The sequence below is a fragment of the Vibrio sp. Vb0304 genome (genome assembly GCF_033338995.1).
In the GTDB taxonomy this organism is placed as follows: domain Bacteria; phylum Pseudomonadota; class Gammaproteobacteria; order Enterobacterales; family Vibrionaceae; genus Vibrio; species Vibrio alginolyticus.
This window is the reverse complement of sequence record NZ_JAWOTT010000015.1, coordinates 1-57,146: the sequence shown is the minus strand read 5'-3', so window position 1 is coordinate 57,146 and position 57,146 is coordinate 1. Positions and strand designations below refer to the sequence as shown.

The 57,146-nt window shown below is 46.0% G+C and carries 60 protein-coding genes (1 of these 60 running past the window's edge); 34 read left to right on the top strand and 26 right to left on the bottom strand.

Annotated features, from left to right (window positions below):
- A protein-coding gene (locus R7P35_RS17075; RefSeq protein WP_203346791.1) for a DUF262 domain-containing protein crosses the window boundary here: on the bottom strand, positions 1-1,297 show its 5' portion. It extends 914 nt beyond the left edge of the window; 1,297 of the gene's 2,211 nt are visible here — the first part of the coding sequence; its start codon is at positions 1,295-1,297; its stop codon lies beyond the left edge, outside the window.
- A gap of 774 nt (positions 1,298-2,071) precedes the next feature.
- Between R7P35_RS17075 and mobI the strand changes: the two genes are divergently transcribed.
- Positions 2,072-2,644 (top strand): conjugative transfer protein MobI(A/C), encoded by a 573-nt coding sequence (mobI, locus tag R7P35_RS17070; RefSeq protein ID WP_225497079.1) that lies wholly within the window; start codon positions 2,072-2,074, stop codon positions 2,642-2,644.
- Positions 2,637-3,140, top strand: a complete 504-nt coding sequence (locus R7P35_RS17065) for a hypothetical protein (protein WP_203346790.1) — start codon at positions 2,637-2,639, stop codon at positions 3,138-3,140. The genes mobI and R7P35_RS17065 overlap by 8 nt, the downstream gene beginning before the upstream one ends.
- A 259-nt stretch (positions 3,141-3,399) precedes the next feature.
- Here the strand turns inward: R7P35_RS17065 and R7P35_RS17060 are convergent, their stop codons facing one another.
- Entirely contained in the window at positions 3,400-3,618 is a 219-nt protein-coding gene (locus R7P35_RS17060; protein WP_203346789.1) for a hypothetical protein, read from the bottom strand.
- 346 nt (positions 3,619-3,964) lie between these two features.
- Here R7P35_RS17060 and R7P35_RS17055 point away from each other — a divergent pair, with 346 nt between their 5' ends.
- On the top strand, positions 3,965-4,402 hold the full coding sequence (locus tag R7P35_RS17055) for a hypothetical protein (protein WP_203346788.1): 438 nt from the start codon (positions 3,965-3,967) through the stop codon (positions 4,400-4,402).
- Between the two features lie 190 nt (positions 4,403-4,592).
- Here the strand turns inward: R7P35_RS17055 and R7P35_RS17050 are convergent, their stop codons facing one another.
- Positions 4,593-4,808: a hypothetical protein gene (locus R7P35_RS17050; protein WP_225497081.1), complete on the bottom strand. Its 216-nt coding sequence runs from the start codon at positions 4,806-4,808 to the stop codon at positions 4,593-4,595.
- A gap of 395 nt (positions 4,809-5,203) precedes the next feature.
- Positions 5,204-5,530 carry a helix-turn-helix domain-containing protein gene (locus R7P35_RS17045; protein WP_000047752.1) on the bottom strand — a complete coding sequence of 109 codons (327 nt, stop codon included), beginning with the start codon at positions 5,528-5,530 and terminating at the stop codon, positions 5,204-5,206.
- Positions 5,531-5,623: 93 nt separating this feature from the next.
- On the opposite strand from R7P35_RS17045, the gene R7P35_RS17040 reads away from it, so the two are divergent.
- From R7P35_RS17040 to glmU, 17 genes are all read left to right on the top strand, one after another.
- Positions 5,624-6,007: a hypothetical protein gene (locus tag R7P35_RS17040; protein WP_203346787.1), complete on the top strand. Its 384-nt coding sequence runs from the start codon at positions 5,624-5,626 to the stop codon at positions 6,005-6,007.
- Between the two features lie 379 nt (positions 6,008-6,386).
- On the top strand, positions 6,387-7,235 hold the full coding sequence (locus tag R7P35_RS17035; protein ID WP_318092386.1) for a hypothetical protein: 849 nt from the start codon (positions 6,387-6,389) through the stop codon (positions 7,233-7,235).
- Positions 7,236-7,528: 293 nt separating this feature from the next.
- Complete coding sequence (gene mioC / locus R7P35_RS17030) at positions 7,529-7,963, top strand: FMN-binding protein MioC (protein WP_005378900.1); 435 nt, start codon at positions 7,529-7,531, stop codon at positions 7,961-7,963.
- Positions 7,964-8,440: 477 nt separating this feature from the next.
- Positions 8,441-10,336, top strand: coding sequence for a tRNA uridine-5-carboxymethylaminomethyl(34) synthesis enzyme MnmG (gene mnmG / locus R7P35_RS17025; RefSeq protein WP_005378901.1), 1,896 nt, complete (start codon positions 8,441-8,443; stop codon positions 10,334-10,336).
- Entirely contained in the window at positions 10,336-10,971 is a 636-nt protein-coding gene (gene rsmG, locus R7P35_RS17020; RefSeq protein ID WP_005378902.1) for a 16S rRNA (guanine(527)-N(7))-methyltransferase RsmG, read from the top strand. Before mnmG ends, rsmG begins: the two co-directional genes overlap by 1 nt.
- A 10-nt stretch (positions 10,972-10,981) precedes the next feature.
- On the top strand, positions 10,982-11,755 hold the full coding sequence (locus R7P35_RS17015; protein ID WP_005383838.1) for a ParA family protein: 774 nt from the start codon (positions 10,982-10,984) through the stop codon (positions 11,753-11,755).
- Between the two features lie 24 nt (positions 11,756-11,779).
- On the top strand, positions 11,780-12,661 hold the full coding sequence (locus R7P35_RS17010) for a ParB/RepB/Spo0J family partition protein (RefSeq protein ID WP_005383840.1): 882 nt from the start codon (positions 11,780-11,782) through the stop codon (positions 12,659-12,661).
- A 189-nt stretch (positions 12,662-12,850) separates the two neighbouring features.
- Positions 12,851-13,240 (top strand): F0F1 ATP synthase subunit I, encoded by a 390-nt coding sequence (locus R7P35_RS17005; RefSeq protein ID WP_005378921.1) that lies wholly within the window; start codon positions 12,851-12,853, stop codon positions 13,238-13,240.
- Positions 13,241-13,248: 8 nt separating this feature from the next.
- Positions 13,249-14,061, top strand: coding sequence for a F0F1 ATP synthase subunit A (gene atpB / locus R7P35_RS17000; protein ID WP_005378922.1), 813 nt, complete (start codon positions 13,249-13,251; stop codon positions 14,059-14,061).
- A 57-nt stretch (positions 14,062-14,118) separates the two neighbouring features.
- Complete coding sequence (gene atpE, locus R7P35_RS16995) at positions 14,119-14,373, top strand: F0F1 ATP synthase subunit C (protein WP_002540812.1); 255 nt, start codon at positions 14,119-14,121, stop codon at positions 14,371-14,373.
- Positions 14,374-14,447: 74 nt separating this feature from the next.
- Positions 14,448-14,918, top strand: a complete 471-nt coding sequence (gene atpF, locus R7P35_RS16990; RefSeq protein ID WP_005378929.1) for a F0F1 ATP synthase subunit B — start codon at positions 14,448-14,450, stop codon at positions 14,916-14,918.
- A gap of 14 nt (positions 14,919-14,932) precedes the next feature.
- The gene (gene atpH / locus R7P35_RS16985) at positions 14,933-15,466 is read left to right on the top strand and encodes a F0F1 ATP synthase subunit delta (protein WP_017635596.1); all 534 of its coding nucleotides are present in this window, start codon (positions 14,933-14,935) and stop codon (positions 15,464-15,466) included.
- A gap of 13 nt (positions 15,467-15,479) precedes the next feature.
- Positions 15,480-17,021, top strand: a complete 1,542-nt coding sequence (gene atpA, locus R7P35_RS16980) for a F0F1 ATP synthase subunit alpha (RefSeq protein WP_005378931.1) — start codon at positions 15,480-15,482, stop codon at positions 17,019-17,021.
- A gap of 44 nt (positions 17,022-17,065) precedes the next feature.
- Positions 17,066-17,932, top strand: coding sequence for a F0F1 ATP synthase subunit gamma (gene atpG, locus R7P35_RS16975; protein WP_005378932.1), 867 nt, complete (start codon positions 17,066-17,068; stop codon positions 17,930-17,932).
- A 35-nt stretch (positions 17,933-17,967) separates the two neighbouring features.
- Positions 17,968-19,371: a F0F1 ATP synthase subunit beta gene (gene atpD, locus R7P35_RS16970; protein ID WP_005383849.1), complete on the top strand. Its 1,404-nt coding sequence runs from the start codon at positions 17,968-17,970 to the stop codon at positions 19,369-19,371.
- 18 nt (positions 19,372-19,389) lie between these two features.
- The gene (locus R7P35_RS16965; protein ID WP_005378937.1) at positions 19,390-19,812 is read left to right on the top strand and encodes a F0F1 ATP synthase subunit epsilon; all 423 of its coding nucleotides are present in this window, start codon (positions 19,390-19,392) and stop codon (positions 19,810-19,812) included.
- A 149-nt stretch (positions 19,813-19,961) separates the two neighbouring features.
- Entirely contained in the window at positions 19,962-21,323 is a 1,362-nt protein-coding gene (gene glmU, locus R7P35_RS16960; RefSeq protein WP_005378938.1) for a bifunctional UDP-N-acetylglucosamine diphosphorylase/glucosamine-1-phosphate N-acetyltransferase GlmU, read from the top strand.
- 80 nt (positions 21,324-21,403) lie between these two features.
- Here the strand turns inward: glmU and R7P35_RS16955 are convergent, their stop codons facing one another.
- A complete protein-coding gene (locus R7P35_RS16955) occupies positions 21,404-22,144 on the bottom strand; it encodes an amino acid ABC transporter permease (protein WP_005383852.1) in 741 nt (246 codons plus the stop codon).
- 115 nt (positions 22,145-22,259) lie between these two features.
- Between R7P35_RS16955 and R7P35_RS16950 the strand changes: the two genes are divergently transcribed.
- A complete protein-coding gene (locus R7P35_RS16950) occupies positions 22,260-23,036 on the top strand; it encodes a transporter substrate-binding domain-containing protein (protein ID WP_005378944.1) in 777 nt (258 codons plus the stop codon).
- Between the two features lie 44 nt (positions 23,037-23,080).
- Here the strand turns inward: R7P35_RS16950 and punC are convergent, their stop codons facing one another.
- Entirely contained in the window at positions 23,081-24,286 is a 1,206-nt protein-coding gene (punC, locus tag R7P35_RS16945; RefSeq protein WP_136976932.1) for a purine nucleoside transporter PunC, read from the bottom strand.
- A gap of 152 nt (positions 24,287-24,438) precedes the next feature.
- On the opposite strand from punC, the gene punR reads away from it, so the two are divergent.
- Positions 24,439-25,341, top strand: a complete 903-nt coding sequence (gene punR / locus R7P35_RS16940) for a DNA-binding transcriptional activator PunR (RefSeq protein WP_005378948.1) — start codon at positions 24,439-24,441, stop codon at positions 25,339-25,341.
- Positions 25,342-25,396: 55 nt separating this feature from the next.
- On the opposite strand, the gene ilvA is transcribed toward punR, so the two are convergent.
- Genes ilvA through ilvG form a run of 5 tightly spaced genes read right to left on the bottom strand, consistent with a single transcriptional unit; the run spans position 25,397 to position 31,695 of the window.
- Positions 25,397-26,944 (bottom strand): threonine ammonia-lyase, biosynthetic, encoded by a 1,548-nt coding sequence (ilvA, locus tag R7P35_RS16935; protein ID WP_017635600.1) that lies wholly within the window; start codon positions 26,942-26,944, stop codon positions 25,397-25,399.
- Positions 26,945-26,946: 2 nt separating this feature from the next.
- On the bottom strand, positions 26,947-28,788 hold the full coding sequence (ilvD, locus tag R7P35_RS16930; protein ID WP_005383859.1) for a dihydroxy-acid dehydratase: 1,842 nt from the start codon (positions 28,786-28,788) through the stop codon (positions 26,947-26,949).
- A gap of 13 nt (positions 28,789-28,801) precedes the next feature.
- Complete coding sequence (gene ilvE, locus R7P35_RS16925; protein WP_005378953.1) at positions 28,802-29,740, bottom strand: branched-chain-amino-acid transaminase; 939 nt, start codon at positions 29,738-29,740, stop codon at positions 28,802-28,804.
- 12 nt (positions 29,741-29,752) lie between these two features.
- Positions 29,753-30,037: an acetolactate synthase 2 small subunit gene (gene ilvM, locus R7P35_RS16920; RefSeq protein ID WP_005378958.1), complete on the bottom strand. Its 285-nt coding sequence runs from the start codon at positions 30,035-30,037 to the stop codon at positions 29,753-29,755.
- A gap of 11 nt (positions 30,038-30,048) precedes the next feature.
- Positions 30,049-31,695, bottom strand: a complete 1,647-nt coding sequence (gene ilvG, locus R7P35_RS16915; RefSeq protein ID WP_213905060.1) for an acetolactate synthase 2 catalytic subunit — start codon at positions 31,693-31,695, stop codon at positions 30,049-30,051.
- A gap of 465 nt (positions 31,696-32,160) precedes the next feature.
- On the opposite strand from ilvG, the gene R7P35_RS16910 reads away from it, so the two are divergent.
- Positions 32,161-33,684, top strand: coding sequence for a YifB family Mg chelatase-like AAA ATPase (locus tag R7P35_RS16910; protein ID WP_005383862.1), 1,524 nt, complete (start codon positions 32,161-32,163; stop codon positions 33,682-33,684).
- Positions 33,685-33,739: 55 nt separating this feature from the next.
- On the opposite strand, the gene R7P35_RS16905 is transcribed toward R7P35_RS16910, so the two are convergent.
- Complete coding sequence (locus tag R7P35_RS16905; protein ID WP_104975718.1) at positions 33,740-34,696, bottom strand: DUF2860 domain-containing protein; 957 nt, start codon at positions 34,694-34,696, stop codon at positions 33,740-33,742.
- Positions 34,697-34,845: 149 nt separating this feature from the next.
- Between R7P35_RS16905 and R7P35_RS16900 the strand changes: the two genes are divergently transcribed.
- Positions 34,846-35,724, top strand: a complete 879-nt coding sequence (locus tag R7P35_RS16900) for an acyltransferase (protein WP_017821568.1) — start codon at positions 34,846-34,848, stop codon at positions 35,722-35,724.
- Between the two features lie 46 nt (positions 35,725-35,770).
- On the opposite strand, the gene R7P35_RS16895 is transcribed toward R7P35_RS16900, so the two are convergent.
- The 5 genes from R7P35_RS16895 to R7P35_RS16875 form a co-directional block, all read right to left on the bottom strand.
- Positions 35,771-36,373 carry a thiol:disulfide interchange protein DsbA/DsbL gene (locus R7P35_RS16895; protein WP_005379036.1) on the bottom strand — a complete coding sequence of 201 codons (603 nt, stop codon included), beginning with the start codon at positions 36,371-36,373 and terminating at the stop codon, positions 35,771-35,773.
- A 34-nt stretch (positions 36,374-36,407) separates the two neighbouring features.
- Positions 36,408-37,394, bottom strand: a complete 987-nt coding sequence (locus R7P35_RS16890; protein ID WP_005379037.1) for a serine/threonine protein kinase — start codon at positions 37,392-37,394, stop codon at positions 36,408-36,410.
- Between the two features lie 53 nt (positions 37,395-37,447).
- The gene (ccoG, locus tag R7P35_RS16885) at positions 37,448-38,869 is read right to left on the bottom strand and encodes a cytochrome c oxidase accessory protein CcoG (RefSeq protein WP_017821570.1); all 1,422 of its coding nucleotides are present in this window, start codon (positions 38,867-38,869) and stop codon (positions 37,448-37,450) included.
- A 308-nt stretch (positions 38,870-39,177) separates the two neighbouring features.
- Entirely contained in the window at positions 39,178-39,444 is a 267-nt protein-coding gene (locus tag R7P35_RS16880) for a YihD family protein (protein WP_017821571.1), read from the bottom strand.
- A gap of 166 nt (positions 39,445-39,610) precedes the next feature.
- A complete protein-coding gene (locus tag R7P35_RS16875) occupies positions 39,611-39,778 on the bottom strand; it encodes a hypothetical protein (protein ID WP_005379043.1) in 168 nt (55 codons plus the stop codon).
- 296 nt (positions 39,779-40,074) lie between these two features.
- On the opposite strand from R7P35_RS16875, the gene R7P35_RS16870 reads away from it, so the two are divergent.
- Positions 40,075-40,881, top strand: coding sequence for a sporulation protein (locus R7P35_RS16870; RefSeq protein ID WP_025768919.1), 807 nt, complete (start codon positions 40,075-40,077; stop codon positions 40,879-40,881).
- Between the two features lie 70 nt (positions 40,882-40,951).
- Positions 40,952-41,605: a PAQR family membrane homeostasis protein TrhA gene (gene trhA, locus R7P35_RS16865; RefSeq protein ID WP_025768918.1), complete on the top strand. Its 654-nt coding sequence runs from the start codon at positions 40,952-40,954 to the stop codon at positions 41,603-41,605.
- Positions 41,606-41,638: 33 nt separating this feature from the next.
- On the opposite strand, the gene R7P35_RS16860 is transcribed toward trhA, so the two are convergent.
- The 6 genes from R7P35_RS16860 to def form a co-directional block, all read right to left on the bottom strand.
- Positions 41,639-42,223, bottom strand: a complete 585-nt coding sequence (locus R7P35_RS16860) for a DUF3157 family protein (RefSeq protein ID WP_025768917.1) — start codon at positions 42,221-42,223, stop codon at positions 41,639-41,641.
- A 26-nt stretch (positions 42,224-42,249) separates the two neighbouring features.
- Positions 42,250-43,695 (bottom strand): TrkH family potassium uptake protein, encoded by a 1,446-nt coding sequence (locus R7P35_RS16855; protein WP_318092382.1) that lies wholly within the window; start codon positions 43,693-43,695, stop codon positions 42,250-42,252.
- Positions 43,696-43,704: 9 nt separating this feature from the next.
- Positions 43,705-45,081 (bottom strand): Trk system potassium transporter TrkA, encoded by a 1,377-nt coding sequence (gene trkA, locus R7P35_RS16850; protein ID WP_005379062.1) that lies wholly within the window; start codon positions 45,079-45,081, stop codon positions 43,705-43,707.
- A gap of 63 nt (positions 45,082-45,144) precedes the next feature.
- On the bottom strand, positions 45,145-46,428 hold the full coding sequence (gene rsmB / locus R7P35_RS16845; protein ID WP_017821576.1) for a 16S rRNA (cytosine(967)-C(5))-methyltransferase RsmB: 1,284 nt from the start codon (positions 46,426-46,428) through the stop codon (positions 45,145-45,147).
- Between the two features lie 80 nt (positions 46,429-46,508).
- Positions 46,509-47,456, bottom strand: a complete 948-nt coding sequence (fmt, locus tag R7P35_RS16840; protein WP_318092380.1) for a methionyl-tRNA formyltransferase — start codon at positions 47,454-47,456, stop codon at positions 46,509-46,511.
- A gap of 33 nt (positions 47,457-47,489) precedes the next feature.
- Positions 47,490-48,008: a peptide deformylase gene (gene def, locus R7P35_RS16835; protein ID WP_005379068.1), complete on the bottom strand. Its 519-nt coding sequence runs from the start codon at positions 48,006-48,008 to the stop codon at positions 47,490-47,492.
- 138 nt (positions 48,009-48,146) lie between these two features.
- Here def and R7P35_RS16830 point away from each other — a divergent pair, with 138 nt between their 5' ends.
- The 4 genes from R7P35_RS16830 (at position 48,147) to R7P35_RS16815 (ending at position 51,462) form a co-directional block, all read left to right on the top strand.
- Positions 48,147-49,241 (top strand): LysM peptidoglycan-binding domain-containing protein, encoded by a 1,095-nt coding sequence (locus R7P35_RS16830; protein ID WP_042523883.1) that lies wholly within the window; start codon positions 48,147-48,149, stop codon positions 49,239-49,241.
- On the top strand, positions 49,225-50,334 hold the full coding sequence (gene dprA, locus R7P35_RS16825) for a DNA-processing protein DprA (RefSeq protein ID WP_042523881.1): 1,110 nt from the start codon (positions 49,225-49,227) through the stop codon (positions 50,332-50,334). Before R7P35_RS16830 ends, dprA begins: the two co-directional genes overlap by 17 nt.
- A gap of 2 nt (positions 50,335-50,336) precedes the next feature.
- Complete coding sequence (locus tag R7P35_RS16820) at positions 50,337-50,816, top strand: DUF494 family protein (protein ID WP_005379074.1); 480 nt, start codon at positions 50,337-50,339, stop codon at positions 50,814-50,816.
- Positions 50,817-50,892: 76 nt separating this feature from the next.
- On the top strand, positions 50,893-51,462 hold the full coding sequence (locus tag R7P35_RS16815; protein ID WP_017821580.1) for a type I DNA topoisomerase: 570 nt from the start codon (positions 50,893-50,895) through the stop codon (positions 51,460-51,462).
- Positions 51,463-51,527: 65 nt separating this feature from the next.
- Here R7P35_RS16815 and R7P35_RS16810 read toward each other — a convergent pair whose 3' ends face one another.
- Together R7P35_RS16810 and purE are read right to left on the bottom strand one after the other, a co-directional pair.
- Entirely contained in the window at positions 51,528-52,661 is a 1,134-nt protein-coding gene (locus tag R7P35_RS16810) for a 5-(carboxyamino)imidazole ribonucleotide synthase (protein WP_213877845.1), read from the bottom strand.
- 4 nt (positions 52,662-52,665) lie between these two features.
- The gene (gene purE / locus R7P35_RS16805; RefSeq protein WP_005379082.1) at positions 52,666-53,151 is read right to left on the bottom strand and encodes a 5-(carboxyamino)imidazole ribonucleotide mutase; all 486 of its coding nucleotides are present in this window, start codon (positions 53,149-53,151) and stop codon (positions 52,666-52,668) included.
- 199 nt (positions 53,152-53,350) lie between these two features.
- Between purE and R7P35_RS16800 the strand changes: the two genes are divergently transcribed.
- The 4 genes from R7P35_RS16800 (at position 53,351) to R7P35_RS16785 (ending at position 56,075) form a co-directional block, all read left to right on the top strand.
- Positions 53,351-53,908, top strand: coding sequence for an L-threonylcarbamoyladenylate synthase (locus R7P35_RS16800; RefSeq protein WP_005379084.1), 558 nt, complete (start codon positions 53,351-53,353; stop codon positions 53,906-53,908).
- 47 nt (positions 53,909-53,955) lie between these two features.
- Positions 53,956-54,873: an oxygen-dependent coproporphyrinogen oxidase gene (gene hemF, locus R7P35_RS16795; protein ID WP_065274969.1), complete on the top strand. Its 918-nt coding sequence runs from the start codon at positions 53,956-53,958 to the stop codon at positions 54,871-54,873.
- Positions 54,874-54,974: 101 nt separating this feature from the next.
- Positions 54,975-55,808, top strand: coding sequence for a shikimate dehydrogenase (gene aroE, locus R7P35_RS16790; RefSeq protein WP_213877846.1), 834 nt, complete (start codon positions 54,975-54,977; stop codon positions 55,806-55,808).
- Between the two features lie 3 nt (positions 55,809-55,811).
- A complete protein-coding gene (locus R7P35_RS16785) occupies positions 55,812-56,075 on the top strand; it encodes a DUF1488 domain-containing protein (protein WP_005379090.1) in 264 nt (87 codons plus the stop codon).
- A gap of 7 nt (positions 56,076-56,082) precedes the next feature.
- Here the strand turns inward: R7P35_RS16785 and R7P35_RS16780 are convergent, their stop codons facing one another.
- Positions 56,083-56,631, bottom strand: coding sequence for a gamma carbonic anhydrase family protein (locus R7P35_RS16780; protein ID WP_033906568.1), 549 nt, complete (start codon positions 56,629-56,631; stop codon positions 56,083-56,085).
- Positions 56,632-57,146 lie beyond the last annotated feature (515 nt).

Genomic DNA, 57,146 nt, shown 5'->3' with positions numbered 1-57,146 from the left:
TCACTTCAAAATCGTTGCCCGCTTCAAGCTCAATTTCACGACGAGCTAATGCCGTGCAGATAGCGAGAATCGCCTTAGAAAGGTAACCAGAAGGTAAGCCATCAGACAAACTTTCGAGCTCATTGAGATACAGACCACCTGATGCACCACTCGCGTGCTGGAGCGAAGAGCAAAGCGTAACCGGCTCAATAAACATCGAGCGAATGATCGAACTGAGTGAGTATGTCGACGTATCCCCAGCAACGCGCTTTGCAACTTTAGCTGCTACCAAATCAAAGTCATCAAGCTTCATACCACCATCGTTCAAATGACAGAAAATAGGAATAGCTCGGCGAATATCGTTGGTCACCAGACTATTGAGTTTATAGTCATCAAAAATGTCACGAATTAAGTAGTTAGAAACGTTATTCTTCCACTCACTTTTGCAAGTGATGAAGATTTTTTCGATTTCTTCTGAGTAGACAATGCCATTTTCTTCACACTCTTCAATGGAATCAATACCATCAAAAAGCTGTGCCGTATCGTAATTCTCTTTAATGAATGCAAAATCGTCTTCGTACTTGTCACGGATTGCCTGCATGTTGATTTCAGCAATCCCTTCTAAAATTCGATTAACAACGATCGACTTGGTACCAATCATAAACAGAGGGATCATGCCATATTCGACACAATCGTTGACAAACTGAGTGATGACTTGCGGTTTGGTCTTACCCGATTCGATGGCTTTCACTTGGTTATAAGGAGAAAACCATTTAGAGACCCCTTTACTGTTGCGTTCGTTGAACGTTTCACAGTTAAAGATATCGACGATATCATTGGGCTCAAAGTGATCAAGGCCGTCCTTGTCAAATATGACTTTGGTGGCATTGAACACATCTGTAACGCTTTCATTCGCTTTACCTACAACCGGAACACGGATAAACCAGCGTACTTTCATTGGGTTGGCTTTTTTAGAAATGAATTCAGACAATTCGGCTTGGTCAGAGAACTGAGAGAAGTCAAACACATCATTAAATGCGTTATACAGCGTAGTTGTTCTCTGCTGACCATCAAGCAGGTACTCGCAGGGATCGGAATCAGTTGAAGTGTGTTGAACTGTTTCTCCAATTTTACGCAAAGCAAAATCGTCCGACAACCCTTCTAGGATCAAAGAGCTTCCCACCGGGAACTTAAGCAGAATTGAAGCAAGTAAGCTTTGCTGTTTTGCTGTTCCCCACTTGTAATCCCTTTGGAAGTCAGGCAATAACAAAGTTTGATCGTTAACTTTCTTAAACGTATCACTGAGAGAGCGTTCCATAACCAACCTTAAAGTTCATTTTTAGCCAACATTTTATGCGGTTATTTTCTATCATATAAACCATTCACTTTCCATTGATAATATAAAAAACTAGCAAATACAATCACTTCTAACATTAAGCCAATTACCATCATATACAAAAACTAAGGATAAATACCAAAAATGAACTGAGAGAAATAGAAACTCGAAGCTCTTTAAGGGGCAGCACAGCTCCCTGGTAAGCATTCCCTTTTTTACAAGCAAGTAAACTATCCGGTAATTCCGGATAGTTCATCACAAGGCATTATTTCGATGGCTTTTGGACTCAAGTTCCAGTGCTAGTATCAAACCCACCAACCGAAAAGCAACCCAAAAGCACTCTTGCTCACAGCACTCCGCGTGCAGTCCCATGGGCTTTCACATGTGAAAGTTGCCAGGAGCATCAACAATAAATTCCTCCAACATCCCACAATAATTGGATTACCACTCATCAAATCCCAAAACAAACAACAATCTTAAGTCATCTCCCACAATTATTGGACTGTGAGTATCAGCATCCCAAGAACCGTCATTAACAAGTCATGGATTATTAGCTTCGACCTCCCACAAAGATAGAGATTTGGAAAGCAACAGGTCAGCTCCCAGGAAAGGAATCTCTTCTATTGCTGCTTTAGCTGCTGGGATATGGGGCAAATATCTAACGCCCAAAATGGGCAACTTCACGTGTTATAGCTAAAGGACGTCTGGGTTACGGTAATTGGTGACGAACAAGCAAAACCAAGGAGTAACCTAACGATGTTAGATGAGAACAGCGCAGCTTATCGCTGGCATAAAATGGCGCAGCAGCGCAGACCAACCGAAGAAAAGCAAGCTTTCGAGCTAGCACTTTCACAATCACTCAATGCTCTGTCACAAGTCGAGCATTTTACTGATCAAGAGCCTTATTTGTTGGAGTTTTTAGCAAGCTGCTACGCCAACAACTTCTGGCGAATCCACCGTTCTTACAAAGACACAAACCCCGGTCATTTCGCCTGTCGAGTCCGCAACCGTGACAACGCGTTCGAGGCCGCATGGCACCATAACTGGTACATGAGTGAGAACCAAATGGCGCAGCGACACAATAAAAAGTACCGCGTTCGCTCTACACATATCCGCAAAGGCAAAGGTTTTCGCTACCCAAAGGGACGGTTTTCAAAGGCCAATAAAGAGTGGGAGTCGGATCTTATCGACTACACCGAAGATGGCTTTGCTCTCGTCCGTGAAATACGCCATGAAATTCTAGCCATCAAGAAGAAGGCCCAAACCTGTACAAAACGACTTCACAAGCTACATAAACACTTCAAAAAAATGGAGGTGCTACATGACTAAAAAACCTGCCGTTGGGATCACAAACTATTGCGGAAAGCTAGATCTATCAGATTTTGATATTGCACTGCCAGAACAATCACCACAGCCAGAATTAATAAAAGATTTACCTCTATTTGTCGCCGATGAATCGAAGATACTAATGGTTGCAGCCAAAGACCTTGAAGCACGATTGGAAAAGCTGTGCAAAGCTCTGACAGCTGAGTACAAAGTGAAATATCCAATACGCTACAAATTCAAAGTCAAAAAATCAAAAGGTTTACCAGAGATCACATGGTATCGCCTCATTCTTCATCGCTATCCAGACGAAGAGCTTGAAGAAAAAGAAGTATCCGAAGGGGTACTGAGACGTTTTTCAAACGCAATGCCCTGGGAGATCCCGCTGTATTTGCATTTGCTCGATGAGTTAGAAAAGCTGGATCAACGTGTCATCCGTATCAGCACGCTGGCCGAAGCCATTAAAGAACTCACTAAAGCCACTAAGAAATACAACACTTAACGTACTGGGTTGCTCCATACTTGCCGGTGTGGAGCTCCACTTAGTCAAGGACTTATAGTTTGAAAATAGGTGGTAAAATTAAGGAAGTAGACACTTAGGAAAGCTAAGCTAAAGAGAAACAAAATTAATGGAGGTTTTATGGAGCTTTGGATTTGGTTGGGTGGTTTATTACTGACAGTCGCCGCAGTCGGTGGGGTATTTTGGTATTCCGGACGAGAGCGATAGCTTTATTGCGAACCTTCGGGTTCCTTTTTATTTGCTAATCGCCAATGCGATATAGATCTTCTTTTATGTCTAAACTTAGACCTAATGTCCTACTTTTCTTTTTAGTAGGATAGCGCTTACTAATTGGTGATCGTTGATGAACAATAACAGCCTTCACAATAGAGAATAATAAATATGCCGATATTGAAATCACTGCAATTTGCCAATTCATATAAGCTATCGCAGCCCAGCCCCAAGCCGTATCGGTAGCCATAGCGAATCCCAGCAACAAAAGAAATAAACCGAAAACATTAGCCACATGCTTCATACTTACGAACTCAATGAGTTTCATATATCTAGTGTATCGCAGAATCAGACAATGCAATTGTACATATATATTTTATTGCTCACTTTCACATGTTCATCAAAGGCATGAGGTAACAGCCTCTAGAACGTATCGGCTGGAACGAGGTTCGGATCAATGCGGTGGATACGCGGCTCGGTAAAAACTCTACCAGAACGCTTGGATTGTCCAAAATGGGCAGATCCAGAGTCTTTGCAGAGCAAATTGGATTGATATTATTTATCTAATTTAATCCCCCCATGAAAGGAGAATGAAAATGACTAAATATGATCATGTTAATATTGAAAACATGCAGAAAGCTGTTCAAGCATTGGAACGCGCAATTGATGCTGATATTGATGAACAGGTTGTTCAAGCACTTGAATCAGAAAATGTTATTGATATTGGTGTCATTGTTGATAAAAACGGAAATCTAGGCATTGGTAATGGCTTGCCGTTTGATGTCTACACCTCTAAGGATGACGCTACTTTGGTCGCTGCTGCGCTAAATGAAGCAGATGCTTTCCTGCTGTCGCTTATAGATAACCCAACCCAGTTGGAACATCGTTCTGATTACCAGGTTCAACAAGACATAATCCTCGCCCTTGTTAACAATTTTACCAGTGTTGATTTGGAGAATGTACCAAGCTTAGTGGTAGGTAATATCCAAGAAGCTAAACGGGTGCTAGAGGACGCTATACAGCGTTTGTTGTAATCACTACTTCAGTTTGACTGCTGAACAATGTGAAATGCGATCGCTAGAACTGGATCGAATCGAGCTGGAATTTGTTATCGCCTTGGATGCTGATGAAAGCGGTGAATCTTGGGAGAAAGTTTTAAGTGTCGATGAAGCTGTTCGTTGATCGTGAAAAAAGCCGGGTTTCCCGGCTTTTTCCGTTTCTGATCTAGCGTTCGTAGGTGGTGACAAGTGTTCTAATGCCCTGATCATTTAGTACTAGGAAGTAGAGCTCACTGATCGGATGGCCCCATTCCTCTATATTGTCAGCGGTGCCGTACTTTTGGGCTTTGCGACGACGCTCTCGTTCCGCAAGAGGGTAAATGCGAAGCTCTGGGTTCTGGATGCGTTTGACCAGTGATAGCCACGGGGCTTTGGATAACATCTCATGGAAAACCATAAACGCAAGTCTAAGAAAGTGGCTTTTTCAAATGTTTTTAATCTGTCACGAAAGAACAATTTAAAGTAAATCCCGATTGCTCCCAAAGCGGGCTTTCAGAAGCTGATCCATTATGGGGAAGACGACTCGCAAGTATGGAGCAATCATAAAGGAAACCTTTATTTTCAGTTAATTAAATCTGAAAAAGCACTTGCTACTGGTGACCGTTTTTTCAAAACTCATCCACTCATTTACGGATTTAAGAGCTTAGGAAGGCTAAGCTAAACATTAAAAAATTATCGAGGAGATGTTATGGAACTTTGGATATGGTTGTGCGGCTTACTATTGACGGTAGCGGCTGTAGGTGGCGTCTTCTGGTACGCAGGGCGGGAGAAGTAGAACTAAGCGTTATCTGACTTATCCAACTCTTGCTTGAGCTGAGTGATGAGAGCTTGTTTTTCCTTTTCATTAAGCTGTTCTATTAGGCAAGCCAGCTCAGCTGAACTATCAGAGTCAGAGAAGAAAAATGCAACAGGTACACCAAGCTCCTGAGCAAGCTTTTGTAGCGTACCGATATCGGGCATATGACGCCCTTTTTCATAATGATTCATACGGCCACTCGCTGAACTTGGGTCCATGCCCAAACGGATACCAAGCTCCCTCTGGCTGATACCAACGCGATTTCTTGCCTGTTTAAGGCGCTGTGGAAATGGATTTGTTTTAGACAAGTGAGAATCATCATCAACCTACGATGCTTAGATTTTCTAAGTTTTAATTATACCTGTATACTTAGGAAAACTAAGCACAAGATGGAGACTAAGATGAAAACACTAAAAAAGTTCGCACTATTTTGCGTTTTTTGTCTTGGTGCGTTAGTGACTGTATATCAAAGCTGGGGTGTGATGTTGATGGTCTTCCCAAGCGTTATTTGGCTACATAAGTCTCTGGATGTTATCCACAAAAATAAGTACATCGCGTTGTTATTTTGGTTTGTACTCTTTTATATAAACTGGCTATTAGCTAGTGCCGCCGCCCTCACCTATTTCTTCATTCATGTCTGGCATTTGCACCAACAGAACATTTCGCTCAATAACTCGTCTTGTACCAAGCGAGCGCCTCGACACATCAACCCAAGCACTGGTTTGTTGATGAAGAACAGGCACTTTGATATCGCAGGTAATGCTTATGGTTGGAGTGACGATTAAGATGAGAAAGATCCTTCACTTCTTAAAATGTCTACCGGGTATGCTGATGATCCTTGTTGGGTTAATGATCGTCGATCCATTTTGGCAACAAGTTGTGATCACCTTTCCCATTGTTTATTGGCTCAAACGTTATCTTCTACTTATTCACAGCTTTCGTCCTCTCTCACTGATAGTTTGGTTCGGATTTGTTTATGTTGACTGGAAGCTTGCCTCGATTAGCTGGATTTCTTATATCGCATCCATAGTGATAAGTACTTGTATGGAAACTGATATGCCAATGATTAGGCCTGTAAAAAATAGACCCAACAAAAAGAAAGAACCTAGCCTATCAAGGCCATTTGCAGGATTAAGATATCAAATACTAAAGGATGATGACTAAATGAACGAAAATCTGCTATCAACAACATTAATGTCAGCGTGCATAGTACTTGTTGGCTGTGCAACAACATCAAACCCAAGCGTTTATGATGAAGGGCACAGTAAAGCTTTCAATATCGCTCAAGCTGGCGGCTTGTACGGGGTAAAAGATCACATTATTCCACGAGAGGAATATGAATCTCTGAAGTTAACTACTAGCACTGCCATCAACACCCAGCTCTTCACCTCGTCGCTCGGAGCCAATATGGATTTAAGTTCCGGACTGGGATTGGGTTTATTAACTTCAGTATTAGAGCAACCTGGAACCGCTTCACGTAATAGCATCATTGCCTGGATGCCACAAAATGAAGCCAATTCAGCTAAAGAAGCACAAGCTAAGCTAGTCAAGAAGATGAAAGATGCCATGGAAAGCACCTTGAAAGAAATGGGATTAGCTTATGAGGCCACTAGCGGCAACTCGGATAGAAAAGTTGAATTTTACTTTCACAGCACCGATTTCGGCTGCCCAGAGTATCAACAAGGCATGACCAACCAAGATCTCTGTTATATCGCCACTGAAATTTTTGAGCCTCGCGAAACAATAGCACCTTCATTCACTAGCTCAGCACAAAAAACTTATGCTTTCGAATCTAATCATAAAGTGTATTACCATCGTTTCCGAATAACCCCTGGGCGTGATAGCAATGTTCCGACGGACCAGATGTATGCTTCTATCAGCAGTCAGTTACCTCAATGGGTGTACCTATACATTTCATCTGGACATATTCAGATCGAAGACACTACTGTGAAAGCACCATATTTACTGGAACGCGGTAAAGCACATCTGTTTATCCATCCAGAAAAAAGCTAATAATCAACTAAGTGAAAGCAAGGTGGAAACACGTTTCCCACCATTCCCACTTTTCCCATCCTGATCTATGATGGAAGTCATCTTGGGAAGTAAGTATTTGACCATAAATTGCAATTTGGTCCCCAATCGGTCCCCAAGACGTCGCGCGAGGCCAGCTATTATGGGAAACTTCACTTTCTGTATCGGGAAGTAAATAATCGAACGCGCGGTGCTGAGCTTAACTCACACCGCGTTTCTTTTTGTACGGCAAGCCATCCATGAGCTTTAGCCGTCGCATTCAATAAGGAAGAAGTATGATCCACATTATTACAGGCAGCACGTTAGGTGGCGCAGAATACGTAGGGGATCACCTGAGTGATCTACTCAACGAGAATGGATTTGAAACAACGATCCACAACCAGCCTTCCCTCAGTGATATCGAAAATCAAGGTACGTGGTTGGTGATCACCTCTACACATGGAGCTGGTGAGTATCCTGATAATATCCAACCTTTTATCGCAGCATTACAAAATACACCGCCAAAAATGACTGATGTAAAATTTGCGGTGATTGCGATTGGTGACTCTAGCTACGATACGTTCTGTGCCGCTGGTCAACACGCTTATGATTTATTAGAGGATATTGGTGCAACCCCTCTCGCAGATTGCTTTAAAATCGATGTACTGAGCCATGATGTGCCAGAAGACGCCGCAGAAATGTGGTTAAAAGAGAATATCGAACGTTTTTAAACTCACGACTTTCCCTTCAACAGAGTCGAAATTCGGCTCTGTTTTCTCCCATGTGAATAACTCCCACCAAATTATTTTGTTTAACCGCTCAAAAACCAACCAAACAGACTGTGGATAACTACAATAAGATCCAGTGATTTTCCTTTAGTTATCCCAATAACAACTTTGATCAATTTCACCCCCTGTGTATAACCACCACTTTTGATCCCAGGTAATCCTCGATCTGATCCAATCATGATCACAAGATATGATCCAAAGAAGATCCATGATCTTGTTGATCATTTTTAGGTTATCCACAGAAACGGTCGATCCTAATAGTAGATCTAATAAAAGATCATATATATAGATCTTATATATATTTATCTTGAAGCTTAAAACGGATAAAACGAGAAAACGTTTTTCTCTCTGGCATAAAGCAGGTAAAATACGGCTCCTTTATCTGTCCATTAAATCCCTTTGAATACCTGAGGTCAGTTCATGCTTTATCACGAAAACTTTGACGTCATTGTTGTCGGTGGCGGACACGCAGGAACGGAAGCCGCGCTCGCATCTGCACGCACAGGACAAAAAACGCTTCTCCTTACCCATAACATCGATACATTAGGCCAGATGTCTTGTAATCCGGCGATCGGTGGTATTGGTAAAGGTCACTTAGTAAAAGAAGTAGATGCTATGGGCGGTTTGATGGCTGAAGCCATCGACCATGCAGGTATTCAGTTTCGTACACTAAATGCCTCCAAAGGTCCTGCAGTACGAGCAACTCGAGCTCAAGCCGATCGCGCTCTGTACAAAGCGTACGTTCGTAATGCATTAGAAAATGCGCCTAACTTAACGTTGTTCCAGCAATCAGTTGATGATCTGATTGTTGAACAAGATCGCGCAGTTGGTGTGGTAACTCAAATGGGACTTCGCTTCCATGCGAAAGCCGTTGTGCTAACCGTGGGTACCTTCCTTGGTGGTAAGATCCACATAGGTATGGAAAGCTCGTCTGGTGGTCGTGCCGGGGATCCACCATCGATCGCATTAGCGGATCGACTGCGTGAACTGCCGTTCCGTGTGGATCGTTTAAAAACAGGTACTCCACCGCGCATTGATGCTCGTACTGTTGATTTTTCAGTGCTAGAAGCTCAGCACGGTGATAACCCAACGCCTGTATTCTCGTTCATGGGCAAACGTGAACAGCATCCGCGTCAGATTCCATGTTTCATCACCCACACCAATGAACAAACTCACGATGTGATCCGTAGTAACTTGGATCGCAGTCCAATGTACGCAGGTGTGATTGAAGGTATTGGTCCGCGTTACTGTCCGTCTATTGAAGACAAAGTGATGCGTTTCGCTGACAAAAACAGCCACCAAATCTTCATTGAGCCAGAAGGCCTAACCACGCACGAGTTATACCCTAATGGTATCTCGACCAGCTTGCCATTTGATGTGCAAGTACAAATCGTGCGCTCAATGAAAGGGTTTGAAAATGCACACATCGTTCGCCCAGGTTATGCGATTGAATATGATTTCTTCGATCCACGTGATTTGAAGCAAACGTACGAGACGAAGTTCATCCATGGTTTGTTCTTTGCTGGCCAGATTAATGGCACGACTGGCTACGAAGAAGCCGCAGCGCAAGGCTTGATGGCCGGTCTAAATGCAAGCTTGTTTAGCCAAGACAAAGAAGGCTGGAGCCCACGTCGTGACCAAGCTTACATGGGCGTGTTGATTGATGACTTATCGACCATGGGTACCAAAGAGCCGTACCGCATGTTCACTTCTCGTGCGGAATACCGCCTGCTACTTCGTGAAGATAACGCCGATTTACGTTTAACGGAAAAAGCGCGCGAGCTAGGCTTGATTGATGATGTTCGTTGGGCTCGCTTTAACGAGAAAATCAACAATATGGAAACGGAGCGTCAGCGTTTGAAAGCAACGTGGATGAATCCGAAGTCAGAGGGTGTTGATGAGCTGAACAAGCTGCTGAAAACCCCAATGGCCCGTGAAGCGAGTGGTGAGGATCTTCTGCGTCGTCCAGAGATCACTTATTCGCAACTGACGCAACTTGAAGCGTTTGCTCCTGCACTTGAAGATCAGCAAGCGGCTGAGCAAGTTGAAATTCAAGTGAAATACGATGGTTACATCAAGCGTCAGCAGGAAGAGATCGAAAAATCACTGCGTCACGAAAATACCAAGTTACCTGCTGATTTGGATTACCGCGATGTAAAAGGTTTATCAAACGAAGTCGTTGCTAAACTGAGCGAGGCCAAACCAGAGAGCATCGGTATTGCATCACGCATTTCTGGTATTACGCCTGCTGCAATTTCTATTCTACTTGTTCACTTGAAAAAGCATGGTTTGCTGAAGAAAGGTGAGGAAGAATAATGAGCGCATTGCGAACAAAGCTGGATTCACTGATCGCGAAAACCGATTTGGAAGTGTCAGAACAGCAACGAGAGCAGTTAGTTGGTTATGTCGAACTGCTCGACAAATGGAACAAAGCGTACAATTTAACATCGGTACGTGATCCGCTTGATATGTTAGTGAAACATATTCTTGATAGTATCGTTGTAAGCGCACACCTGCCCGGTGAGCGCTTCATTGATGTTGGTACTGGTCCGGGGTTACCGGGCATCCCTTTGGCAATAATGAACCCTGAGAAAACCTTCTTTTTGCTCGACAGTCTTGGCAAACGCATTCGTTTTATCAAGCAAGTCGTGCACACATTAGGGCTGAAAAACGTGACACCAATTCAAAGTCGCGTCGAAGAATTCCAACCTGAAGAAAAATTTGATGGCGTTTTGAGTCGAGCTTTTGCTTCAATGACAGACATGGTGGAATGGTGCCACCATTTGCCGAAACAAGAGCACGGGGTGTTTCTAGCGCTGAAAGGACAGCACCCTAAAGATGAAATGGATCAGCTTCCTGAATGGTGCAGTGTGACAGAGATCATATCTTTGGCTGTTCCTGAGTTGGAAGGTGATCGTCATCTAGTAATCTTATCGCGCAAGGAAAATTAGCGAGGTAATCGTGGGTAAAATTGTAGCAATCGCCAACCAGAAAGGTGGGGTCGGCAAAACAACAACGTGCATTAACTTAGCGGCTTCGATGGCGGCAACAAAGCGCAAGGTTTTGGTGATCGATCTCGACCCGCAAGGCAATGCTACGATGGCCAGTGGCGTGGATAAGTATATGGTCGATGCCACCGCATACGATCTTTTGGTCGAAGATACACCGTTCGATCAAGTCGTTTGTACCCAAACAACAGGGAAGTATGATTTGATCGCGGCGAACGGAGACGTAACCGCGGCAGAAATCAAATTGATGGAAGTTTTCGCTCGTGAAGTGCGTCTAAAAAATGCATTGTCGTCAGTTCGCGATAACTATGATTTCATCTTTATTGATTGTCCTCCTTCTCTAAACCTTCTTACAATCAATGCGATGGCGGCAGCTGACTCTGTGCTGGTGCCGATGCAATGTGAATACTTTGCGTTAGAAGGTTTAACTGCTCTTATGGATACAATCAGCAAGTTAGCGGCTGTTGTGAATGAAAACCTAAAAATCGAAGGTTTATTGCGTACCATGTACGACCCACGCAACCGCTTATCGAATGAAGTATCCGATCAACTTAAAAAACACTTTGGGAATAAAGTTTACCGTACTGTCATTCCGCGTAATGTTCGTTTGGCTGAAGCACCAAGTCACGGTAAGCCTGCAATGTACTACGATAAGTACTCCGCAGGTGCCAAAGCGTATCTTGCTCTAGCGGGCGAAATGCTCCGCCGCGAAGAAATCCCAGTTTAACTCTAACCTAAGGAATTCAATCCCATGTCTAAGCGTGGTCTCGGAAAAGGACTGGATGCGTTATTGTCGACCAGTTCGTTTGCTCGTGAAAAACAGCATATTGCATCGCATAGCCAAGAATTATCGGCAGACGGTGAGTTAACCGATTTAGCGATTGGTCAATTGCAGCCGGGCGTATACCAACCGCGTAAAGATATGGCGCCTGAAGCGCTAGAAGAACTAGCGGCTTCGATTCAATCACAAGGCATTATTCAACCAATCGTGGTTCGCCAGGTCGAAAATGGTCAGTTTGAGATCATCGCAGGTGAACGCCGCTGGCGTGCTGCAAGGCAGGCGGGTTTAAAACGCGTGCCGTGTTTGGTGAAAAAAGTTGAAGATCGTGCCGCCATCGCCATGGCGTTGATTGAAAACATTCAACGTGAAGACTTGAATGTGATTGAGGAAGCCCAAGCGCTTGAGCGTCTACAAGATGAATTCACGCTGACACATCAGCAAGTGGCCGATGTGATTGGTAAATCAAGAACGACGGTGAGCAACCTATTACGTCTGAATCAGTTGGAAGTTGATGTAAAAGGTCTGGTTGCAGATAAAAAATTGGAAATGGGTCATGCTCGAGCTCTGTTAGCGTTAGAAGGCGAACAGCAAGTCGAAGTAGCTCAACAAGTGGCTAAGAAGCAAATGACTGTTCGCCAAACCGAACAGTTAGTAAAAAAGTGCTTAGCCCCACAAAATGAGCAAAAAGGGCAACAAGAGGATACCGAAGCCGAGCAAATGTCGCATAAATTGAGTCAGCTGCTTGATGCAAAAGTTTCTCTTACCCGTTCTGCAAACGGAAAAGCGAAATTGACGATAAGTCTTGATGAGCCTCACAAATTGGACCAACTAATTGCCAAGCTTGAGGCCTAGATGAGATAATTGATTTAGGTCAATTAATCTAATTAATCGAATTTTGTGCGAAAGTTGTCGTTTTGTAAACAAAACTGTAAGTTTTTGATGCAATCGAATTGCTTTACGTTGAACTGAACGTATAATTTTCGCCAATTTCCCAGCACAGAGAGTTAAGTGCGAAGTGGATATTACTAGAGGTACGAATACATGGTAGCTGCGTTAGCTAGACCAGGACGAGAGCTCGCAAGGCAATTGTTAATGATCCAGTCTGGCGCGGTTATTTTTGTGGCAGCAGGAATGGCGGTAGCCATAAATCCTGACTGGGGATTTTCAGCGCTGATTGGCGGAGGCATTTTTGTTGTTGCCAATGCAGTATTCGCGCTGTGTGCTTTCATGTTTAGTGGAGCTCGCGCTGCCAAGCGCATCGCTGCTTCCTTCTATACGGGTGAAGTACTGAAAATTCTCATCACGGTTGCACTGTTCTATGTTGCCTACATGTATATGCAGGTGGAACTTGTTCCCCTCAAACTAACCTATTTGCTGGTACTAGGTATTAATATCTGTGCACCAGTGCTATTCATTAACAACAAAAAATAGGATGAGTTATGGCTGCGCCAGGTGAAGCGCTAACATCGTCCGGTTACATTGCCCACCACCTTTCTAACCTATCGCTATACAAGTTGGGTTTAGTAGGGTCGGAGACAAGTTTCTGGAACGTACATATCGATAGCCTGTTTTTTTCTTGGTTTACTGGTTTAATCTTCCTCGGAATTTTTTACAAAGTAGCAAAGAGAACAACAGCGGGTGTACCGGGTAAGCTTCAGTGTGCTGTAGAAATGATCGTTGAATTTGTCGCCGATAACGTCAAAGACACGTTCCATGGACGCAACCCACTGATCGCGCCTTTAGCACTGACTATCTTTTGTTGGGTATTTTTGATGAACGTGATGGACTTAGTTCCTATCGACTTCTTACCATACCCAGCAGAGCATTGGCTAGGTATTCCTTACCTTAAGGTTGTACCGTCTGCTGATGTGAATATCACCATGGCTATGGCTCTAGGCGTTTTTGCATTGATGATTTACTACAGCATCAAAGTAAAAGGTCTAGGTGGATTCGCAAAAGAACTTGCACTACATCCATTCAATCACCCACTGATGATTCCGTTTAACCTACTAATTGAAGTGGTATCGCTATTAGCGAAACCTCTATCACTTGGTATGCGTCTATTCGGTAACATGTTCGCGGGTGAGGTTGTATTCATTCTTTGTGCGGCAATGCTACCATGGTACTTACAATGGATGGGTTCACTACCGTGGGCAATCTTCCATATCTTGGTTATTACGATTCAAGCCTTCGTATTCATGATGTTGACAATTGTTTACCTGTCAATGGCACACGAAGATCCTGATCATTAATTTTTTTAAAGCTTTTTATTTGGGCACTAAGCCAACAACTATAAATTGGAGATAGTAATGGAAACTTTACTGAGCTTTTCTGCAATCGCCGTAGGTATTATCGTCGGTCTTGCTTCTCTTGGTACAGCGATTGGTTTCGCACTGCTAGGTGGTAAATTCCTAGAAGGTGCTGCACGTCAACCAGAAATGGCTCCTATGCTACAAGTTAAGATGTTCATCATCGCGGGTCTACTTGATGCGGTTCCAATGATCGGTATCGTAATCGCGCTACTATTCACTTTCGCAAACCCATTCGTTGGTCAACTAGGTTAATCACCTTTAACTCGGGACGGGCGATTATCGCTTGTCACTGATTAACACTAAGTCCAAATAGAGGGGTAGCTGTTGTGAACATAAACGCAACTCTGCTAGGTCAAGCAATCTCGTTCGCACTATTTGTGTGGTTCTGCATGAAGTATGTATGGCCACCATTGATGCAAGCGATCGAAGAGCGTCAGAAGAAAATTGCTGATGGTCTTCAAGCAGCAGAACGTGCTGCGAAAGACTTGGATCTAGCACAAGCCAACGCTTCTGATCAATTGAAAGAAGCGAAGCGCACAGCAACTGAGATCATCGAACAAGCGAACAAGCGTAAGTCTCAAATTCTTGATGAAGCTCGCGAGGAAGCTCAGGCAGAACGCCAGAAAATCCTAGCGCAAGCAGAAGCAGAACTTGAAGCTGAACGCAATCGTGCACGCGATGAGCTGCGCAAACAAGTTGCTACTCTGGCTGTAGCTGGTGCTGAGAAAATCCTTGAGCGTTCTATCGATAAAGATGCGCAAAAAGATATTCTCGACAACATTACTGCAAAACTTTAAGTCTGGGGGCGCATATGTCTGATTTGACTACTATCGCACGCCCCTATGCTAAAGCAGCCTTCGACTTTGCTTTAGAGAAAGACCAGTTGGACCAATGGGGCCAAATGTTATCTTTTGCTGCTGAAGTGGCCAAAAACGAACAAATGAACGAACTACTAACGGGTTCGGTTTCTGCTGACAAAATGGCAGAAATTTTTGTTGCAGTTTGCGGCGAACAAGTTGATGCGCACGGTCAAAACCTTTTGAAGGTAATGGCTGAGAATGGTCGTTTAGCGGCCCTTCCTGATGTTTGCACGGAGTTTTTTACTCTGAAAAAAGAACATGAGAAAGAAATTGATGTTGAAGTAATTTCAGCAACAGAGCTTTCTGATGAACAACTTGCAAACATTGGCAGCAAACTTGAAAAGCGTCTTGAACGCAAAGTGAAGCTGAATTGCAGTGTAGATGAGACCCTACTTGGTGGGGTTATTATTCGAGCCGGAGACCTAGTCATCGATGACTCAGCGCGTGGTCGTTTGAACCGCCTGAGCGATGCATTGCAGTCTTAATGGGGATTGGAGCATGCAACTTAATTCCACGGAAATTAGCGATCTGATCAAACAACGTATCGAATCTTTCGAAGTTGTTAGTGAAGCTCGCAACGAGGGTACTATCGTATCGGTAAGCGATGGTATCATCCGCATCCACGGCCTAGCGGACGTGATGCAAGGTGAAATGATTGAATTACCGGGTGGCCGTTATGCACTGGCACTTAACCTTGAGCGTGACTCGGTTGGTGCGGTTGTAATGGGCCCATATGCTGACCTTAAGGAAGGCATGAAAGTTACAGGTACTGGCCGCATTCTTGAAGTGCCAGTTGGTCCAGAACTACTAGGCCGCGTAGTAAACACGCTGGGTGAGCCTATCGATGGTAAAGGTCCAATCGAAGCGAAAATGACTTCGCCTGTAGAAGTGATCGCACCAGGTGTAATCGACCGTAAATCGGTAGACCAACCTGTGCAAACTGGTTATAAGTCAGTTGACTCAATGATCCCAATCGGTCGTGGTCAGCGTGAGCTTATCATCGGTGACCGTCAGATTGGTAAAACAGCACTGGCGATCGACGCGATCATCAACCAGAAAGACTCTGGTATTTTCTCTATCTACGTAGCAATCGGTCAGAAAGCATCGACTATCGCTAACGTTGTTCGCAAACTAGAAGAGCACGGCGCACTACAAAATACTATCGTTGTAGTTGCATCAGCTTCTGAATCTGCAGCGCTTCAATACCTAGCGCCTTACGCAGGTTGTGCGATGGGTGAATACTTCCGCGATCGCGGTGAAGACGCACTGATTGTTTACGATGATCTATCTAAGCAAGCGGTAGCTTACCGTCAGATCTCTCTACTACTTAAACGTCCACCAGGCCGTGAGGCATTCCCAGGTGACGTATTCTACTTACACTCGCGTCTACTAGAGCGTGCAGCTCGTGTAAACGAAGAGTACGTAGAGCGTTTCACTAACGGTGAAGTGAAAGGTAAGACTGGTTCTTTGACTGCTCTTCCTATCATCGAAACTCAAGCAGGTGACGTTTCAGCATTCGTACCGACTAACGTAATCTCGATTACCGATGGTCAGATCTTCCTACAAACTGAGCTATTCAACGCTGGTGTTCGTCCTGCTGTTGACCCAGGTATCTCAGTATCTCGTGTAGGTGGTTCAGCTCAGACGAAAATCATCAAGAAACTATCAGGTGGTATCCGTACAGCACTAGCTGCATACCGTGAACTAGCGGCATTTGCTCAGTTCTCTTCTGACCTTGATGACGCAACGAAGAAACAGCTAGACCATGGTCAAAAAGTTACAGAACTAATGAAGCAGAAGCAGTACGCTCCAATGTCTGTATTTGACCAAGCTCTAACTATCTTCGCGGCAGAGCGCGGTTACCTTGATGATGTAGAACTTAACAAAGTTCTAGATTTCGAGGCGGCTCTACTATCGTACGCTCGCGGTCAATACGCTGAACTAGCAGCTGAGATCGACAAGTCTGGCGCTTACAACGATGAAATCGAAGCTCAGTTGAAGAAACTGACTGACGACTTCAAAGCAACCCAAACTTGGTAATTAGGTCGGTGGCAGTTTCTGCCACCAACTAACGGAGAGTAACGATGGCCGGCGCAAAAGAGATACGTAATAAAATCGGTAGTGTTAAAAGCACTCAGAAAATTACGAAAGCGATGGAAATGGTAGCAGCTTCAAAAATGCGTCGTTCTCAAGATGCAATGGAAGCTTCTCGTCCATACGCTGAAACAATGCGTAAAGTGATCGGTCATGTGGCTAACGCAAACCTAGAGTACCGTCATCCGTACCTAGAAGAGCGTGAAGCTAAACGTGTTGGTTACATCATCGTTTCGACAGACCGTGGTCTGTGTGGTGGTTTGAATATTAACGTGTTCAAAAAAGCCGTTACAGACATGCAAGCATGGAGAGAGAAAGGTGCTGAGATTGAGCTAGCCGTTGTTGGCTCAAAAGCAACAGCTTTCTTTAAACATGGTGGCGCAAAAGTTGCGGCACAGGTTTCTGGTCTTGGAGATAATCCAAGCCTACAAGACCTAATCGGCTCTGTTGGCGTAATGCTGAAGAAATACGATGAAGGTGAACTGGACCGTCTATATGTAGTATTCAACAAGTTTGTAAATACTATGGTTCAGCAACCAACGATCGATCAATTGCTACCTTTGCCTAAATCGGACAGCGAAGAGATGCAGCGTGAGCATTCATGGGACTACATCTATGAGCCTGAACCAAAACCTCTACTGGATACGCTATTAGTGCGTTACGTAGAGTCTCAGGTATACCAAGGTGTGGTTGAGAACCTTGCTTGTGAGCAAGCGGCTCGAATGATTGCGATGAAGGCTGCAACGGATAACGCAACCAGTTTGATTGACGATTTGGAACTTGTGTACAACAAAGCCCGTCAGGCTGCGATTACACAAGAACTATCAGAAATCGTTGGTGGTGCAGCTGCGGTTTAAGCTTAGGTAAAACGAAATAGTTTAGAGGATTAACGATGGCTACAGGTAAGATCGTACAGATCATCGGTGCGGTAGTCGACGTAGAGTTCCCACAGAGCAATGTACCTAGTGTATATGACGCTCTAAACGTAACGGACTCAAAAGAGCGTCTAGTTCTTGAAGTTCAACAACAGCTAGGCGGTGGCGTAGTTCGTTGTATCGTAATGGGTAGCTCTGATGGTTTACGTCGTGGAGTTGAAGTGGTTAACACTGGCGCTCCAATTTCAGTACCAGTAGGTACTAAAACTCTAGGTCGTATCATGAACGTCCTAGGTGACGCGATTGACGAGCGTGGTGAAGTGGGTGCGGAAGAGGTTTACTCTATCCACCGTAGTGCACCAAGCTACGAAGAGCAATCAAACGAAATTGCACTTCTAGAAACGGGCGTTAAAGTAATCGACCTAATTTGTCCATTCGCTAAGGGTGGTAAAATCGGTCTATTCGGTGGTGCAGGTGTAGGTAAGACCGTTAACATGATGGAACTTATCAACAACATCGCACTACAGCACTCAGGTCTATCAGTATTCGCTGGTGTTGGTGAGCGTACTCGTGAAGGTAACGATTTCTACTACGAGATGCAGGAAGCGGGCGTTGTAAACGTTGAGAAGCCTGAAGAATCAAAAGTAGCGATGGTTTACGGTCAGATGAACGAGCCACCAGGTAACCGTCTACGTGTTGCACTGACTGGTCTAACAATGGCAGAGCGTTTCCGTGACGAAGGTCGTGACGTACTACTGTTCATTGATAACATCTACCGTTACACACTTGCAGGTACAGAGGTATCAGCACTACTAGGTCGTATGCCTTCTGCGGTAGGTTACCAGCCAACTCTTGCAGAAGAGATGGGTGTACTTCAGGAGCGTATCACGTCAACGAAATCAGGTTCTATCACGTCTGTACAGGCGGTATACGTACCAGCGGATGACTTGACTGACCCGTCTCCAGCAACAACGTTCGCGCACTTGGATGCAACGGTTGTACTTAACCGTAACATCGCTGCAATGGGTCTATACCCTGCGATCGACCCGCTAGATTCAACATCTCGTATGCTTGATCCACTAGTCGTTGGTCAAGATCACTACGAAGTTGCTCGTGGTGTTCAGCAGACTCTTCAGCGCTACAAAGAGCTGAAAGATATCATTGCTATCCTAGGTATGGACGAGCTATCTGAAGAAGATAAGCAAGTTGTATCTCGTGCACGTAAGATTGAGCGTTTCCTAACTCAGCCTTACCACGTAGCAGAAGTATTTACAGGTGACCCTGGTATTTACGTACCTCTAAAAGAGACTCTACGTGGCTTTAAAGGTCTACTAGCTGGTGAATACGACGACATTCCTGAGCAGGCATTTATGTACTGCGGTAGCATCGACGATGCTATTGAGAATGCGAAGAAGCTATAAGGCTAACTAGGAGGCGATATGGCAGCAATAACCTTTCACCTAGACGTAGTAAGCGCTGAGAAGAAAATCTTCTCTGGTCGTGTTGAAACGTTTCAGGTGACCGGTAGCGAAGGTGAACTTGGTATTTTCCATGGTCACACACCGCTGCTGACCGCTATCAAGCCTGGTATGGTGCGTATTGTGAAACAGCACGGCCACGAAGAAATTATTTATGTTTCTGGTGGTATGGTAGAGATTCAGCCTGGTACAGCGACTGTACTAGCTGATACAGCTATCCGTGGTGAAGAGCTAGACGCAGCGAAGGCAGAAGAAGCCAAACGCCGCGCTGAGGAGCAAATCCAGAATCAGCATGGTGACATGGACTTCGCACAAGCGGCCAGTGAACTGGCTAAAGCCATTGCTCAGCTACGAGTTATCGAGCTGACAAAAAAGCGTCGCTAAGCTCAATTAGCAACGTTGCATGAAAAAAGGCGGCCAATTGGTCGCCTTTTTGATTAATTTTAGTTGGAAATTTACATCCCACCATTAACTAATCCTTCCAAGGTGTTTAAAATAACGCCCAATTAAAATAGAACGTCAATAGGTTATTAATGAAATTCAGTGCTGTGATCCTTGCTGCGGGTAAAGGTACCCGTATGTATTCAAACATGCCTAAAGTGCTACACACTTTGGCAGGCAAGCCAATGGCAAAACATGTTATCGATACATGTACAGGTCTTGGCGCACAAAACATCCACTTAGTATATGGTCACGGTGGTGATCAAATGCAGCAAACGCTAGCAGAAGAGCCTGTAAACTGGGTACTGCAAGCGGAGCAACTAGGTACAGGTCATGCGGTTGATCAAGCGTCTCCGAAGTTTGAAGACGATGAAAAAGTACTGGTGCTTTACGGTGATGTTCCACTGATTTCAGCTGAAACGATTGAAAACCTATTAGATGCACAGCCAACAGGCGGTATTGCACTACTAACAGTGATTCTAGATAACCCGACAGGCTACGGTCGTATTATCCGTAAGAATGGTCCTGTTGTGGCGATCGTTGAGCAAAAAGATGCAACAGAAGAACAAAAACAAATTAAAGAGATCAATACTGGCGTGATGGTTGCGACTGGTGGGGATCTTAAGCGTTGGTTGTCTGGCTTAAACAACAACAACGCACAAGGCGAATACTACCTAACTGACGTTATTGCAGCTGCACACGATGAAGGTCGTGCCGTTGAGGCTGTACACCCAGTCAATGCCATTGAAGTGGAAGGGGTCAATGACCGCGCACAGCTTGCTCGTCTAGAGCGTGCTTTCCAGTCAATGCAAGCTCAGAAGCTACTAGAGCAAGGTGTCATGCTACGCGATCCAGCACGCTTTGATTTGCGTGGTGAGTTACAGTGCGGTATGGACTGTGAAATCGACGTGAATGTTATCATCGAAGGTAATGTTTCACTGGGTGATAACGTGGTTATCGGTGCGGGTTGTGTACTGAAAGATTGTGAAATCGACGACAACACCATCGTTCGCCCTTACAGTGTGATTGAAGGTGCAACGGTTGGTGAAGAATGTACGGTTGGTCCATTTACTCGCCTTCGTCCTGGTGCTGAAATGCGTAACGATTCCCATGTGGGTAACTTCGTTGAAGTGAAAAATGCGCGCATCGGAGAAGGTTCAAAAGCGAACCACCTAACTTACTTAGGTGATGCAGAGATCGGTCAACGTACTAACATCGGCGCAGGTACTATCACTTGTAACTACGATGGTGCGAACAAGTTTAAAACCATCATCGGTAATGATGTTTTTGTTGGTTCTGATAGCCAGCTGGTGGCGCCTGTCACTATCGCTGATGGCGCAACCATCGGTGCTGGCACGACACTAACAAAAGATGTTGAAGAAGGTGAGTTAGTAATTACTCGCGTCAAAGAACGCAAAATTACTGGCTGGCAGCGTCCTGTAAAACAGAAATAAGCATTACCTACACTCTGTCTCTATATTGTCAAAGCCGCTCAACAAGAGCGGCTTTGTTGTTTCTAGCTAAGGCTTCATCGCTAGTAGCTAGGAATGGCAATACGTTTTTCGAGCCAACGAACGGCTTGAGATACAAATAGGATGAGTAACAAGTACTCCAAAACGAGGAAGGTATAAATCTCTAAGGGTAAGTACTCATTCACCACCAGCTCATTAGCACGGCGAGTGAGATCGCTTAAACCAATCACGCTGACTAAAGAACTCATCTTGAGGATGTAGACAAATTGATTGCCCAGTGGTGGGAGAATTTGCCGAAACGCTTGGGGAAGAATTACCAAGCGCATCTTTTGCCAATAGCTTAAGCCCAAAGATTCAGCCGCTTCATGCTGGCCACGGCTGATAGCTTGTATTCCACCGCGAAATACTTCCGCCATAAACGCGCTCTCAGCGATAGTCAGTGCAATAACACCCGCCCAAAAGTGATTGAGTGAGACATCCAATAGCGTAGGCATGCCGTAATACACCCAAAGTAGTAAGACTAAAACTGGCACTGAACGGATCACCTCGACATAAATACGGTTTATCCACTTCAGAGAGGCTGAGTCCGACAGAGCGGGTAACGCAACGATCAGACCCAAGCTCATCGCAAACAACATACTGAGGAGTGATACCTGAATGGTGTCATTAAACCCAGCGATTAAAAACTTTAGATTGGTGAGTCCTTGATCCGTCGAAGGGTCAAGTACATACCAGCCCCATTGATAATCTGAACAACCAGTGAGTAATAGCAGTGAAAACAGCCATAGAGTTCGAAACGTCACATTTACTCCCTGAATTAACTAAAAAACTTCCTTTGTTGCTGCTATGTTATCAGTAGAGCTCTAATAAAGGTTAATTATTAAACCGTATAAGGTCATTATTTTTAAGGGAATAAAAATGAGAAAGATTTTACTAGTGCTAGGAATGTGTTTGCTTGCTGCGACTCAAGTCGCTCACGCTGAAAGCCGTCTTCAATCCATTTTAGACAATGGCGTACTCCGAGTTGGAACGACGGGAGATTGGAATCCGATGACGATGAAAGACCCCGCGACAAACAGTTATCGTGGCTTCGATATCGATGTAACAACAGAACTTGCTAAAGATCTCGGTGTAAAAGTGGAGTATGTGCCCACGGATTGGAAGACGCTAGTTAATGGCATTACCGCCAACAAATACGATATTACTGGCAGCGCATCTCTGAACATGTCTCGCGCGAAAGTAGCTGGATATAGCCAGCCATATTTCTACCTTGCCTTTGTACCTGTGGTGCAAAAGAAAGATCTCGCCAAATTCTCTGATTGGGCGGATTTTAATAAACCAGAAGTAAAAGTCGCGGCGACGTTAGGTACGGTACAAGAAAAAATGGTGAAAGAGTTCTTCCCGTCTGCTCAGCATATTGTTATTGAAGCGCCAGCGCGCGACTTCCAAGAACTACTAGCTCGCAGGGCCGATGTATCGGTGACGTCCAATGTGGAAGCAGCGACGTTGGTGGATAAGTTTAAACAATTGGCGATAGTGCCAGTGACCGCACCGCGTAAACCAACCCCAATTGCTATGTTGTTGCCGCAAGACGATCAAGTATGGATTAATTACATCAATCACTGGGTAGAGTTGAAAAAGACTCAAGGCTTTTTTAAGCAGACTGCCAAGAAATGGGGGTTGAAAAGCTTATAAACAGAAAGAGCCGCATTGCGCGGCTCTTTTTATTATCTGAACGATTAAAGTTCGTCTTCACTCACGACTCGGGCGTTGTCAGGAGTCGTAAAGTGCTTGGATAATTCGCGATTCGACAGAATGTATCCCATCCACAGCCCACCCATACAGATGATGATTGCGATGCCAGTAACCACCTGAGCTTGGCTTGCCATTGCGGCTACCAATGCACTTGAGAAGCTACTTACACAGATTTGCAGGCTGTTTTGCAGACCTGCTGCTGTTGCAGGGCTCTGTTGTGCGCTGGCCAGTGCACGGTTTACCACGATTGGGTACAGTGCGCCGTTAGCAACGGCAATCAAACAGAATGGCGCAAGAATAGGCCAAATCGATGACAGCTCCCACTGTGAAGCAATGAAAATCATTAATGCCGCGACACTAAATAGGCCAATCAGTTGGCGCAGAACCTTTTCATCACCAAATTTTCGAACGCCTACTTTACCTAAGTAGCCACCAGCCATAAACGCGATGGTTTGTGGGATAAAGCTCAAACCAATATCTTTTGCTTCGTAGCCCAGTTGCGCCATGATTTCTGGCATCCCAGTTAGGTAAGCAAAGAATGCAGCTGAAGCCGTCGCAAACATAAACACGTTGCCAAGATATTTTTTAGAACTCAGCAGCGCTTTGATGTCGGCAGACATACTGGTTTGTTTGATTTCTGCTTTCTCGTCTTTTTGTGCCATGGTCGCAAAGACCAAAAAGACACCAACCAGTGTTAGCGTAATAAAGATACTGTGCCAGCCGAAGTTATCTGCCAACACAACCCCTAATTGAGGTGCTAGTGCTGGTGATAGCGCGACGAGTGGCATGATTGTCGCAAAAATTTGTTGGCTACTGCTTGAGTAGCGTTTAATGACCATAGCCTGCCAGATCACGGCTGGTGCACACACACCGATAGCTTGGATAAAGCGCAGTGTGAGTAGTTGCCATACTTGATCACAGAAAGCCAAACCGAATGACGCGATAGTAAATAGCACCAACCCGGCTGCGAGTGTATTACGATGGCCAAATTTATCGGATGCCAATCCCCACATTAGCTGGCCAATCGCCATACCAACGAGGAATACCGTTAAAGAGAGCGCAATTTGCTCAGGGCCTGTTGCAAAGTCGATTTCCATCGCTTTGAATGCTGGCAGATACATATCGGTAGCAACGAAGCCAAGCATCGATAATGCTGCCAGATAAATGAGCTGTAGTTTTGAGATTTTCATGATTCAACCAGTCAAATTATTTAATCATTTTTTAATCAACATCAGTTGGCGCCAACCCTGATTTATTTACCTTATTATTCTATTTTTCGATTTTGAGAAAATAAAACGCTAAAATTGTTGGTTATCAATCAAATTTTTTGAAAGGTTAAATCATGTTCTCTAAAGCGTCTTTGGAAATGCTGGATACGGTTGCCCGTTTAGGCAGTTTCACCGCTGCGGCTGAGGTATTGCATAAAGTCCCCTCAGCCATCAGCTATGGAGTAAGGCAGGTCGAGCAAGATTTAGATGTGGTGCTGTTTCGACGTTTACCAAGGAAAGTCGAGCTAACTCCAGCGGGTGAACTTTTTATGGCCGAGGCGCGCTCTTTGCTGCGTCAAATGGAAGAGGTGAAAGCACAAACGCGGCGAGCGGCTCAAGGATGGAAAAGCACGTTAAAGCTGACCTTAGATAACGTGGTGAAGTTAGAAAAACTCAAACCTTTGGTGGAAGATTTCTATCGCGAGTTTGAATTTGCTGAATTGCAGATCAATATGGAGGTCTTCAATGGTTCTTGGGAAGCCATAGCACAAGGTCGAGCGGACATTGTCGTTGGCGCGACATCTGCGGTTCCCGTTGGGGGAGATTTTGAAGTCAAAGATATGGGCGTATTAGATTGGGCATTTGTAATGTCACCCGCTCATCCTTGCGTTCGACAACAAGTGCTTACTGAAGCGTTTGTGAGTCAATTTCCGGCGATCTGTCTTGATGATACTTCGAACGTGCTGCCAAAACGCCATACTGGCCATTATCCGCAACAGCGCCGATTATTATTGCCCAATTGGTATAGTGCGATTGAATGTTTAAAAAATGGGGTGGGCGTGGGTTACATGCCACGTCATATTGCAACACCCTTAATCAATGATGGTGTGCTGGTGGAGAAGGTCATGCCGGATGATAAACCGCTCAGTCACTGCTGCTTAGTATGGCGCAAAGATGATAATCATAAATTGATCCAGTGGATGGTGGACTATCTTGGGTCGCCTAATCAGCTACATAAAGATTGGTTACAGTCATAAAAAAACACCTCGCATTAGCGAGGTGTTTTCATTGATATGTTTGAAATGTGGCGTTTTATGACAAGAAAAACTTATACGATGGGTTGTCTGTCTCGTCTTTGCATTGATAGCCAAGTTCACGTAAATGTGCAGAAAACTGAGCTAAATCGCTTTCATCTAACTCGAAACCACATAAAACACGTCCGTAGTCAGCGCCGTGGTTACGGTAGTTGAACAAACTGATATTCCAGTGTGTGCCGAGTGTGCTTAAGAACTTAAGTAGCGCCCCAGGATACTCTGGGAATTCAAAGCTGTAGAGGCGCTCTTTAAGCGGCTTAGACGGCTTACCACCAATCATGTAGCGCACGTGCAGCTTCGCCATTTCATCATCAGACAAATCAACCACTGGGTAGCCACCATCACGTAAGTCGTGAATGATATGTTCTAGCTCTTCCTGACCGCCTTGCAAACGCACACCGACAAAGATATTTGCCAATGCGTCATCGTTGTAGCGGTAGTTAAACTCCGTTACGGCGCGGCCGCCAATGAGGTTACAGAACTCAAAGAAGGCACCTTGACGCTCAGGAATGGTGACGGCAAGCAAACCTTCACGTTTCTCACCAAGCTCGCAACGCTCAGAAACATAACGTAAGCCATGGAAGTTAGTGTTGGCACCAGACAGCACAGTACCTAAATTCTTACCTTGCAGTTTGTTTTGCTCAGCAAACTTCTTCAAACCCGCCAGAGCAAGCGCGCCAGAAGGCTCTGCAATCGCACGGGTGTCTTCAAAGATGTCTTTTACTGCTGCGCAGATTTCATCGCTAGAGACGGCAATATGGCCATCAATGTACTTTTGGCATAGACGGAAAGTCTCTTCGCCAATGCGTTTTACAGCGACGCCATCGGCAAACATGCTGACTTGGTCTAGTACTACTGGCTCACCAGCATCCAAAGCAGCTTTGAGGCATGACGAATCTTCTGGCTCAACTGCAATCACTTTGATTTCTGGCATGAGCTGCTTCACAAGTACCGCAACACCGGCAGCCAAACCGCCACCACCGACAGGGACGAAGATGTAATCAAGGTGACCATTTTGCTGCAGCATTTCCATGCCTATGGTGCCTTGACCTGCAATCACCAGTGGGTGATCGAAAGGAGGGACAAATGTGTACCCATGCAGATCAGAAAGGCGTTCCGCTTCCGCTTTTGCCTCATCAAAGTTGCTGCCGTGCAGCACTACATTGCCACCGAAGCCACGTACCGCATCGACTTTGATGTCTGGTGTGGTTTTGGGCATCACGATGGTGGTCTTGATGCCTAGCTTAGTACCAGAGAGCGCCATGCCTTGAGCGTGGTTACCTGCCGATGCTGCAATGACACCAGCGGCTTTTTGTGCTTCAGATAAACTCGCCACCATGTTGTATGCACCGCGCAATTTGAACGAGTGTACGGGTTGGCGATCTTCACGCTTGATCTGCACGTTATTCCCGATACGTGCAGATAAACGAGGCATTTCTTGCAGTGGCGTCACTGTTGCTACTTCATAAACAGGTGCGCGAAGGATTTGGCGCAGATAATCTGCGCCAGTTTGGTTCACTTGTTTTTCGGGTTGAGCTTCCATCATTGCTAGCCCTCTAGCTTCGACTTGTCTCGTACTGCACCCTTGTCAGCACTGGTTGCCATACTCGCGTACGCTTTGAGTGCAAATGAAACTTCACGTTGGCGGTCAACTGGTTTCCAGCCTAGTTCGTCTTGTTTTGCACGGCGCTCAGCAAGTTCTTGTTCAGACACTTGGAGTGAAATTGAACGGTTTGGAATATCAATTGCGATCATATCACCTTCTTTTACCAGACCAATTGCACCGCCGTTTGCTGCTTCAGGAGAGGCGTGGCCGATAGAAAGACCTGATGTGCCGCCAGAGAAACGGCCGTCAGTCAGAAGTGCACACTCTTTGCCAAGGCCCATCGATTTTAGATAAGTGGTTGGGTAAAGCATTTCTTGCATGCCCGGACCACCTTTAGGGCCTTCGTAACGGATAACAACCACGTCGCCTGCTTTTACTTTGCCACCCAAGATGCCTTCTACGGCGTCTTCTTGGCTTTCGAAAACTACGGCTGGGCCAGTGAATTTATGAATGCTCTCATCCACACCAGCAGTCTTAACGATACAACCATCTAATGCGATGTTGCCTGATAGAACGGCTAGACCACCTTCTTGGCTAAAGGCATGATCGATAGTACGAATACAACCTTCCGCACGGTCGTCATCAAGGCGATCCCAGCGGCAATCTTGTGAGAACGCTTGAGTAGTACGAATACCCGCGGGACCTGCGCGGTAGAACTTAAGTACTTCTTCGTCTTCAGTTTGGATGATGTCGTATTTCGCCAGCTGCTCTTTCATCGAAAGGCCAAGCACGGTGCGCGCATCATTGTGTAGAAGACCTGCACGATCTAACTCACCAAGAATTGCCATGACGCCACCAGCGCGGTGTACGTCTTCCATGTGATATTTCTGGGTAGATGGTGCCACTTTACATAGGTGTGGTACTTGGCGTGATAGGCGATCGATATCTTCCATATCGAAATCCACTTCACCTTCTTGCGCTGCAGCCAACAGGTGCAAAATGGTGTTGGTTGAGCCACCCATTGCAATATCCAGTGCCATCGCATTTTCGAACGCATCAAACGTAGCGATGTTGCGTGGCAGTGCTGATTCGTCATCTTGCTCGTAGTAACGACGAGTCAGTTCAACGATGCGACGACCTGCATTAAGGAACAGCTGTTCACGGTCTGCGTGCGTTGCCAGCATAGAACCGTTACCTGGTTGAGAAAGACCCAGTGCTTCCGTTAGACAGTTCATTGAGTTTGCAGTGAACATGCCTGAACACGATCCACACGTTGGACATGCGCTGCGTTCGATCTGCTCGCTTTGCTCATCAGACACTTTTGGATCCGCGCCTTGGATCATCGCATCTACAAGGTCTAGTTTGATGATCTGATCAGAAAGCTTGGTTTTACCCGCTTCCATTGGACCACCAGAAACAAAGATAACAGGGATGTTAAGACGCATAGATGCCATCAACATTCCTGGAGTGATTTTGTCACAGTTAGAGATACATACCATGGCATCGGCACAGTGCGCGTTGACCATGTATTCTACTGAGTCTGCGATCAGTTCGCGTGAAGGCAGTGAGTACAGCATGCCGCCGTGACCCATTGCGATACCATCATCAACCGCGATGGTGTTGAATTCTTTCGCAATACCGCCAGCTTTTTCGATTTCGCGTGCTACAAGCTGACCCATGTCTTTCAGGTGTACGTGACCCGGAACAAATTGAGTAAACGAGTTTACAACGGCGATGATTGGTTTACCGAAGTCTTCTTCTTTCACACCCGTTGCACGCCACAGTGCTCGTGCACCCGCCATGTTACGACCATGTGTGGTGGTAGCTGATCTATATTTTGGCATTTCCTAATCCTTCTTACTTCTGTTCTGGGTACACATAGTCTAACCAGCCCCACTTATCTTCCGTGGTGCCGTCAAATAGGCCAAAGTAGGCTGCTTGTAGTTCTTTAGTGATAGGGCCGCGCTTACCAGTGCCCACTTCAATCTTGTCGATGGTTGCCACTGGTACAATCTCAGCCGCAGTACCTGTCATGAAGACTTCATCGGCAAGGTAAAGGGCTTCACGAGCAATGTTCGCTTCACGGACTTCGTAGCCTTTATCGCGTGCAATTGTCATGATCGAGTCACGAGTGATGCCCGGTAGAATCGCGCTAGTTGCTGGTGGTGTGGTGATTACGCCATCTTTGATAACGAAGATGTTTTCACCAGCCCCTTCCGATAGGTAACCATCTACGCTTAGCGCAATACCTTCGTCGTAACCGTGACGACGCGCTTCACCACCAACCAGTAGTGAAGATAGGTAGTTACCGCCTGCTTTAGCCGCAGTTGGGATGGTGTTTGGCGCAGCGCGATTCCAGCTTGAAATCATCGCATCGACACCTTTTTCTAGCGCTTCTTCGCCTAAGTAAGAGCCCCAAGGAAATGCTGCAATGATTAGATCCATCTCAGTGCCAACTGGTGGACATACGCCTAAGCCAACATTACCGACAAAACCCAATGGACGAATGTAAGCGCTATCGAGTTTGTTTTGGCGCAGTGTTTCGCGGGTCGCTTCCATGATTTCTTCTACAGAGAAAGGGATCGGAAAGCGGTAAATCTTGGCAGAATCTTTTAGACGTTGTGCATGCTCACGGTGACGGAAGACAATTGGGCCTTTTGGTGTGTTGTAACAGCGCACGCCTTCAAACACGGATGTACCATAGTGCATTGCGTGAGTCAGAACGTGAACGTTCGCCTCTGCCCATGGAACCATCTCACCATTAAACCAAATGAAATCTGCAGTTTTCGTTGCCATTTGTTGCCTTCCTTATGCACTTACGTGTTGTTGTAAGTTGTGATTTGGCAGTTCATCGTTGCGGATTTTTAGCACCTCAACCTTACGAACGTCCCACAACTTCTCTATTTGATTGATCAAAAACGAGATTGGTCGATCGCTGTCGACGATGATCTCGACGCTGGCTACTTTGCTTTCGTGGTTTTGCGTAGCAGCGACTTGTTTGATCACGAAGCCTCGGTGACGAATCACACGTAGAACGCGCTCCAACAGTACCGGTTTGTCATCGGCTTTGATGTCGAGTAAATATCTGTCCATGCGATTGTCTCCTATGTATTTTCCAACATATCACTGTTTGATGCGCCAGGTGGCACCAATGGCCACACGTTTTCTTCTTCATCAATCAAAACGTGAAGCATGTAAGAAGTTTCACTCGCTAGCATCTCTTTGAGAGCAGGTTCGACTTCTTCTTTCTTGGTGATGGTTTTGCCCGGGATATCGAACGCTTTTGCTAACATCACGAAATCTGGGTTGTCATCAAGAATGGTTTCACTGTGGCGACCGTCAAAGAATAATGACTGCCATTGGCGAACCATGCCAAGACGTTGGTTATTAAGAAGGACAATCTTCACTGGAATCTGACGACGCTTCAGCGTGCCCAATTCCTGAACGTTCATCATAAATGAACCGTCACCTGTAATAAGGATAGACTGATCATCAGGACGTGCGACTGCAGCACCCATCGCCGCTGGCAAGCCAAAGCCCATGGTGCCAAGGCCAGCAGAAGTGATAAAATTTTGTGGTTCGCGTGGCTGGATATGTTGCGCTGCCCACATCTGGTGCTGACCGACGTCGGTCGAGACAATTGAGCTATCTGGCATCATGTCAGACAGTTGTTTAAGCAATAGCGGTGCGTAGATTAACTCGCCTGGGTGGTCGTAACGCCACTTAAAGCCGCTGCGCAGACTTTCACTGTGATGAACCCACGGTGAGATATCTTGAGTCAGCTCTAGCTGAGGAAGAATGGTGTTGATGTCGCCACGTAATGGTGCGTTGGCGTGGCGCAGTTTATGAATCTCCGCAGCATCAATGTCGATGTGAATCACTTTCGCATTTGGTGCAAACGTGTCGAGCTTACCCGTCACACGGTCATCAAAACGCGCGCCAACCACGATCAATAGATCAGCTTCTTGAACCACTAGATTGGCGGCTTTGGTGCCGTGCATACCCAACATACCAAGATAGTGAGGATCATGGCGTTCAATGGTACCGAGGCCTTTTAATGTGCTAACTGCAGGCATTGGGTTTAAGCGAAGAAATTCGCGTACTGCATCGGTTGCTTTCGCAAGTTGCACGCCACCACCAACATACAACACTGGGCGAGTAGATGCTTCCAGCACATCTTGCGCACGTTTGATATCTTCAGCGCTGACATCTTCGATTGCTGGTGCTATGTATGGAGGAAGAAGGTCTGTAGGTGCTTGAGCGAGTTGAACGTCTTTGGCGATATCGACAATGACTGGACCCGGACGACCGGTTTTTGCGACCTCAAAGGCTTCGGCAAGTGTCGGAGCTAGATCTTCAATTTCGGTCACGAGATAGCTGTGCTTAGTACAGGCTAGGGACATTCCGATCACATCCATTTCTTGGAATGCATCGGTACCGATATGAGAGCTAGCAACCTGGCCTGTGATGGCAACTAGAGGTACGGAGTCAAGGAAAGCGTCGGCAAGGCCGGTAACAAGGTTAGTGGCTCCTGGGCCGGAAGTTGCCATGCACACAGCAACGTCTTGAGTGGAACGAGCCATCCCGATAGCAGCCATAGCGGCCCCTTGCTCGTGACGGCATAGGATGTGTTCCACCCCACCGTCATACAAAGCATCATAGATTGGCATGATGGCCCCGCCGGGGTAGCCAAAAACGGTTTCGATGCCTTGCTGTCTTAAAGCGGCTACGACAAGTTGTGCACCAGTCATCGTAAACCTCCTTTGCTACGTTGTGGCTCGTAGCGATTGCCATATTTATTGCACTTCATGTGCACTCCCATTCTTCCCGTTAAACTGTCCGAGGGTTAGACAGATGACAACTTGTAGTTGTAAAAAAACCCCCGGACTTTTCAGTGCGGGGGTTTTTTGTAATTTGTGGTTACCTTTCGCCCACAATACCCCGCGCGGTGCCAATAATGACCACGATAATCAGGGCTAGCAGTGCGTTGATATGAGCGAAAAGGTTCATCTGTCTGTCGTTCTTTTTTCGTTAAAAAATGTTGTGTAATGTTCTACGAAATTGTTTGCGTCATTAGTGGTATCACACAATTCCGCTGCATGACAAGCAAAAAGTCATTCTTTTTTCACATTAACTCTCAATTGGGACGCGGTATATAACATAACCAACTAGATAAAACATTTGTTTACAGAGTGTTCAAAAAAATTGAGGAACGTATGGGGCTGGCAATCATTCATAGTCGAGCAAGCGTCGGGGTGCAAGCGCCATCGGTTAGTGTAGAAGTTCATATCAGCAACGGCATGCCAGGGTTTACCTTAGTAGGCTTGCCAGAGACAACGGTAAAAGAGTCCAAAGATCGCGTACGCAGTGCGATCATTAATTCTAACTTTCAATTTCCTGCTAAGCGGATCACCGTGAACTTGGCTCCGGCAGATCTACCCAAGGAGGGAGGGCGTTTTGATCTTCCTATTGCATTGGGAATTTTGGCCGCTTCGGAGCAAATCGCGACAGATAAGCTCAAAAACTACGAATTTGTTGGTGAGTTAGCGTTATCTGGTGGTCTGAGACCTGTAAAAGGTGTGCTGCCTGCTGCGCTGGAAGCCAGTAAGATTCAACGTCATTTGGTCGTCCCACATGTGAATGGCGATCAGGCGGCGCTGGTGGGGAAGGAACAACATAAATCGGCCCAATCATTACTGGAAGTATGTGCCGAGCTTTGTGGTCAACATCGACTGAATCTTTTTCAAACGCCTAAGCGAAAAACGATCGAAAAACATGGTCGAGACTTACAAGATATTATTGGCCAACAACAAGGTAAGCGAGCACTGGAGATTGCTGCCGCTGGAAACCACAACTTACTTTTCCTTGGCCCGCCAGGTACTGGAAAAACGATGTTGGCTTCGCGTTTGTGTGACTTATTACCGGAAATGAGTGACGAAGAAGCAATGGAAACCGCTTCGGTGGCATCGTTGACTCAGAGTGAAATTAATGAGCATAACTGGAAGTCGCGTCCGTTTCGTTCTCCGCATCATTCAAGTTCAATGGCGGCATTAGTCGGCGGTGGTTCGGTACCCAGACCAGGGGAGATCTCTTTAGCCCACAACGGGTTATTGTTTCTCGATGAAATGCCCGAATTTGATCGTAAAGTTCTGGACTCGTTACGCGAACCGCTCGAATCTGGCGAGATCATTATCTCTCGAGCGCAAGGTAAAACACGCTTTCCGGCTCGTTTCCAATTAGTCGGAGCCTTGAACCCAAGCCCGACAGGATATTACGAAGGCAATCAAGCGCGCACCAATCCACAAGCTATTTTGCGCTACCTTGGTCGATTATCTGGACCACTGTTAGATCGCTTTGATATGTCTTTAGAAATCCCAGCTTTGCCCAAAGGGACATTAGCAGAAGGTGGTGATCGCGGTGAGCCGACTGCTATCGTAAAAGCGCGTGTGAGCCATGCGCGTAACAATATGCTAAACCGCAGTGGTAAGGTCAATGCACTGCTAGGTAGTCGAGAAATTGAGGCGTTTTGTCCCTTGCATAAGAGTGATGCTGAGTTTCTTGAAACCGCTTTGCATCGTTTAGGGCTCTCGATTCGTGCATATCATCGTATTATCAAAGTGGCGCGAACAATCGCCGATCTGGATGGGGCGGAGCAAATTGAACGAACGCACTTGGCCGAGGCGCTTGGGTATCGAGCGATGGACCGTTTGCTGAAACAGCTTACGGCGCAAGCGGTATAGACAGCAAAGTGTCATCGCAACAAGTGTTGTAAGCACCTTGTTGCGATGAAGGACGTTAGAAGGTGTAGTTGAGACCAAGCGACAATAGGTACTCTTTCTCCTCATAAAACGTGATATTCGAGTCAGTTTGGCTATAGCCGGCTAAAGAAATGAACGACCAGTCTTGCCAGTCAAATACGTTTTGATATTCGTAGGCCGCAAATAGGCTGATGGTGTCGTCATTTCGTGTTTTAGCAAAAGTTTGGCTAGCTGCTTGATAGTCTTTCCATGCATAACCCGCGGTGAGGGCCAATCGATGACGGTTGATAAATTTAAACCAGCTAATGTCAAATCCGTACGAATCAAATGACTCCGCCTTACCGTCGGCATCTTGATTGATGTAGGTGAAAGCGGGTTGCAACATAGATGTTTGGTTGAGTGGAATGCGATAGTCGCCTTTGACATAGTAAAGGTTAGCATCGCGAGCAAGTGAGCGGTCTGTCACTGCCTCCTGCTCGATGTCTTTATCAGCATAAGCAAGATCAAGGTTGAAGTTCTTATCAATCAACCCTTTGATCTGAAAGCGATACGCATTGCCGTCAACATCCGTCTCTTTACGTGCGGTTCCTACTTGATAAGGGTTGCGCCAAGTTTCGCCTTTGAGTACCGTCGGCAGATAGGAAACATCGAGCACGGTGCCAGATTGTAGCTCGTGTTGATAGCCCAACTGAAAAGCGAGTGTACCTACCGCGACATCTGAGCGTGTGGTACCGGCGTAAACTTGGTGGTTGAGTCGGCTACCAAAGGTGTATGTCACACTCCCTAGCGGTGCAGCGATAACGGAACTGTCACTATCGGCACGCTTATCGAGAGAATCGATGGTGTTACTATTTTCTGTATTGAAATTGGATTCTGATGATATGAATCCGGCATTCAGCGAAATTTCACCGCCAAAACCTGCGGTTTCAGCGAGTTGAGCCTGAGCAGAACTGACGACAAAGGCCAAAGGCAAGAGAAGTAGCCTTGGTTTCATTCGTTATCTCCTTGTTGTCGAATGAGTGGTGCACATATTGGTTGCGGTAACAAATCTGACCATTTCCACGCATGTTCCAATGTGGCAAAGGCGCAGTATAATTACACGCTGTTTTATTCTTCACACATTATCACTGTTGTTTGACTATCATGTTGGCATATTTGTTATTTTTTTTTAACGCTTCTTTTGTGATTCTCAATTCTGCGGTTTGTTCACTCGCAATTTGTGTTATCGCTGTATTTAAAATATTGCTTCCTGGCGTAAAGCTAAAAGCGATAGCGACCGTTTGTGCCAATAAGGTGATGTGGTTATGGGCTACCGTTAATGCGTGCATTCTGGCGGTATCTAACCGTGTTGAGTGGGATGTTCAGGGCGGTGAAGCGCTTAAAAAAGACGGGTGGTATCTGCTGATCAGTAATCATCTCAGTTGGACAGATATTGTTGTGCTTTGCTGCGTGTTTAAAGACCGTATTCCCATGCCGAAGTTTTTCCTCAAGCAACAACTGCTGTATGTGCCTTTCATCGGGATGGCGTGTTGGGCGCTCGACATGCCATTTATGCGTCGCTATTCGCGAGAGTATCTGATCCGCAATCCTCATAAGCGAGGTCAAGATTTAGAAACGACACGTCGCTCGTGCGCTAAATTCAAACACACTCCAACCACAGTGGTTAACTATGTCGAAGGAACCCGATTTACCGAAGAAAAGCAGCGTAAGAGTAAAGCAAACTATCAATATTTGCTGCAACCAAAATCGGGCGGGATTGCGTACACGTTAGCGGCGATGGGGGAACAGTTCGAGAGCATTATCGACGTTACGTTGGCGTACCCAGAAAATACGCATAAACCGTTCAAGGATTTATTGATGGGCCGCATGAGCAAGGTGGTTGTGCGTGTAAATGTGTTACCCGTTGATGAAAGAGTGCTTGGTGATTACTTCAACGATAAGCCCTATAAGCGGCAATTTCAACAATGGCTGAGTGATGTGTGGCAAGAAAAAGATCGGTTACTACAAGAGATTTACAAGTAAACAAAAGGGGAGCGACGTGCTCCCCTTTTGATTGATATCGATGTGCTTATTTTAGTGTCAGCAAGTAGTTCACCAGAGAGAAGTACTCATCCATCGTTTTGATGCTTTGTGCTTGAACTAGGTATTTGTTGTTAACGATAACCGCAGGAACGCCGGTTAGACCGCTGTTTTCAAATTGCTTGTCCATACGGCGAACCATTGAATCAACCGCGAAGCCTTTGAATGCAGAATCGAATTTTTTCGCATCTACACCTTCATCAAGGAAGATTTGACGAAGTTCTTCATCATTACGTGGTGCTTTCTTTAGATTGTGGATGCGGTTAAACATCACTGGCACCATTTTGTCTTCCACTTTTAATGCAACCATCGTTGCGTAGGCTTTGCTCATTGATGGGCCCATGTTGCCACCCATGAAAGAAACGTGGTTTTTTAATAGCTTAGTACCTTCTGGTAACTGCTTTTTCAGTTGCTGGATAACCGGTTCAAAGCTATTACAGTGCGGGCAGTAGAAAGAGAAAAACTCCGTCACAAGAGGTTTTTTTGATGCCTCAAGATCCAATACTTTGTAATGTTCACCTTCTTTGAATTGCGCTGCATGTGCCGACAGGCTTAACATCAGCATAGAAAACAGTGCGAACAGTTTTTTCATCGAAATATCTCCATTTTTGAATTTTTGGCCTGACTTACCACTGAGGCATTAAAGACAGCGGTGCTTCTTCTAAAGCGGCGATCTGCTCTTTAAATGCAAGGACCTGACCTTCCCAGTATTTTGGCTCATTAAACCATGGAAAAGCGAGAGGAAATGCAGGGTCATGCCAACGTTTTGCTAGCCATGCCATATAGTGCACCATTCGTAGACCGCGAAGTGGCTCGATTAGTTTCAATTCTGCAGGATTAAAGTCGCAAAACTCTTGGTAAGCCTCTAAAACAATATCCAACTGCATCAGTTTGTCTTGGCGTTCACCGTTCAATAGCATCCATAAGTCTTGTACTGCAGGGCCGTTACGAGCGTCATCCAAATCAACAAACATAGGGCCATCTCGCCACAAAATATTGCCTGGGTGGCAATCGCCATGCAAACGAATCATATTGAAGCCTTCTTGCCAGTGGCTTTCAATTGATTTGATCAGCATATCCAAGTCATTGAAGAAGCTGTTCTCCAAGTGCATTGGAATCATATTGGCGTTTTGCAGAATCTCTCTTGGTTGATACAGGTATTCTTGTAAGCCGATCGTAGGGCGATGTTGGAAGGCTTGGCGGCTGCCGACTTTATGGATGCGGCCAAGGAAACGCCCTACACCTTCGAGCTGATCTAAATTGTCAACCTCGTATTGGCGACCACCCACGCTATCAAACAGCGCAAAAGCATAGCCTTGATAGTGATGCAGGGTTTCACCGTTGATGCGCACAGGTGGTGCGACGGGGATCTCATTGCCAATCAGCTCTAAAGTAAAGTCGTGTTCCTCTTGGATCTGTTCATTGCTCCAACGTTCAGGACGGTAAAACTTGACGACATAACGACGACGCTCTTCGTCAGTGAATTGATAAACACGGTTTTCGTAGCTATTGAGGGGAAGAAAGCCTGATTCTGCGCGAACGCCGATGCTTTCTAACGCGTACCACATAAAGTCTGGGGTAAGGGCGTCAAAGTTAAACATACTTTGGGACATATAAACAAAAAGGCTCATTACTGAGCCTTTTTCCGTTAGTCACTGAAGTAGCGCTATAGTTTTTTAATAAAACGGCTTTCTACTTCAATAGTGAATTCGTTGCTCTTATCGGTGAGTATAAACTGAATTGTCGTAATCGCAGAGTTTAGCTTGTCAGGATCGGCACCAAGACTCATTGGCAGGTTCAATACCTCACCTGGCTGGACCTGAATTGTCTGCTTACCATACCAGCTTACATCGGATAGCCCTTCAACATCCAACGAGTACTCTTGCACTTGCTGAGTTTTGTTGATCACCTTGAGGGTGTAGGTGTTTTCTACTTCTCCCGAGCCATTAACGCGGAACAGTTGGTTACGGTCGCGAATAACACTCATGCCGGCTGGGTCTACCGCTGCAATTTGGGCAAAGAAAAGACCGACCATGACGAGTAGTACGGCACCATAGCCTAACAGCTTCGGACGCATGACTTTGGTACTCTTACCCGATAAGCGATGCTCGGTGGTGTAACTAATTAAGCCTTTCTCGTAGCCCATGCGATCCATGGTGTTATCACACGCATCAATACAGGCGCCACAGTTGATACATTCATACTGCAAGCCGTCACGAATATCGATACCTGTTGGGCACACCTGCACACACAAATCACAATCAATACAATCACCCAAACCAAGTTGCTTTGGATCGGCTTTACGCGGACGTGGGCCACGTTTTTCCCCACGTTTTGCATCGTAGCCAACGATGAAGGTGTCTTTATCAAACATGGCAGACTGGAAGCGCGCGTAAGGACACATGTGAATACACATGATGGAACGCATCCAACCAGCATTACCATAGGTACAAATGGCAAAGAACATTACCCAAAAGACGGGCCAGAAGTTGGCGTTAAAGGTGAAAAAGTCGATAACCAATTGCTTCATTGGCACGAAGTAGCCAACAAAAGTAAAACCAGTGGCGAGTGCAATGGCAAACCAAGCTATATGTTTGACGGTTTTACGCATCGCTAAATTCGCCGTCAGCTTATTGGAGTCTTGTTTACGGCGTTTATTGGCACTACCTTCGAGCTTCTCTTCAAACCAGATATACATGAAGGTCCAGACGGTTTGTGGGCAGAGGTAGCCACACCAAACTCGACCTAAGAAGGTGGTAATAAAGAACAACCCAAACGCCGCGATCACAAACAGCAAGGCGAGTAGGGTAAGATCTTGTGGGTACAACGTGGTACCGAAAAAGTTGAACTGCTGGTTGCCAATATCAAGCAAGATCGCTTGACGTTCACCGTAAGGGATCCACGGTATCAAAGCGAAGAGAAGCAGTAAAAACCAACCACCGTAACGACGCAGTTTCTGGTAAGTCCCTTTGCTTTCGCGTACATAGATGCGATTACTTGGGTTGAACCGATCCCCGTTTCCTTTATGGGTTTTGGGATTATAGGTTTTAGGAGTCACATCTTTGATATCGATCTTGTCCTGACTCATGCACTCATCCTTCTTAGGCTTTTATAATGTACGGCGTCATTTCTATTGATGTCGCTCGATGACATTGCTGCTCGTTCCGTCATAAAGATGACCGAACATAATTATTTTAGTAAATACTGATGAACGGCGATTATACAATCAATAACAATTCCGTTTCTTTAACGCAGTCAATGTTTAACAACAAAAATCAGTACAGTTAACCTGATAATTGGCTGAACAGTTATAACCAATTGTGGGACTAAAAACTTTGGTTATAAAAAAGCGACTCACAGAGAGAGTCGCTTAAAGAATACTGGCTGTTGAGCTGGTTATTTGATGATGCCACGAGCGCGTAGGATCGCCGTTTTAAAATCGTCCTCTTGGTCTTTTTTGAGTCCAGGGATCATTTCATCTTTGCTGCTATTACGCATTTTAAGGTGGTAGATCAGTACATCGTCGGTCAGATCTTCTAGCTTTCCTTCATAGCCTGCTTCTTTTGCTAGCTTAACGATGAACTGCAATAGATTCAGCTCTTGATCTTTATGCCATTCAGGCTCTAGTAGCTCAAGCAGCTCTTCAATGCGATGACACTTCATTTCTTTCTCCACAGAATTTATAGGTGTAATTAGCAGTAAAGGTACCAAATTGCTTTGCGAAGACCAAATAGGAAAAACTATCTCTTTCACTGTAGTTCGTTCTAAGTCTTTGAAGCTTTATGAGTCGCGTGCAAAGAAAAAAGCGCAGCTGGCGCCGCGCTTTTGATTAAGCTGCTTTGATAACTTTGGCCGGAACACTCGACATCATTGCTGTCTTCTCAACCAATGTCATTGCTGGCGCAACTTGCTTTGCCTTTGGTGCAGTAGTAAAGCCACTGCGGCGGCGCATTGCACTAGTATTAGTGTGTGCGAACCTGACTGTTGTTGGGCGCATTAATTTACCTAACTGTCAGGCATATCCATTGCCGATGTAATGGCCTGAATCATTATGAGCTAGGCTCCAACAAGATTGAAGAATCACTCTTCTGGCTCTCGCCAATCCAGTTAATGAGTCAGGAATACCGATATGCATGCATATCAAGTGTAAGATTAGCATCCTTGTAATAATTGGTCGATAGTTGAGCAATTGAATTGTTTAGATTTTGTCATTTTGTCGCGATGTTCGAGGCAATTTTTGTTTGATCCCACGATCAGCAGTAGTAGTATGAGATCTCGATGAAGGAGGTGCCTATGTCATTTTTGAAGAAGACACTTGCCAGTTTTGGGATTGGGAGCGCGAAGGTCGACTCAATCTTAAACCAAGACGTGCTATACCCAGGTCAAAGTGTGGATGTGTCGATCCATGTATATGGTGGTGCGACTGAACAAGCGATCGACAACATTGATTTAAAACTCTGTTGCCGCTACATCGCAGAAGCCCCTGATGACCGTGGTGCGCGAGAAGGACACAGCATGCGCCGAGTACCTCAAACTCATGTGCTTGCTAAGTGGAGTCTCCCTTACGCATTTACCATCCATTCCGGCGAAGAGCGTACCTTCGATGTTAAGCTCGATGTGCCTTGGAACACGCCTATCACCATTGGTGATGCCAAAGTATGGTTAGAAACTGGCTTAGACGTTGCCGCTGCTTTGGATCCGACTGATAAAGACATCCTCACCGTTCGACCTGATCCACTGATGGATGCGGTACTATCTGCATTTGAAGCGCAAGGTTTACGAATTCGCCAGGTGGAATGCGAGGAAGTGAAAGGATTCGATCTACCATTTGTGCAAGAGTTTGAACTGGTGCCAACCGACGGACCTTACCACGGCGTGTGGCGCGAATTAGAATTTGTTGCCCACCGCAGTGAGCAAGAGCTCAAGTTGTGGTTTGAAGTTGACCGCACACGCAAGGGGCAAGGTGGCATGCTCGCGAGCTTACTGAGTAGTGGCAAACTCAAGCGAGAGCTGACCATTCCTGCCACGACTAAGCCAGATCAAGTTGGCGAACTGGTACTCAATTATCTCGATCAAACTACTGCCGTTCATGAGTCTTAATTTAAGCTTACACGTGTAAGCCTAATGTGCCATACTAGAGCAAATTTCAAACTCTAGTATAGGCGCATTGATGTCCGAGCTGCAGAAACCTCAATACAGTCAACGTGAAGAACTGGCCAATACCATCACCCACGGTATAGGGATGATTTTTGGTATTGTTGGCTTGATACTGCTGTTAGTTAAAGCCATAGACCATCAAGCTGACACTTTAACGCTTACCAGTATGGCGATTTATGGTGCGAGTATTATCGTGCTATTTTTGGCCTCGACGCTCTATCATGCGATCCCTCATCCCAAAGCGAAACGTTGGCTAAAAACCTTCGACCACTGTGCTATTTATCTTTTGATAGCAGGCAGCTATACCCCTTTCTTGTTAGTCAGCTTAAGAACACCTCTAGCATTTGGGTTGATGATCGTTATTTGGAGCATTGCGTTGATCGGCATCATCATGAAAGTTGCGTTCGTCTATCGATTTAAAAAGCTTTCTTTGATGACGTATTTGGTGATGGGATGGTTATCGTTGATTGTGATTTATCAGTTGGCGATTAACTTGGATGTCGGCGGACTTACACTGCTTGCTGCTGGTGGAGTTGTGTATTCACTGGGTGTGATTTTCTACGTTGCGAAGCGCATTCCCTTTAACCATGCGATTTGGCACGGCTTTGTTTTGGCTGGCTGCGTGTGCCATTTCTTTGCTATTTATTACTTTGTTGAGCCTATCTAGCCGATAGGCTCAACAAAGAATATTAAACACGTATTAGCGAGTTTTTACCTCTAGCACTTTGGCAGAAAACTGGTATTGCTGTGATTGCGGTACAGCCAATTTAATGCTCTTACCTTGCTCCGCTTGCTGAGGTCGCAGGTAGGTATCCGCCATGCGCTTGATGGATTGCCAAACAGTCACGTTTTCTTTTGCCAGTTGCTGACCAGACATATCAAACACTTGCACCTCAACTTCCACTTGAATGACAGATTGAGAGCTTTGGTTAGTGATTGATGTAGGTAAAACAAGCTCACCGCTTTGATAGCTTGCTGAACCAATCAATACATCCACACCTGAATCTGATAGCTGCATGGTTGGCTTTTTGGCGTTTACCACCACGGTCGTGCCAACGGTTTTCGTTATCACTGGGATTGTCGCAATCGCAGGAGCTGCGATTGTTTCAACTACGCTTGCTGTTGTTTGTGTCTCCGTCGCTTGCTGCGCCGGTTTTTTCATGACGTACTCCCAGGTAAAGTCATCGTTCAACTTCACTTCTCGACCATCGGCTAAAGTGATGACCTCGGCGGCGTATGTGGATGAGGCGGCAAGTAGGGTCGCCAGAGTAATCCATGTTTTCATTGTTATACCTTTTAATTAGAGTCTGCTTAGCGGCGCCAAAACGCAGGAAAGAACAGTACAAGAATAGTCAGAATTTCCAAGCGGCCCATTAACATCCCAAAGCTTAAGAGCCATTTGGCAGTATCGGGCAGAGGCGCGAAGTTGCCTGTCGGGCCAATCACACTGCCCATACCAGGGCCAACATTGGCAACGGCGGTGATTGAGCCAGAAATACTGGTCACAGGGTCGAGGCCTAGTGCACTTAAACAACCCGCGATAAAGATAATAGTGATAAAAAACATCAAGCCAAATGCCACCACTGAGCGAACAATATCATCATTCACCGGTCGCTGGTTATAACGCTGTACAAACACTCCTGAAGGGTGAATCAACTTCATCATTTGTTTGTTTAGCAGCGTCATTGCAATTTGGAAGCGGAAGATTTTGATCCCGCCAGACGTTGAGCCTGAGCATGCCCCCGCCATCATTAAGAATGCGAAAAGAGTGGTGGGTAATGCGCCCCATGCGGTGAAGTCTTCTAAGCCAAAGCCAGTTGTGGTGACGACAGAGACAATATTAAACATCGACACTCGCAGGGCATCCAAAATGGTGTACCCATCTCGAATCACTAACCAAGCTGAAATCACTAAGCTTGAGAATACGAACAGGTACGCAAATCCTCTAACTTGAGCGTCGTTAACCAACACATCAATACGGCGTTTACGTAACGCGGCGATAAAGAGCAAAAACGGCAAACCACCTAAGAACATAAAGGTAGTGGCCACCCAATGTGCGCCATTAGAGAAGTGGTTCATTGACCCATCAGATGTAGAGTATCCACCCGTCGATAGCGTAGTAAAGGCATGGTTGGTTGCTTCGAACAGGTTCATGCCGGTGATCAAGTAGCCCAAAATACATAGGCCCGTTAGCATCAAATAAACCGCTACGATGTTTTTGGCGACCGTTTTCGCTCTTGGACTACTTTTATCCGACCAATCTGATGATTCGGTTTGGAATAGCTTCATACCACCGACATTCAGCATAGGTAACACTGCTACCGCCATCACGATAAAACCAATGCCACCAAGCCATTGTAAAATAGAGCGCCACAGCAATATGCTCGGCGCCATGTTGTCTAGGCCACTGAGCACCGTTGAGCCCGTCGTGGTGATACCCGACATCGTTTCGAAGTAGGCGTCGGTGAAGCTGATGTGGTTGATAAACACAAATGGCAAGGCGGCAAACGCACTCGCGATGGTCCAAACCAAACTGGTGATGAGGAACATATCGCGTACGCTGAGTTTGAACTTGGCGGTTCGACCTATCGTTAGGCAGATGAAGGCGGCAAGGTGCGTGATCACAACGGCTTGGGCGAAATCGAGGAATCCCCCCGTACCGGTAAAGAAAGCGACCAAAGTCGGCACGTACATAAACAGGGCCAGTTTGGATAAAACTAGCCCGATAACAAACAGTACGGGACGTAAGTTGACCATAGGAAAATCCTAGAGGAAGAATGGACTCGGCTGGAATAGCGCTTCGACGTCTGATACGTATTTTTTGTTGACCAGGAACATCACCACATGGTCATCCTGTTCGATGACCGTACGGTCGTGGGCAATAAGAACTTCTTCGCCACGAACGATAGCACCAATGGTGGTCCCAGGTGGAAGCTTTATATCTCCAATCGCACGTCCAACCACTTTAGATGTACTTTCATCACCGTGAGCGACGGCTTCAATCGCTTCCGCAGCGCCGCGGCGAAGTGAGGACACGTTTACGATATCAGCGCGACGAACGTGCGTTAGCAAGGCTGAAATAGTGGCTTGCTGAGGTGAGATTGCTACATCAATTACGCCGCCTTGTACCAGGTCTACATAAGCGCCACGTTGGATCAGCACCATCACTTTTTTAGCGCCCATGCGTTTTGCCAACATTGCAGACATGATGTTGGTTTCATCTTCGTTGGTCAGCGCGATGAAGACGTCGACTTGGTCGATGTTCTCTTCCGAGAGAAGCTCTTGGTCTGCCGCATCACCGCAGAACACGATGGTGTTTTCTAGTTGCTCAGAGAGCTTTTCTGCACGCTGGTAGTTACGCTCAATCAGCTTCACGCTGTAAGTTTGCTCTAGGCGTTTTGCCAAGCTTGCGCCGATGTTACCCCCGCCAACAATCATGATGCGGCGGTACGGTTTTTCTAGGCGCTGAAGCTCACTCATCACTGAGCGAATATGATTACTTGCTGCAACGAAGAACACTTCATCGTCGGCTTCAATGATGGTGGTACCTTGTGGGCGAATCGGACGGCCTTGACGGAAAATCGCCGCCACACGGGTATCAATGTGCGGCATGTGCTCACGCAAAGCAGACAACGCATTACCCACCAGCGGGCCACCATAGTAGGCTTTCACCGCCACTAGGCTGACTTTCTGTTCAGCAAAGCTCACCACTTGCAGCGCGCCTGGGTATTGGATCAGACGTTCGATGTAGCTCGTGACGAGTTCTTCTGGTGCGATAAGGTGATCAACAGGAATGGCGCCAGATTTAAACAGGGCTTCTTTTTCTGCCAAGTATTCTGGAGAGCGAATACGCGCAACGCGGTTTGGGGTATTGAATAGAGTGAACGCGACCTGACAGGCGGCCATGTTGGTTTCATCAGTGTTGGTTACTGCGACGAGCATATCGGCGTCTTGCGCGCCAGCTTCGTGTAGCACGTCTGGATGGCTCGCATGGCCATTGACCACACGTAGGTCGTATTTGTCCTGCAATTCACGCAGTCGGTCGGCATTATTGTCGACGATGGTGATGTCGTTGTTTTCACCCACTAGGTTTTCTGCCAGTGTGCCGCCAACCTGACCTGCACCAAGAATAATGATCTTCATACTCTTTTCTCGTATCTGAAAAAGGCGATTGAAATCACTTCAATCGCCCTATTTAGCATGCTGTTACGCGTGTGTTTTAGTTAGTACTGCGTAGTAGAAACCATCCATATCTTCTTCGCCTGGTAGAATTTGACGACCAGGCTGGTCGGGATCAGAATCCAGCAGTTGCGCATCCGCGGTACGTGCTAAAAACGCTTTTACTTGCTCCACGTTTTCTTGCGGTGTGATTGAACAAGTCGCGTAAACCATGGTGCCGCCGGGCTTCAGTTGCGTCCACATGGCATCAAAAATTTCACTTTGCAGCTCTGCTAATGCGGTGATGTCGTCTGCACGACGTAGCCATTTGATGTCTGGGTGACGACGAATCACGCCAGTCGCAGAACATGGGGCATCCAGCAAAATGCGATCAAATTGCTCGCCTTGCCACCATTCTTGTGGATTACGCGCATCACCGCAAACCACTTTTGCCTGAAGGTTGAGACGCTTCAGGTTTTCATGCACACGTTTCAAGCGTGTGTCGTCGCAGTCAATCGCGACCACTTCACTGCCTGACGTGCGCTCTAGAATGTGCGCCGTCTTGCCACCTGGCGCTGCACAGCAATCTAAAATCAGTTCGCCGTCTTGTGGTTTTAGATAGTTGATCGAGAGCTGCGCCGCCGCATCTTGGACCGAAACCCAACCTTTTTCAAAACCAGGTAGCTTCATCACGTCACATGGTGCGGCCAATTTTATGGCGTCCATTGCTTCTGTGTGTGGCGTGCTATCAATGTTTTCATTTTTGAGCAGCGCAAGGTATTCATCACGAGTGTGGTGTTGATGGTTCACACGCAGCCACATTGGTGCTTTTTGGTTGTTCGCTTCAACAATGCTTTCCCATTGCTGTGGGTAGGCCTCTTGCAGCAGTTTTAGTAACCAGCTTGGGTGACCGTACTTGCCAGCGTTGTTGCTGACGGCCATTTGGTCGAGTTCTTCTTGGTTGCGCTGGTAGTTACGCAATACCGCGTTAATCAAACCACGCAGACGAGGACCTTTCAGCTCTTTAGTGCCTTCAACCGTTTCACCGACAGCTGCGTGCGCAGGAATGCGCATGAAGCTCAGTTGGTAAATACCAACCAGAATTAGGTGATGGAATACACGTTGTTTGCCTTTTAGCGGCTTATCCATCAATTGGTTTGCGATCATTTCTAGGCGAGGTAGGTAACGTAGCGCACCGTAACAGATCTCTTGTAACAGAGCGTGGTCACGAGGTCGTACCGTTTGTTGAGCCGCTGGAAGAGCGCTTGAAAGTGAGTGGCCCTTGTCGACGACAAGATACAGGACGTTAGCAGCCGCAGCGCGAACATTCATGATGAGTACCTTAAAGTAAAGGAGGGCATCTCTGCCCTCTAAAAGTTCGTATAATCGGGGATAATAACCCCTAGTATGGCTTAAACCAGCAGAGTGCCAACTTCAAACCAAGCCGCACGCGAATTCAGAATATCCTGAACTGACATGGCTTTTTTGCCCGGAACTTGCAGTTGCTCTAGCACCAGTACGCCGTTGCCTGTCGCAACATAAATACCGGTTTTATCTGCTTGTACGATGGTGCCGGCTGGCTTGTCACTGGTTTGCTCTGCCACACGGCTTTGCCATACTTTGATGCTGTTTTCTGCCGCCTCAAAGTGGCTCATTGGCCATGGGTTAAATGCACGAACGCAGCGCTCAATGTGCGCCGCATCGTCGTTCCAGTTGATGCGTGCTTCTTCTTTGCTGAGCTTTTTCGCATAGTTCGCTAGCTCATCGTCTTGCTTCACTGGCACTGCTTTACCCGCAGCAATGTCTACTAGGCAGTCAATCAGGGCTTCTGGACCAAGCTCAGCCAATTTTTCGTACATTGAAGCGCTGGTATCTGTCGCTTCGATTTGCAGAGTTGCAATCTTCAGCATATCACCAGTGTCGAGACCGATGTCCATCTGCATGATGGTCACGCCAGTTTCTGCATCGCCCGCCCAAATAGAGCGTTGGATTGGAGCCGCACCACGCCAACGAGGTAGGATAGAACCATGTACGTTGATACAACCCAGTTTAGGGGTATCAAGAACCGCTTGTGGCAGCAGCATACCGTACGCCACGACAACCATGAGGTCGGCGTTCAGATCGGCAAGTTCTTGTTTCGCTTCGTCGGACTTAAAGCTTTCAGGTTGGTAAACCGGGATATTGTGTTCTAGCGCCAGTTGTTTTACCGGTGGCGCAGCCATTTTTTTGCCACGACCCGCTGGACGATCTGGGTTTGTGTAAACCGCGATGACTTCATGCTCCGAAGACAACAACGCCGCCAAGTGACGGGCGGCGAAATCCGGAGTACCTGCAAAGACAATTCGTAAAGACTGACTCAAGGTAGACTTCCTTCTAATTGGTATGGTTCGAGATTAAGCGTTTTGCTGCTTCTCGTTAAAGCGTTTGATTTTCGCTAGCTTGTCCTGAATGCGTTTGCGTTTCAGTGGCGATAGGTAATCCACGAACAGCTTACCTTGTAAGTGATCAAGCTCGTGTTGAACACAAATCGCTAGCAGGTCGTCGGCTTCAAAGGTGAACTCTTTGCCATCACGATCCAGTGCTTTAACGGTAACTTCTGCAGCGCGAGGCACAAGTGCGCGCGCACCTGGTACCGACAGACAGCCTTCTTCGATGCCATCTTCGCCACGCTTTTCCAGAATCTCAGGGTTGATTAGCACCATCGGCTCATCGCGAGTTTCTGAAATATCAATCACTACGATACGTTTGTGGATATCAACCTGCGTTGCAGCAAGGCCAATACCTTCTTCGTCGTACATGGTTTCAATCATGTCATCGACGATTTTTTGAATCTCAGGTGTCACCGCTTCAACAGGCTTTGCGACTGTGCGCAGGCGATCATCCGGGAATGTTAATACTTGTAATACAGACATATTCACTCGAAATATTGAACTGTGCCGAAACAGCACAAACCTTGTTGGCTCAATTCTAGACATTTTATAGCCTAAATGACAGCATCCTTGCACCAATTTCCATTCTGGTTCCTGCTTAATAGACCAAGGACGAGGGTCATGAATCGAATTTTCCGCAACGTTGCCAGTGTTACGTTGCCGTTACTTTTCTCTTTCAACGCTGTAGCAAATGTGGATGCGAACCCACTGACTGTTAAAGATGATGCGCCACAAACATATGTAGTTGTGAAGGGCGATACGCTATGGGATATTTCGGCCATGTACTTAGATAGCCCGTGGTTGTGGCCTCGTTTATGGCAAGTAAACCCGGAAATCGATAACCCTCATTTAATTTATCCCGGTGACAAGCTGTCTTTGGTGTGGATTAACGGTCAGCCCGTGTTGAGCCTAAAACCGGTTAAGAAGCTGAGCCCGAAAGCTCGCATCACAGAAAAGAAAGCCGTACCAACGGTCGCGGAAGGTTTGGTGATGCCTTACCTTAAATCGGATCGGTTGCTAGATAAAGATTCGTTGAACAGAGCAGCAAAAGTGATGGGTAGCAGCAAAGGCAGTAAGTATCTGACTGCAGGAGATGTGCTGTATATCAATGGCAATCAGACCGCGACAGGTTGGGCTATTTATCGACCAGTAGCTACCTTTTCGCGTGACGATGTGTCCGAAGAGATTACCGCGCTGCGTTTGATTGCCAAAGGCGAGCTCGTTGAAGCTTCGAGTGATTATTCAGGTTTGAAGCTTACATCGCAAATGCAAGAAATCCTACGTAACGATATCGCGTTGCCAAATCAATCGGTTGAGAATACTGACTTCACGACTACGTTCTATCCGCTGCCGTCGCCACAAGGCAGTTCTGCAAAGTTGCTAGGTAATATCGAAGGTATTCGCTTTAGTTCAACTAACCAAGTCGTGGTGATTGATAAAGGCACGTCAGACAATCTCAAGCAAGGCAGTGTGTTTGATTTAAAAGAAGACGCGCACCCAGTTTACAAAGACGGCGATGAGTTCAAGAAAGAGTTTGGCGTGCTTGATAAGAAAATTACTTTGCCTCAAAGCAAAGTTGGTGAGTTGCTGGTCATTCGTCCTTATGAGTACTTTAGCTTGGCACTGATCACTAACAGTACGAAACCCATTAACCAAGATATTTCGGTGGTGTCACCGTTGGCGGACGAATTAACCATCGATGAATCGACGAAATAACGATGATCTCGATGCCTGGTTAAAACTGAGTTGTTTACCAGGCATTGGCGGCGTCAAAATGAATAAGCTACTGGCAAGAGACACGCCACGTAACATCGTAAACTTCTCTCCTGAACAGCTACAACAACTTGGGTTAACAACTAAGCAAATTCAAGCTTGGGCTTCAACAGATAAAGAAGTCGATGCTTGTTTAAGTTGGCTTGAGGCTTCTACAAATCATCATATCCTGACACTGACTGACCCGTGTTATCCACCTCAGCTCAAACAAATCGTTGCACCGCCACCTCTACTTTTTGTTCAAGGAAATCCTACTTGTCTTTCTCAGCCACAAATCGCGATGGTTGGAAGTCGAAATGCGAGTATTGATGGATTACAGCATGCACGTCAGTTTGCTGCAGAGTTTGTTCAGCACGATTTTATTGTCACCAGTGGTCTCGCTTTAGGCATTGATGGTCATGCGCATGATGGTGCGTTGCAAGCGGGTGGTAAGACGATTGCGGTGCTAGGATCTGGCTTAGCAAATATTTATCCGGCACGTCATCGTGGTTTAGCGCAACGTGTTATTGAACACGGGGCTTTGGTGTCTGAGTTTCGGCCTAATGCCAAGCCGCGCCCAGAAAACTTCCCGCGTCGTAATCGTATTATTAGTGGATTATCGCTTGGTGTACTGGTCGTCGAGGCGGCGAAAAAGAGCGGCTCGTTAATTACAGCTCGTTACGCGCTTGAGCAAGGTCGAGAAGTATTTGCGCTGCCAGCGTCAATCAATGCCCCCAATGCCTGCGGTGGAAACCAGTTGATACGTCATGGCGCTTGCCTCGTAGAAAAGACGAAAGATGTCTTAGATGAAATACAGTCCTTGCTTGATTGGTCTATTAATCAGAGTACCGATTTATTTTCTACGTTAAATGATGAAGAAGAATTGCCATTTCCTCAGCTGTTAGCTAACGTAGGAAGTGAAGCTACACCGGTTGATATTCTTGCAAACAGGACCAATATACCTGTCCAAGAAGTCATGATGCAGCTCTTAGAGTTAGAACTCTCTGGGCATGTCGTTGCGGTTTCAGGTGGCTATATTCGAAAGGGGAGGGGCTAGCTATGATGATGGATATACTGATGTATCTATTCGAAACCTACATCCATAGCGATGCAGAGTTACAGGTCGAACAAGACGAGTTGGAAGAAGAGTTGCTTCGTGCAGGCTTCCAACAAAAAGATATCTACAAAGCCCTTGTCTGGTTAGAAGAGCTTGCCGCATTGCAGCAAAGTGACACCTCTTCTGCAATCTCGACTTGCATGGCTTCGTCATCAACTCGTATCTACACAGCGAAAGAGATGCAGCGTTTAGATTTGGAATGCCGAGGGTTTCTATTGTTTCTCGAGCAAATCAATGTGTTAACCACAGAAACTCGCGAAATGGTGATTGACCGAGTGATGGGATTAGAAACGAGTGAGTTTGAGCTTGAAGACCTCAAATGGATCATTCTGATGGTGCTGTTTAATGTGCCTGGCAACGAAAACGCTTACACGCTAATGGAAGAGCTGTTGTACACCAAGGAACAAGGGATTCTTCACTAACCATCTGGGCAAGTTCGAGTTTAGCTAGAATAAACGCGAGCTTGTCTTTTTGTGTGTTTTTCACGAAACGGTAAGTATGAGTAGTAAAATCGACAACACCCTTTTCTCTGCCCATGAACACGCTTTGGAACACGAGCCGTGTCCAAAATGTGGTGGTGAGCTGACTCTCAAGCACGGAAAACATGGCCCATTTCTCGGCTGTAACCATTACCCAAGCTGTGATTACATTAAACCGCTACACAGCAATGATGGTCACATCGTGAAAGAGTTGGGTGTGCCTTGTCCTGAGTGTGGCAATGAGTTGGTTCTCCGCCAAGGGCGCTACGGTATGTTCGTTGGTTGTAGCCATTACCCGGCTTGTCATCATATTGAGTCGATTAATCAACCAGAGCCAGAGGCGCAGTCACAAGAGCAACACGCTTGCCCTGAATGTGGCAAAGGACATTTGGTTGAGCGTAAAACCCGATTTGGCAAAACATTCTACGCGTGTGATAACTACCCTAAATGCAAATTTGCTGTGAACCTTGCTCCGGTCAAGGGGCGATGCGAAGAATGTGGTTTTACTTTGTTGGTGGAGAAGAAACTCGCCAGTGGTGTGAAATTGCAATGTGCCAACCGTAAGTGCCAGCACACCCAACAAGGGTAAATACATCAAAGGAATTAAAAAGGGTCGCATCGTGCGACCCTTTTTTTATTTTTTGCTGCCAAACGTTAGTGTTGAGGCTGTTTAGCGAACGCTTGCACGGCTGGGAAAGCTATTGGGTCTAAGATGTCTGCCAGAGCGCACAACCTACGGTGCAATTCTCCTGGGTAGTCGCCACACACGTTGATGTGTCCCATCTTGCGACCTGCACGTTTCTCTTTGCCATACCAATGAATGTGGCAACCATCCATTAATAACAATGCTTCTGGTAGTGTGTCTTCACCAAGAATATTAATCATTGAGGTTTCACGAACCAATTTCGTACTGCCTAATGGTAAGCCGCACACTGCGCGCAGATGGTTTTCAAACTGACACGTTTCTGCACCTTGCTGTGTCCAGTGACCAGAGTTGTGCACGCGTGGAGCAATCTCATTCACTAAAAGTGCCCCATCGACATCAAAGAACTCAAGCGCTAATACGCCAACGTAATCTAGGCTATCTGCGACTGCCGTGAACATTTGCTTTGCTTGTTCCTGTAACCCTGGCGCATCAATCGCAGTAGAAAGACTCAATACACCGTTGGTGTGGACGTTCTCTGCCAGAGGATACACTTCCACACTGCCATCTTTGCTTCGAGCACCAACCAGTGATACTTCGCGGTTAAAAGGAACAAACTCTTCAGCAACAATCGCTTGAGTTGGTGTTGCCGCGATGCACTCTGCCATCTCAGTCCAAATGTCGTCGACTTGAGAAGCTTCTTTTAAGCGCCATTGGCCTTTACCATCGTAACCACCTAATGCACTTTTCAGAACCATTGGCATACCAACGTGTTCAATTGCGCGCTCAAAGTCTTCACGAGTTTCAATGACGTAGTATTTCGCGTTGCGCACGCCAGCATCATCAAGCAGTGCTTTTTCAATACGGCGATCACCACCTGCTTTGATGGCTTGCGTACTTGGTAGGAACTTGCCGCTCGCTTCGCAAACCTTGAGCACGTCATGTGGAATATGCTCGAACTCGGCAGTAATCACATCAACTTGCGTAATCGCATTTTCCAAGCCATGGCCAAGTACCTGTTGAGTTAAAGGGTGAACGACATCACAGCTGGTGACATCGTAAGCTGAAATTTGAATATTCAGTGGCGCACCAGCCAGAGACATCATACGAGCCAACTGACCCGCACCAAGAACCAGTACATGCATCTGATTAATCCTCTGCAGGGTTTGGATTTGCGAGAACTGTTTCCGTTTGCTCATTACGGAATGCTTCTACCTTCGCCATGATGTTTTCATCATGAGTGCCTAGGATTTGCGCTGCTAGGATACCGGCGTTTGCTGCGCCCGCTTCGCCAATCGCCAATGTACCAACCGCAATTCCCTTTGGCATCTGTACAATAGAAAGCAGTGAATCCATACCTTTCAGTGCACGAGACTGAACGGGAACCCCAAGCACTGGCAAACTAGTAAACGCCGCCGCCATACCTGGTAGGTGGGCTGCACCACCTGCGCCTGCGATGATAACTTTGATGCCGCGTTCTTTTGCGCCACTGGCGTAGTCAGCCAGTAATTGAGGAGTTCGGTGTGCTGACACGACTTTTGTTTCGTAAGGCACGCCAAATTGGTCTAGCATGTCCGCTGCTAGTTTCATGGTTGGCCAATCGGATTTAGAACCCATGATGATACCGACTTTCATCTCAAACTCCTTTAAGCTGCAAAAATTAGGTGAGCTATAAATTTGTGCGCATTATACGGGGATTTTTATCTCAAGCAAACGTTTGCGTCTTGTTGTTGGCGCTATTGATACATTTTATAAAAAAATTGCTTTAGTGTCTGAGAATGAATATTTGTACACTTAGTGAAAACAACACAGTCAAACAAATAGGAAGTAATCGGTGGATAACTTTGAACAAGTGCTCAATGCACTCAAGCAAGGCGAAGTGATTGCCTATCCAACAGAAGGGGTTTTTGGTGTCGGATGTGATCCAGATAACCCAGAAGCAATTCAAAAGCTATTAGAGCTCAAGCAGCGTCCGGTAGAAAAAGGGCTGATTCTAATCGCGGCAAGTTATGATCAGCTCTTGCCTTATATTGATGAATCTCAGTTGACTGAAGAACAATTACAGACTGTTCATGCCACTTGGCCAGGCCCATACACTTGGATCATGCCAGCGAGCGATAAAGTATCCAACTGGGTTTCAGGGCAGTTTGATTCAATTGCGGTTCGTGTGACTGATCATCCTTTGGTGCAAAAAATGTGTAATGCATTCGGAAAGCCGTTAACCTCTACCAGCGCGAATCTTTCCGGCTTACCACCGTGTATGACCACGGAAGAAGTCGAAGAGCAGTTGGGTGATAAGCTGGTCGCCATTCTTCGTGGCGAGACCAGCGGTCGTGATAAACCCAGCGAGATTCGTGACGCCAAAACTTCACAAATATTAAGACAGGGTTAACCCTGCTAGCCAGCCATCATTAGGTTTCACGTAATAGGTAATAACGTATGTCAGCGATCGATAAGCACGCCGTAAAGCAGTTCTTGATGTCACTTCAGGACTCCATTTGTCAGCAGTTAGAACAAGAAGATGGAAAGGCCGTCTTTGTCGAAGATGCATGGCAACGTGAAAAAGGAGAGCGTCTGGGGGGCGGTGGTCGCTCACGTGTTTTGCGTGATGGCCTTGTTTTCGAGCAGGGAGGCGTGAACTTCTCGCATGTGGAAGGGAAAGAAATGCCAGCATCTGCGACAGCGCATCGCCCAGAGCTAGCGGGTCGTCGTTTTGAAGCGATGGGTGTTTCTTTGGTTATTCACCCTAAAAACCCTTACGTACCGACTTCACACGCCAATGTCCGATTCTTTATTGCAGAAAAAGATGGCGAAGACCCAATTTGGTGGTTTGGTGGTGGTTTTGACCTAACGCCGTTCTATCCATTTGAAGAAGATTGCCAATCATGGCACGACACTGCAAAACTGCTTTGTGCGCCATTTGGTGACGATGTTTACCAAGAGCATAAAGCATGGTGTGACAAATACTTCTTCCTACCACATCGTAATGAAACTCGCGGTGTTGGCGGTTTGTTCTTTGATGATCTAAACCAGTGGGAATTTGATAAGTGTTTTGCTTACATCAAAGCAGTCGGTGAAGGCTATTGCCAGGCTTACTTGCCGATCGTTTCTCGTCGTAAAGAGATCGAGTATGGTGAGCGTGAGCGTGAATTCCAACTATATCGTCGCGGCCGTTACGTAGAGTTCAACTTAGTGTATGACCGTGGTACCTTATTTGGTTTACAAAGTGGTGGGCGTACTGAGTCGATTCTGATGTCAATGCCGCCGCTCGCTCGCTGGGAGTACTGCTACGAGCCAGAAGCGGGATCGCCAGAAGCTGAACTTTACGAGCGATACCTAACGCCACGAGAGTGGTAAGCACGGAATCTCCTTTTCTATATAGATAGATAGTGATAGGGTCATCTGTAATCAGGTGGCCCTGTTTTCTCTATATCTAAGTAAGGAACAAAGGTAAGGAAATGACCCAGCAAATCGCTCGCTATGCCGTGTTTGGTAATCCTATCGGACACAGTAAGTCGCCATTCATTCACACCTTGTTTGCTCGTCAAACTAATCAATCTTTGGTGTACACCGCAGAAAGTGCACCGGTTGATGGTTTTATTGACGCGGCGAAGGTGTTTTTTGCTGAAGGTGGCAAGGGGTGTAACATCACTATGCCATTTAAAGAAGATGCTTATCAATTTGCTAGTCGATTGACAGAACGGGCTCAGTTAGCAGGCGCGGTAAATACCCTCAAGAAGTTAGACGATGGTGAAATCATCGGTGACAACACTGATGGTGCAGGTTTAGTGCAAGATCTGCTTCAGCATCAGGTTGTATTGGAAGGCGCGCGAATCCTAATTATTGGTGCTGGTGGTGCAGCTCGTGGTGTTATTAAGCCACTACTTGATCAAAAGCCGACCTCTTTAACCATTACCAACCGTACCTTTAGTAAAGCACAGGAGCTTGCAGAGCTGTTTGTCTCTCACGGTCCTATCCTCGCCAAAGAGATAGCAAGTATTGATGAAGAGTATGATGTCATCATTAACTCCACATCCGCTTCTCTTAGTGGTGAACTGCCGACTATTTCATCCTCCATCTTTGCCGCTAACAGTACAAGCTATGACATGATTTATGGCAAAGGGGTGACGAGCTTTAACTTATGGGCAAAAGAGAATGGTGCCGCTCATGCGTATGACGGTCTTGGAATGTTAGTTGGGCAGGCTGCGGAAAGCTTTATGCTCTGGCGTGGCTTACGTCCTGGTGCTAAACAAGTTCTCAGAGAACTAAGAAAGAACCTTGAAGGTCAATAAGCGATGAATCAATCCATCTTATTCCCAGATATTCAATCATGGGATGAAGTATCACAATCGGTAAACTTTTCGGCGCAACAATCAGGCGCACTAATAGAGTGCTTTGTGACGAAACAAAAGCTAGAAAAGCTCAGTGGTTCACTGATTGAAACTGAGCAAGCGGCAATTAAAGTGTTTACTGATTACCGATTCGACCTAGAAGAAATGGCTGAAGAGCTAATAGAAGATGAAGCCTTCAACGAAGAAGGCCATATCATCATCGGTTAACAGGGCTTTAGTTCAAGTCTTTTACTTCATTTAAGTAGTCGTTTTTGTTCTGCACATAGTTGTTGGCAGACTTTTGCAAGAAAGCTCGTTCTTTTTCTGATAGGGGGCGAGCTTGCTTTACTGGGCTTCCAACATATAAGTAGCCACTTTCTAATACTTTCCCAGGTGGCACTAAACTGCCTGCTCCGATCATCACCTCTGACTCAATTACAACAGCATCTAAAACAATAGCTCCCATACCAACCAAAACACGATCGTGGATCTGACAACCGTGCAGCATCACTTTGTGGCCAATCGTAACGTCATTACCAATAATCAATGGGTAGCCGTTTGGGTTTTCAGCGTTCTTATGGGTGACATGCAAAACACTGCCATCTTGAATATTCGTTCGATCACCAATGTGAATGTGGTTTACATCGCCTCGCGCTGCTACCAATGGCCAAATGCTAGAATCATCGCCAATTCGGATATCACCGACTAAAACAGAGGTTGGGTCAACGTAAACACGCTCACCAAGTTCAGGCTTTATACCTTTGTAGCTTCTCATTGAGCTCATCTTTTTTCCTTATTCAGGGCGATTACAGGGTGTATGGAGGTAGAATAGTAGTGAAAACTCGCCTTTTAGAATAAAAAACACCCAAACGATAAAAAAATCAAAAAAAACGAGAAAAAGGGCTTGCCAATGTGATCGCAATCTCTATAATGCCACCTCGCTGACACGGCAACGCTTTGAAGCTTAAGTTTCGAAAGTAAGAAGCCAAGTTAGCAAGCCAAATTAGCCAAGCAGAAACGCTTGAAGAAAGTTTGAAAAAAGTGATTGACACTAAACTTTAACTCGCTAAAATGGCCGTCCTGTTTTGAGTAAAGCTCAACAGGAAAGCTCTTTAACAATATAGACCTATCAATCTGTGTGGGCACTCGTTGATGATAATCCAATTAGAAGCTTCGGCTTCAAATTAGGTTTCAATGAAACGAAGTGACCATTGAATCTTCGGATTCAGCACAGTCAATTCAAACATTACTTTATGTAATGTTCAGTATTCATTGAGCCGAACAAAATCTTAAATTGAA

Excerpts from the sequence above, each read along its gene's own strand:
- ilvD (WP_005383859.1), bottom strand. The coding sequence starts at position 28,788 with ATGCCAAAATATAGATCAGCTACCACCACACATGGTCGTAACATGGCG.
- aroE (WP_213877846.1), top strand. The coding sequence starts at position 54,975 with ATGACCCAGCAAATCGCTCGCTATGCCGTGTTTGGTAATCCTATCGGA.
- R7P35_RS17010 (WP_005383840.1), top strand. The coding sequence starts at position 11,780 with ATGTCTAAGCGTGGTCTCGGAAAAGGACTGGATGCGTTATTGTCGACC.
- R7P35_RS16870 (WP_025768919.1), top strand. The coding sequence starts at position 40,075 with ATGTCATTTTTGAAGAAGACACTTGCCAGTTTTGGGATTGGGAGCGCG.
- hemF (WP_065274969.1), top strand. The coding sequence starts at position 53,956 with ATGTCAGCGATCGATAAGCACGCCGTAAAGCAGTTCTTGATGTCACTT.
- atpH (WP_017635596.1), top strand. The coding sequence starts at position 14,933 with ATGTCTGATTTGACTACTATCGCACGCCCCTATGCTAAAGCAGCCTTC.
- R7P35_RS16950 (WP_005378944.1), top strand. The coding sequence starts at position 22,260 with ATGAGAAAGATTTTACTAGTGCTAGGAATGTGTTTGCTTGCTGCGACT.
- R7P35_RS16965 (WP_005378937.1), top strand. The coding sequence starts at position 19,390 with ATGGCAGCAATAACCTTTCACCTAGACGTAGTAAGCGCTGAGAAGAAA.
- purE (WP_005379082.1), bottom strand. The coding sequence starts at position 53,151 with ATGAAAGTCGGTATCATCATGGGTTCTAAATCCGATTGGCCAACCATG.
- R7P35_RS16890 (WP_005379037.1), bottom strand. The coding sequence starts at position 37,394 with ATGTCCCAAAGTATGTTTAACTTTGACGCCCTTACCCCAGACTTTATG.
- rsmB (WP_017821576.1), bottom strand. The coding sequence starts at position 46,428 with ATGAATGTTCGCGCTGCGGCTGCTAACGTCCTGTATCTTGTCGTCGAC.
- atpE (WP_002540812.1), top strand. The coding sequence starts at position 14,119 with ATGGAAACTTTACTGAGCTTTTCTGCAATCGCCGTAGGTATTATCGTC.
- ilvG (WP_213905060.1), bottom strand. The coding sequence starts at position 31,695 with ATGACTGGTGCACAACTTGTCGTAGCCGCTTTAAGACAGCAAGGCATC.
- mnmG (WP_005378901.1), top strand. The coding sequence starts at position 8,441 with ATGCTTTATCACGAAAACTTTGACGTCATTGTTGTCGGTGGCGGACAC.
- dprA (WP_042523881.1), top strand. The coding sequence starts at position 49,225 with ATGAATCGACGAAATAACGATGATCTCGATGCCTGGTTAAAACTGAGT.
- R7P35_RS16820 (WP_005379074.1), top strand. The coding sequence starts at position 50,337 with ATGATGATGGATATACTGATGTATCTATTCGAAACCTACATCCATAGC.
- R7P35_RS16910 (WP_005383862.1), top strand. The coding sequence starts at position 32,161 with ATGGGGCTGGCAATCATTCATAGTCGAGCAAGCGTCGGGGTGCAAGCG.
- ccoG (WP_017821570.1), bottom strand. The coding sequence starts at position 38,869 with ATGAGTCAGGACAAGATCGATATCAAAGATGTGACTCCTAAAACCTAT.
- R7P35_RS16880 (WP_017821571.1), bottom strand. The coding sequence starts at position 39,444 with ATGAAGTGTCATCGCATTGAAGAGCTGCTTGAGCTACTAGAGCCTGAA.
- R7P35_RS17055 (WP_203346788.1), top strand. The coding sequence starts at position 3,965 with ATGACTAAATATGATCATGTTAATATTGAAAACATGCAGAAAGCTGTT.
- R7P35_RS16830 (WP_042523883.1), top strand. The coding sequence starts at position 48,147 with ATGAATCGAATTTTCCGCAACGTTGCCAGTGTTACGTTGCCGTTACTT.
- R7P35_RS16895 (WP_005379036.1), bottom strand. The coding sequence starts at position 36,373 with ATGAAAAAACTGTTCGCACTGTTTTCTATGCTGATGTTAAGCCTGTCG.
- R7P35_RS16860 (WP_025768917.1), bottom strand. The coding sequence starts at position 42,223 with ATGAAAACATGGATTACTCTGGCGACCCTACTTGCCGCCTCATCCACA.
- R7P35_RS16905 (WP_104975718.1), bottom strand. The coding sequence starts at position 34,696 with ATGAAACCAAGGCTACTTCTCTTGCCTTTGGCCTTTGTCGTCAGTTCT.
- R7P35_RS16855 (WP_318092382.1), bottom strand. The coding sequence starts at position 43,695 with ATGGTCAACTTACGTCCCGTACTGTTTGTTATCGGGCTAGTTTTATCC.
- R7P35_RS17040 (WP_203346787.1), top strand. The coding sequence starts at position 5,624 with ATGAAAACACTAAAAAAGTTCGCACTATTTTGCGTTTTTTGTCTTGGT.
- R7P35_RS16815 (WP_017821580.1), top strand. The coding sequence starts at position 50,893 with ATGAGTAGTAAAATCGACAACACCCTTTTCTCTGCCCATGAACACGCT.
- R7P35_RS17050 (WP_225497081.1), bottom strand. The coding sequence starts at position 4,808 with ATGTTATCCAAAGCCCCGTGGCTATCACTGGTCAAACGCATCCAGAAC.
- glmU (WP_005378938.1), top strand. The coding sequence starts at position 19,962 with ATGAAATTCAGTGCTGTGATCCTTGCTGCGGGTAAAGGTACCCGTATG.
- punR (WP_005378948.1), top strand. The coding sequence starts at position 24,439 with ATGTTCTCTAAAGCGTCTTTGGAAATGCTGGATACGGTTGCCCGTTTA.
- R7P35_RS17035 (WP_318092386.1), top strand. The coding sequence starts at position 6,387 with ATGAACGAAAATCTGCTATCAACAACATTAATGTCAGCGTGCATAGTA.
- R7P35_RS16785 (WP_005379090.1), top strand. The coding sequence starts at position 55,812 with ATGAATCAATCCATCTTATTCCCAGATATTCAATCATGGGATGAAGTA.
- mioC (WP_005378900.1), top strand. The coding sequence starts at position 7,529 with ATGATCCACATTATTACAGGCAGCACGTTAGGTGGCGCAGAATACGTA.
- rsmG (WP_005378902.1), top strand. The coding sequence starts at position 10,336 with ATGAGCGCATTGCGAACAAAGCTGGATTCACTGATCGCGAAAACCGAT.
- R7P35_RS17005 (WP_005378921.1), top strand. The coding sequence starts at position 12,851 with ATGGTAGCTGCGTTAGCTAGACCAGGACGAGAGCTCGCAAGGCAATTG.
- R7P35_RS16810 (WP_213877845.1), bottom strand. The coding sequence starts at position 52,661 with ATGCATGTACTGGTTCTTGGTGCGGGTCAGTTGGCTCGTATGATGTCT.
- R7P35_RS17065 (WP_203346790.1), top strand. The coding sequence starts at position 2,637 with ATGACTAAAAAACCTGCCGTTGGGATCACAAACTATTGCGGAAAGCTA.
- def (WP_005379068.1), bottom strand. The coding sequence starts at position 48,008 with ATGTCTGTATTACAAGTATTAACATTCCCGGATGATCGCCTGCGCACA.
- R7P35_RS16900 (WP_017821568.1), top strand. The coding sequence starts at position 34,846 with ATGTTGGCATATTTGTTATTTTTTTTTAACGCTTCTTTTGTGATTCTC.
- R7P35_RS16780 (WP_033906568.1), bottom strand. The coding sequence starts at position 56,631 with ATGAGCTCAATGAGAAGCTACAAAGGTATAAAGCCTGAACTTGGTGAG.
- ilvM (WP_005378958.1), bottom strand. The coding sequence starts at position 30,037 with ATGGACAGATATTTACTCGACATCAAAGCCGATGACAAACCGGTACTG.
- ilvA (WP_017635600.1), bottom strand. The coding sequence starts at position 26,944 with ATGATGGAAGCTCAACCCGAAAAACAAGTGAACCAAACTGGCGCAGAT.
- ilvE (WP_005378953.1), bottom strand. The coding sequence starts at position 29,740 with ATGGCAACGAAAACTGCAGATTTCATTTGGTTTAATGGTGAGATGGTT.
- mobI (WP_225497079.1), top strand. The coding sequence starts at position 2,072 with ATGTTAGATGAGAACAGCGCAGCTTATCGCTGGCATAAAATGGCGCAG.
- atpB (WP_005378922.1), top strand. The coding sequence starts at position 13,249 with ATGGCTGCGCCAGGTGAAGCGCTAACATCGTCCGGTTACATTGCCCAC.
- trkA (WP_005379062.1), bottom strand. The coding sequence starts at position 45,081 with ATGAAGATCATTATTCTTGGTGCAGGTCAGGTTGGCGGCACACTGGCA.
- trhA (WP_025768918.1), top strand. The coding sequence starts at position 40,952 with ATGTCCGAGCTGCAGAAACCTCAATACAGTCAACGTGAAGAACTGGCC.
- R7P35_RS17060 (WP_203346789.1), bottom strand. The coding sequence starts at position 3,618 with ATGGCTACCGATACGGCTTGGGGCTGGGCTGCGATAGCTTATATGAAT.
- atpG (WP_005378932.1), top strand. The coding sequence starts at position 17,066 with ATGGCCGGCGCAAAAGAGATACGTAATAAAATCGGTAGTGTTAAAAGC.
- atpD (WP_005383849.1), top strand. The coding sequence starts at position 17,968 with ATGGCTACAGGTAAGATCGTACAGATCATCGGTGCGGTAGTCGACGTA.
- R7P35_RS16875 (WP_005379043.1), bottom strand. The coding sequence starts at position 39,778 with ATGCGCCCAACAACAGTCAGGTTCGCACACACTAATACTAGTGCAATG.
- punC (WP_136976932.1), bottom strand. The coding sequence starts at position 24,286 with ATGAAAATCTCAAAACTACAGCTCATTTATCTGGCAGCATTATCGATG.
- atpA (WP_005378931.1), top strand. The coding sequence starts at position 15,480 with ATGCAACTTAATTCCACGGAAATTAGCGATCTGATCAAACAACGTATC.